Here is a 57,671-nt window from a genome sequence, read left to right as displayed (position 1 = left end):
CATCAATACACACTTAATCAATTTAAAAAAGATTTTCCAAACAGCGCAAAGAACGGCACAGACGTTCTGATTTTAACCAGTGCTGAAGCGAAACAATATTTAAAAAAATCCACCGAATTTGAAATAGGTTATACCGCCTATGTCCATTTTGATTTCAAAAACGGTAAGCTAAACAAACTTGAAATCAACCAAGGAATGGCTTGTTAAGTTGACTTAGCATAGCTGATCATTGATTGGCTATGCTTGACAATTAAAATCCTTCAGATCAACCAACAGCCTATTTTCTCATTCTCACTCCCTGCTTTAATGCATGCTTAGCGAGATGATTTAGTCACTTTCCAACTTGTCTATTGAGTGAATTTGATATTAAATTTAAGTCAGCGTATACAGGGAATACAATGATGCAATTTAAAATTCACGTCATCGATGTTAAAAACCAATTACAAAACTATATTTGGCTTATCGAACATCAACAAAGCCATAATGTTGTTGCGATTGATCCGACTGAAGCATCATTGGTTGAGGATTATTGTAAAGAACAGCAACTAAATTTAGAGCAAATTTGGCTCACACACTGGCATAAAGATCATATTGGTGGTGTTCCAGAACTGATTGCGAATCGCAATATTCCTGTATATGGACCACGTGAAGAACTAAGTCATATCCCCTTTATAACTCACCCACTACAACATGATGATCAATTTGAATTCCATGGAGTCAAAATTGATATTATCGCGGTACCAGGACACACCTTAGGACACATTGTTTACTTCATAGATGCGCTTGATAGCGTATTTTGTGGAGATACGCTTTTTGCTATGGGTTGCGGTCGCATGTTTGAAGGAACGCCAGAACAGTTTTATCATTCGCTCAATCGCCTTGCAGCGCTTCCACCAAGAACTCAAGTATATTGCACCCATGAATATACTCTTTCAAATGCACAATTTGCTTTACACATTGAACCTGAGAATCGAGCCATTCAACAACGAGCAGAAGAAATTAAACACCTGAGACAACAAGGAAAAATTACCTTACCCAGTAGTATTGAAATCGAACTTGAAACCAATCCATTTTTACGTGTTGAAAGTGCTGAAGAATTTGCTCGAATTCGGGCGCTTAAAGATAATTTTTAACGCGTTATACTGAGCCAAACTTGCATGTTCAAGCTAAGCCTACCCAAACCTATTTTTTTACCAGCCTCTCAATGCGCAGTATTGTGACTACACGCCTATACCAGTGCTGTGCGAGATATGAAAGCATTGGCAGAATTTCTACATCAATACAGCTACACATGTTACACAGCTTCCTATTCAGGACATGGCTTAGCGATTGATGATTTTTTAAATTACACCTCAACAGATTGGTTATAGGATAGCCATAAGGCTTATCAATTCTTAAGGCAACAAGGTTATGAGAAAATTGCTGTCATCGGTGTATCTTTAGGCGCGATATTATCCCTTGAACTCAGTGAAAAGCTCCCTGTCTCTGCATGCATTAGCATGTCTGCACCACTAGAATGAAAGGTAAATGATCTTTTTAAACACCTAGAGCAATATAACAACTACCTTAATCAGTTTCTAAATAACAAGACAACGCTCAACTCACTAGACTGAGCAAAAAAATCGATGAACCAGCTTCAAACACTTCAACAGCTCATTCAGACGACAATTAAAGACACTGCGTCGGTAATAGCACCGATTTTTTTATTATATGGAGAACTTGATGATGCACTCTATCAATCGAGTGCTCAGACAATTTATGATCATGTGAATTTTACTAAAAAAAGATTAAGAATTATTCCAATACAGAACATCTCATGACACTCGGAGTTGATCAAACACAGTTTTTTGGCGATATTTTAGAATTATTACAACAATATCATTCAATATAAGCTGAATCCCCTCTATTTCTGTTAAATTTACTTACATTTAAAGCAACGAGAATGAGAAAATTTCTGTTTTTAAAAAACCATAACTTTGCATCAAAATATTACAAACATGTTTCAGCAATAAATATAACCATTTGTTTTATTTTAGTATTTTAACAACTATTCATATTATATTCATACTGATAGCAAAAAAATACGCATTGATACAAAAGCGTCATTTCTCAAAGTGCTCAAATATTGATATAAAAAATAAAATTCAACAAATTCCCCCTTTAAAAGTTTAAAGGTCATCCCTATTAAATTTGTAGGCAGGAATTAAGGAGATCTTCTGTGAAAAAAGTTGTTAAGGCAAAAAATTTAATTGCATTTCGTATTTGGTTAGAAAAATTAGGCTATTCAGTCAAAAACTTAGCGGATGGTAAAGGATTTACTTTCAGTTTTAAAAAAGAATATGGTTTAGTGACTTGTGATTTATCTGGTAATAATTTGGCAATGCAACTGGGTGAAGAATTTGAGGATCACTTAAAAGCTTAATTCAAGTCTCTATTATTTTTAATATTTAATGAAGTCTCTCTGAAAAAGACCAAATTGTTTTTTGATTTGGTCTTTTTTATTGCCTTAAATATAAAATTACAGACAATAAAAAAGCATGATAAAAATCATGCTTTTTCGAATATGGTGGGGACGGAGAGACTCGAACTCTCACGCATCGCTGCGCTGGAACCTAAATCCAGTGCGTCTACCAATTTCGCCACGTCCCCGGATAAAACAACTATACGAATATAGTTTAAAATAAGTTGGCAGAGGATCAAGGATTCGAACCTTGACGAACGGTTTTGGAGACCGTCATGCTACCATTACACCAATCCTCTATTACATTTCATTTTGTTGCCACAAAATGAATTGCTTGGTGGGGACGGAGAGACTCGAACTCTCACACCTTGCGGCGCTGGAACCTAAATCCAGTGCGTCTACCAATTTCGCCACGTCCCCAATGGCTGTGTATATTATAGAGATCGTTTTGTTATGACAAGCCCTTTTTTCGAAAAAACCACTCGTTTGTTTAAATAAAAAACAAAAGCTGCAAATACTGCTTTTTGTTTAAACAATTTGGCTTAATACTTGTTTTATTTGATAAATATTTGAGCAACGTTGCTCATTTTTTTTGTTCAACATACTTTTTAAAATGCACTCTAAATATTTAAAACGATCTGGTAAACACACATTCAGCTTTTGACAATGCAAAATTGCCCAGTCTTGATAGCTTTTTGCAGACAAACGTCGTTGTGTTAACCATTCCAACCAAATAATCCCCAATGCGTAAATATCAGATTGAAACGTTTTTTGTTGTGCGTGAAATAATTCCGGTGCCATATAACGAGGCGTTGCAGTTATTATCGGCTTTAATCCATAGCGATTTTGCTCAATACTGCAAGCTTGCTCAAAGTCGATCAGATAACTGCGCTGTTGTTGAGAGCGAAAGTGCTGAAGTTTTAAATCACCATGTATAAAACCATAGTTATGCAAGTTTTCCAGCACCTCCAAGCTCGACATCAATTTACCGTAGACATCTTCTTGGGGGAATTGATCACTCACAGGTTTAAACAGAAGCTCAGTATCTTTAATCCAGATCGCCTGTTCAATTATCGCTTCATCTAACTGAAATTGTAGATACGGATCAATGATTGAAAAATCGCACAGCACCTTATGAGTCGGTTTCTCTAAAGCATTTAATTGTGTATAACAATTTAACTCGTTTAAAAAACTTTGCTCATAATCCTGATTGATATTTTTTATTTGTAGCTTTAGCCAAAAAAATTGATCGCCCTGTTTAAGCTGATAAACACGGCGACCAAATTTTTGACTTTGAATTGAATTTGATGCGACTGGAAGAATAATTTTGTTTAGGCTCATACTTCCGATAGCTGCCCAACAGCTTGAGAATGATTTATAGAATGGTTCAGCACTTCCAGACAGTGTTGAATTGTCTTACCAATACGGGCATGTGTTTCAATACTCGAGATCTTCGGCCATGTAGCCCGCTCACCTTCTCTTTGCAATAACTTAAATAAATGAGGACGCGGATTTTGCAGCATATAACTATAGTGACGCAGGCTATAATTTCCAATGATATTCACATCACCATAGTAGCGTTGGTCAATCACGCCATAACCATGATCAAGCAGACGTCTCATTGAAGGTATACGCCCCATTCGACCACGAGCAAAATCCATAACCCCCATTGCCGCCATTCGTCCTTGCATCCGAACGATACGTTCTGGCCAACTCAATAGATCTTTACGATAGCGTTCTTCATCGTTCTGCATAAAGGGGACAATATGCGGATTCACTTGACTGGCAATGGTATAATTTAAATTATATAAACGAGACATGCGTTCTTGAGGAAAATCACTGCGTACACTACCATCAACCCAACGCGTATTGGCTAAATACGGCGTATGAACACCATCATAACGTTTGCTGATTAAACGGACTGGCGGAAATAAAATCGGTACTGCACAAGAAGCCAACACCGCACTCCATACCAATAAATCTGGCGAAGTATATTTATTCATAATCCGTGCATCTTCTTGAGATACATCATATGGTGCAACAGTAACGTTAATGTCTAAACCAGATTTTTCAAAAGCTTCTTCAAAAGTTACATCACCTAAGTTTTCAATCAAAAACTTTTTCAGATAACGCACATCTGCAAAACCACCATTGCCTTTAATTAATTCTTTAAAACTACGAAAATGAAAAGCCTCACTATAGAACTGATCACCTGACAAAAGATTTGGAATTTCTACTGGTTCATTGACACCCAACAGCGCAGTCATGATCGCTCCAGCACTTGAACCAGAAAGTACCTTTGGCATCAAATCTTGTTCCATAAGCGCTTTACACACACCACTATGAAATAAACCTAATGTCGCACCACCTGAAAACATCAGTGCAGGTTGACCATAGGCTTTTTCACAGTTTTTAAAAAAATCTCGTTTACTGTTTAAACATAATGAATGGCAACTTTCAGAAGCGATAAATGCCAAACTGTTGCTCACTTCATCTATATAGTCTTCAATGATTTTTTTAGTCCCTACATAGGTATGTGCGAACAACATTGGATGCCCAATATTTGCAACATCGTGACTAAATCCTTCTCTGAGGATATACATCAAGTCATGTGTACGATTTTGCTGTCGATAACGTCGCAAAAGGTTTAAACGATGTGAAATGATCTCAGCATCAAAATAAGGAGACCCATTGTCAAATTTCCATTCTTGCGCACCGGTTTCTTCATCTAGTTTTAATGCAATCGACTTCCACTCTTCGTAATTCTCCGCATGTTCAAGTTTTCGCTTTAATTTTTTGATTCGATAGGCTTGGTGCGGATTTAAATCCTGAGTGAGTTCTAATAGCATTTCTAATTTTCCTTTGATTTCAACCCGAGGATGAAGACTCATCTGTAAACTATGCTTAAAAATAAGCAGATAATCAATTACCACAAGTCATTTAATTTTTTGGCAATCAACTCCAATAATCACCAATTGAGATGAGCTCAATAAAATTACTGTGCTAATATCATCCATACTTTGTAATTTCTGAAAATAGCGAACGGATATGGCAACTTTAGATTTACCAGACAATATCATCCAAAAATTATCTCAAGTTCTTGATCAATTACAGCAATTTTTACCTAAAACCAAACAAGAACCTGACTTTTCGGCAGTTGCTTTTCGATGGCATGATCAACAACTCAAAGCCATTTACAATCCCAAAGCCATTCACCTAGATGATCTTAAAGGAATCGAAAGGCAAAAAGCCAAAATTTTACAAAATACCGAACAGTTCCTGCATGGATTACCTGCAAATGATATTCTACTGACTGGATCGCGTGGTACTGGGAAGTCTTCTATTGTACGCTCCTTGTTAACTCAGTATTCTGAACAAGGTTTACGTTTAATTGAAATTGAACGTGATGACTTATCAGATCTTCCAGAAATTCAAAAAATTATCCAAAATCGTCCTGAAAAATTTATCGTTTATTGTGATGATTTGGCATTTAATGCTGAAGATGAAAATTATCGTAGTTTAAAAAGTGTGTTAGATGGTTCTTTACAGTCCGGTTCGAGTAACTTTGTGATCTATGCAACCAGTAATCGTCGTCATTTATTGCCGGAGTTTATGCACGAGAACACCCCCGTTACTAAAGTCGATGTACCTCAATATAAAGAACTCCACCCTCAAGAAGCCATTGAAGAGAAGATTTCTTTATCTGATCGCTTTGGAATGTGGCTGTCATTTTATCCCATGGATCAGAATCTTTATTTGGAAATTGTTGAACATTATCTTAAAAAAGAATCCATACCCTTTGGCGAGGAAGTTCGCGCTGAAGCACTGAGATGGTGTCAAGCGCGTGGACAACGTTCAGGACGTGCAGCATATCAGTTTTCTAAGCACTGGATTGGTTCTGAGCGATTAAAATCAGTCTAATCTTTATCCTGTATTTCAAGTATTTGCCAACCAATACCCTGATTCGAATATCAGGGTATTTTGTTGATTAAGTTGTTCTTTACTTACAGCAAATCATGTTTTAGCAACACGTGTATTTAGGGTCTGTGGACGATTCGTCTATGTTTGCGACTAGGTGTGTTTTTTAGGCGATTCTAGGCGCGAAATACGAAATTTAGTCATTCTAAATGAGTAGTTCGAAACGACGAAGTGACAAAAAACACGCTAGTCCCCGCTGCGCCTTGCGCTGCAAACAAAGCAGTGCTTTGTTCTTGCTCAGGGTTGTGGCTAAAATTATCTCAGGCTACGTTATGAAACTTAAAAATAGTCTCGCTATTTTCTTCGTTTCATGCCTTGCCTGCTCAATTTTAACCTACAACGCAAGCCATTTATGAAATGTCCACTGACCCTAAACACATTCAACTGCAACATGTTACATATCAGAATTGTTGGAATTACATGCAATTGAATATCAAATATATTAAAACATTATATTCTATATATATTTCAATCATTTAAAATTCCACTACTAATTTCGTCAGCTGATGATATTTCAGCACATCGTAGTTTAGGCGTGATAAAATAGCACGCAGTTTCATATAGGATTGGTCTATGCAGTTTGTTCATCTTGGTATTCATACCGAATTTTCGATTACCGAATCGATTGTACGTATACCTGATCTGATTAAAGCTGCTGCATCTGATGAAATGCCTGCTTTAGCCATCACTGACCTCTCTAACCTGCATGCCGCAGTCAAGTTTTATAATAAAGCATTAGGTAAAGGCATTAAGCCTATTTTCGGCAGTGTGATTCGTCTCAATGATGCAAACCATAAAGCAACCCTGCTTGCAATGACCAATAAAGGTTGGCGTGGACTGACAGAAATCGTTTCTCGAGGTTTTATTGAAGGTCAACAACTTTCAATTCCATGTATTCAAAAGCAATGGATACTTGAACAATCCGAAGATATCATTGTTCTGTTAGGTCTACACAGTGATGTAGGTGAAATGCTCTGTTCAGCATACCCAGAAAAAGCTGAACCTTTACTTGAGCAGTGGATTGAAAAATTTGGCAATCGGGTCTATTTGGCGCTAACTCGAACAGGTCGTCCACTTGAAGAAGACTTCAATCAAGAAGCCGTTAAACTTGCCGCAAAATATAAGATCGGTGTGGTTGCACACAATGATGTGCATTTTATCACCGCAGAAGATTATGAAGCGCATGAAGCGCGTGTCTGTATTGCCGATGGATATGTGTTAGGTGACAATAAACGTCCAAAAAACTACAGTCCTGAACAATATTTTAAAACATCTGCTGAGATGATTGAACTATTTGCTGATCTTCCAAGTGCTATAGAAAATACACTGCAAATTGCAAAACGTTGCACAGTCTCTCTGCGTTTAGGCTTTCATGACCTGCCTGATTATCCGATTCCTGAAGGTCACACCATTCACTCCTATTTCGAGCATCTGTCTGAAATTGGTTTAGAAGAACGTTTAGACTTTCTTTATCCTGTTGAAACACGAAATGAAGATTGGGCGGAAATTCGTAAACCTTATGATGAGCGACTGGCTTATGAGTTGGGCATCATTAACAAAATGGATTTCCCTGGTTATTTTTTAATCGTCATGGACTTCATTCAATGGTCAAAAAACAATGGTGTTCCAGTTGGTCCGGGACGTGGTTCGGGTGCAGGCTCACTGGTTGCATATAGTTTAAAAATCACCGACTTAGATCCACTTCGTTACGATCTACTCTTCGAACGCTTCTTAAATCCAGAACGGGTATCCATGCCCGACTTTGATATTGATTTCTGTATCGCAGGGCGAGATAAAGTTATTGATTATGTGGCACGCCATTACGGTCGTGATGCTGTATCACAAATTGCGACATTCGGTACCATGGCGGCTAAAGGTGCAATTCGAGATGTCGCTCGAGTTTTAGGAAAATCTTACGGTTTGGCTGATCGTATTTCCAAAATGATTCCAACAAAACCTTTAGGTTTAACTTTAGAAGAATCTATTGAAGCAGAACCCCAACTCAAAGATATCGTCACCAATCCATCCAATCCAGATTATGACGATGCTGCTGAAATTTGGGAAATGGCGCTTAAGCTTGAAGGTATTACCCGAAATACAGGTAAACACGCTGGTGGTGTAGTGATTGCACCCACCAAGATTACTGATTATTCAGCAATCCTCTGTGAAGCTGACGGTACGGGTCGAGTTGCACAATTCGATAAAGATGATGTCGAAGCGGCAGGCTTAGTTAAATTCGACTTCTTGGGGCTACGTAACCTTACTGTAATTGAAGATGCAGTTCAAAATATCAATAAGCGAATTCAATCGGATCAACCATTAAACATTTCAAATATTATTTTGGATGATCCAAAAGCTTATGCTGTTTTTGCTGATGCAAATACAACAGCGGTGTTTCAGTTTGAATCCGTGGGCATGAAAAAAATGCTCAAAGAAGCTCGCCCGAGTAAATTTGAAGAAATTATTGCCTTCGTTTCTTTATATCGCCCAGGTCCTATGGATCTAATTCCTGACTTTATTCATCGTATGCATGGCGGTGAATTTGAATATTTACACCCGCTGCTCGAAGGTGTACTTGAACCGACTTATGGGATTATGGTGTACCAAGAACAGGTTATGCAAGCAGCACAGTTTTGTGCAGGCTATACCCTCGGTGGTGCGGACTTACTTCGTCGTGCAATGGGTAAAAAGAAAGTCGAGGAAATGGTCAAGCAACGTGCCACCTTCATTGAAGGTGCTGCGAAAAAGGATATTGATGAGGCTACCGCAAACCATATCTTTGACTATATGGAAAAATTCGCAGGTTATGGTTTTAACAAATCACATGCGGCAGCCTATGCTTTAGTTGCCTATCAAACCGCTTGGTTAAAAGCACATTACCCTTCAGAGTTTATGGCAGCAGTCATGTCTTCTGAAATGCAAAATACTGATAATATTGTATTTTTAATTGATGACTGTCGAATCAACAATTTAGTTGTATTGCCTCCATCTGTGAATATGTCGTTCTATCAGTTCTATGCCAGTGATGCGACAACCATTATTTATGGTTTAGGTGCAATTAAAGGTGTCGGTGAACAAGCCATGCAGTCCGTGATTGACTCACGTGAACAAGATGGTCCATACAAAGATTTATTTGATTTTTGCCACCGTGTAGATTTGAAAAAAATCAATAAACGAACCTTGGAAGCCTTAATCCGTGCAGGTGCACTGGATTGTTTAGGTATTGAACGTTCGAGCTTAATGGCTCAACTTCCCGAAGCTGTTCAAGCAGCAGAACAAGCCCGATCAAACCGTGAAACAGGCATTATGGATCTGTTTGGTGAAGTTGAAGAAGTTCAACGTAAACCAGCCAAGCCTGTGAAAGCGTGGTCAGATGAGGTACGCTTAAAAGGTGAAAAAGATACGCTTGGCTTATACCTGACTGGTCACCCAATTGATGTATATCGTCCTGAGTTAAAAGCATTTATCCCTCATAAGATTAATGAACTGACACCAACACGTCGTGGTGTAACTACAGTGTTTGCCGGCTTAGTGGTCGATGTGGCTAACTTCCCCAATCGTATGGTCATCACATTGGATGATGGTACAGCTCGTATCGAAGTTTCCTCCAATCATGAGCGTTTCCAACGCTTTAAAGATATCATTCAGAATGAAAAAGTGGTGGTGATTGAAGGTGAAATTTATGAACGAGAAGGCTTTGATCGTCCAATGGGGCGCTTAACCAAAGCGTTTACACTGAATGAAATTCGTCAAAAACGTGCCAATAATATTGCGATTAAATTAAACCCAGAAGTCATCAGCAAAACCTTAGCCTCAGATATTCAAAAAATTTTACTGCCATTTTGCAATGTAGATATGTGCCAACATATCCCTATACACATTTTACTGGACTATGATTATGCAACGGCTGATTTGCATTTTGGACAACAATGGAAAGTTGCACCTTTAGATGAACTCTTATCAAAATTACGAGACTATTTTGGTAAGGAGTCGATTCATATTGAATACCATGTTAAATCTAAGGCGGCTAAGGCAGTTGACCATCGTGAATTGGCACAAACTACTCAAGTTGCACCACCTCCAGACAATATGAGCATGGATGATGCAATGGATGAGTATCTCGCTGATGCAAGTCAATACTCCTAACATCCCCTATCTTCTCTTTATTTAATTTTTGGAACATCAATGGACATTTTTGACAATGCTGTGATTTCACAGCATTTAAGTCATGTACGTATTGTGATGGTCAATACCACACTGCCTGCAAATATTGGTAGCGCCTTACGTGCAATGAAAACAATGGGATTATCTAAATTGGTTTTAGTCGCACCTAAAACTTATCCACATCCAGATATTGACGCTTTGGCAGCAGGCGCAACAGATTTAATCGAACAGATTGAAATTGTAGAATGCCTAGAAGATGCAATCAAAGACTGCCATTTAGTGTTTGGTACCAGCGCACGTAGCCGTACTATTCCATGGCCGTTGTTAGATGCTCGCCCTGCCGCAGAAAAATCAATGCAGTCTGTGATTCACAGTCAACAGGAGGTTGCTGTCGTTTTTGGTCGAGAAGACCGTGGACTGACCAATGAAGAACTTGCACTAGCAAACTACCATGTCACAATTCCTGTGAATAGTGATTATGGCGTATTGAATGTCGCTCAAGCTATTCAAGTGATCTGCTATGAAATGCGTATGGCGACCTTGGCACTCGCAGAGAAAACTGTTGATACGCAAGCCGTGATGCAAGTAACAGACTCAACTGATATGCACTGGGATGAACCACTGGTCACCCATGAACAGATGGAACAATTTTATCCCCACATCGAAAAAATGTTGGCTGAAATTGAATTTTTAGACCCTAAAAACCCTCGTCTTCTTCCTTTACGGTTGCGTCGATTATTTGGGCGTATACAATTAGATAAGATGGAATATCATTTATTAAGGGGCATTTTTAGCCGAGTTCAAGCCCTAAATAATGGTACATGGAAAAAGTCAAAACATGAGGATCAAAACTAATGCTAAAACAGCTTAAAGAAGACATCCAAGCTGTATTTGCGCGAGATCCTGCTGCGCGAAATACATTTGAAGTTTTAACCACATACCCAGGCATACATGCATTAATTATGCATCGTATCGCTCATGAATTATGGGAAAAAGATTGTAAAACTTCAGCCAGAATTTTGTCTTCTTTCAGTCGTTTTGCAACAGGAATTGAAATTCATCCCGGTGCTAAGATCGGCAAACGTTTCTTTATCGATCATGGCATGGGTGTGGTTATCGGTGAAACTGCTGAAATTGGAGATGATGTGACCTTGTATCATGGCGTTACGCTCGGTGGTACAACATGGAATACTGGTAAGCGCCACCCAACACTTGCCGATGGTGTAGTCGTAGGTGCCGGAGCAAAAATCCTGGGTCCATTTGTGGTAGGTAAAAATGCCAAGGTTGGTTCAAATGCGGTAGTTACCAAAGCAGTTCCTGATGGTGCAACAGCCGTAGGCAACCCTGCTCGCTTTATTACTAAAGACAAAGAAGTTATTACAACCGCAGAACCGCGTTGTCCTGAGCAAATTGCCAATACCGTTGAAAATACTGAGTTCCAAGCCTATGCAGCGACTCAAGAACAACCCGATCCAATGCTTGAAGGTATGCGCGTGTTGTTAGATCGGCTTGAACAAAACGAACAACGTATCCATAGTTTATGTACACGCCTATCGATTTTAGATCCAACATTTAACTTACAACAAACGATAGAACAACCTTTAAGCGATGAAGAAATCAAAATCATTGAAGAAGTTAGACGTGAATGTGAAGCGCAAAAAACGTCTTCAAAAGCTTAGGGCATATTGATATTTTCTAATCTGTTGATGTTGGCTAAATGGTTTGCGTTGTACTCTAAAATTCAGCATAAAATAACGAAATACTAGCGTTGTTTTTAAATTTCATGACGAATTGACAACAAATCCTCATGTATAATTTTTAATAATACGAACTAAATCAAGTTGCATGTTCAGACGTCTTTTCATAGACTGATGCGCATGCAGTTTTTTTAATATAAATTAATGGAAGAAACACATGACGATTAAGCCTTTGGCATATGCATTGCTCGCAACATCATTACTTACTGCGTGTTCTATTACACCGACCAAACAAAGTAACAAAATAGATGCAAATGAGCCTTTCATTTATACTGAACCAGAATTATCACCACCCTTTTATGCATTAAATCCATTCGACTACACGCAACCCCCTGTTTTTGAACTTGAATTGAAAAAAGCTGCTGCCCAACCTGTCAATAAACTAGAAGTGACTGATCCAGCGAATCCAAATCAAAAAATTGTACTGGATACCAATAAATTAATTGTACCTACAGTGAACAGCTCGCAACGTGCTATGAAATATGCTGTTTTAGCAGGTAGCAATGAAATTGACATTACGGCGATTGATGATTTCTTGCAAATGGTTGAAGGTAAAGCGCGTCATTACCCACCACAATTTAGCGACCGTAAAGAACGTAAAGGTTTTGAAGGCAAATTAAAAGAAGTGTCTACTCAACTCGACCAACTTGCTGCTGCACCGAATGCTTCTTTTGATATTCTGATTCGTGCATTTAAAGCCAGTATTCTCGGGCGTAACCTTGACCTTGGTTCTTCTTATACAACCAAATCATTGGATTATGCACAACGTATCCTGAAGATCAATAAAGAAGACCCAGAGGCAAACTTATGGTTTGGTTTCTCTTTATCTGAAGGTGGTGGTCAAAAAGAAGCGATACCATATTTAGACAAAGCAATGAAAGCTGGTGTTCAAGAGGCTTATCTATCTTCTGCCAATAATTATATTGGTATGGAACAAAAGAAAAATGCTGTCCAAACTTTGAAAAACTATAAAGTGAAATACCCAGAAGAAGCAGAAGTTGCTGATCGCTTGATTCAAGAAATTGAAAAACAAGGTCGTTATAATGTTTGGCAAGTGATGAAAAACCCAGCTCTCGCGAAATAATTTCTAGGCTGAAAAAATAGACTGAGCATTCAGTCTATTTTTTTGCTTATAAATTGAAATTCTAGAAAACTATCGTATTATTCAGAAAAGATTGATCTCGTTAATGTTTATGCAAAACTCAAAAAATAAAATTTTGCTCTATGTTTTAGCCATCAGCCCATTGATTTTCTCTGGATGTCAGGTTGTAAGTGTAAAAAATCAAAAGGTTAATGTTACGATCGCCAATGAGCGTGATAGCATTTTAACACGCTCCAAAATGAGTGAGGCAAGTTTAAATGTGCTCTCCATGACGGGTCGTGAAGCAAAATCATGTGCAGAAGAACCTGAAAAATGTGTTGCAGATTTGGCTAAAATCCCACAGATTCAAGATGAACAATTGCTGTCTACAGCCAGCGAAATCTATCTGACTAAAGCAATTAATTTAGCTGACTCATCCAATTGTAAAATCAGCGTATTTTCTAAGCATCAATCTACAGAAAAGCAGCAAAGCACCCAGAAAAATTATGAACAATGTTTAGACCAACAAATGGTCATGTTGGATAACAGCATTCGTTATAGTTATGCTTATTTATTTAAGACAGAACGCCAACCCCAAGATCGTATTTTCAATAACCGACAGGTTCAAATACGTGATTTTTACAATCAGGCATTGGCAAAGCTCATTTCCACCTATGCGACACGACATAAAAATCAAAAAGTCGCCAAACAAATTAAAGTGGGAACAAGTACATACCGCATCAATTTTAATGGCTATCCTGCAATTGCCAATACAGAGTTAGAAGATCTCGTCTCCAGCTACAATCTAAACTTTTCAGGTTTACGCTCGATCAACCGTAGAGATGGTTTCGGCGCAGAGTTTGTTGCGATTTTACCGAAAACTGATGCCCCTGAAGAAAACAAATATATTGTCAATCCGTTTGAATACCAATATAAACATGGCATAAATCCCAATATTCACCAACCACGTTATTTATCGGTGAGTATTGCGGCTCAACCTGAAAATGCCAATGAATCATTGCACAACATCTTGCATAGCCCAAATTTCCAGTTAAATATTTATGATCCTTATAGTGTCGAAAATATTAAAATTGGTGGTAAACAATACCCGCTTGCAGCTAATTTTTCTGCACCATATGGTTTATGGCTTGCACAAAATAATTTAGGAATCGCTGCATATCTTAGCTTAATTGATCGCGATCAAAGCTTGACCATGCCACACTTATACATGCTTGAACCCTATAACCCCAATAAGAAAGTTATTGTATTGGTGCATGGTTTAGCCAGTAGCCCAGAAGCATGGATTCGACTAACCAACGATATTATGGGAGACAATGTCCTCCGCGAACACTATCAGGTTTGGCAAATTTTCTATTCAACCAATATGCCAATTTTAGAAAGTCGTTATCAAATCAATGCGATCATCAATCAAAGCTTTGCCTCAATTGACCAAAAATCAGCCTCAGCAAAAGATGCCGTATTGATTGGTCACAGTATGGGGGGCATTATCGCACGCCTATTGGTCAGTGATGCTGATCTCACTCAGCCTGCATTAAAAATGCTGAATAACCGTAAGTTTGATAAATTCAAAGATGATCCGATCTTTAAAGCACGTTTAACCATTCAATCAGTACCTAACTTTGATCGTGCCATTTTTATTTCAGCACCTCACCGTGGTACAGCATTTGCTGACCGATGGTTTACATTGGCTGCTCGGCGTATCATCAAACTACCAGGCGCGTTTCTCGGCGCTTTAGCGGACTCGATTGATGAACGTGATCTAAATGCGAAAAACTTTTTAAAAGATGTAGGTCATGGAATTATTCAGAATGGACCAAGTGATCTAAGCCATAATTCCAAATTTACCCAATTAACTGAAAATGTAATGCCTAAAAAAGCAATGGTCTATCATTCAATCATGGGCAATATTACGGACAGTAAAGACCCCAAAGTCATGACTGATGGTGTCGTTCCTTATACCAGTTCACACCTTGATGGTGCCGCTTCTGAAGTAATCATCAAAGGTGGACATTCAATTCAAGAGACACCTGAAGCAGTATTAGAACTTCGCCGTATTTTAAGATTACATCTGATTGAACTTGGTATATATAAGCCCTAAGAAACATAGTAAAACGCCAGTCAAATTGACTGGCGTTTTTAACGAGTATGCGTTTAAAATTTTCTTTGCTGAAAACAAAGTACAGAAAAAATTATTCACCATTTCCTGTAAATAAGGCGACAACTTCAGCCTCAGTCAGCTTTTTGGTCTGATTTTCAAAATTATAAAAAGCGGGTTTATTGTCGATATAAATTTCCATATCAAAGTGAATATCTTGTGGTTGTTCATCTAAAGCAAAAGCATTGATATTACAGTAGCTTTGATCTTTAGTACGCCAAAATAAATTGGTCCCACAAGCATTGCAAAAACCACGCTCGCCCCATTCTGACGAATCATAAATACTTAAATGATCATTGTTAATAAAGTTTAATCCGCCCTGTTCGACATCAATGGTCATGATCACACCACTGGTTTGTCTGCGACAAATTGAGCAATGACAAGCATGTACATCATGATTTTTTAATTCCACATTGAATGTTGTTTTTCCACAGACACATTGCCCTTTCATAGGTATATCCTTGTTTTTAGAAATTTCCAGTTACGGTACTATATTTAACTGTTGATGTTATGGTGAAGCATAGATTTTTTATACAAATCTGAATTTTGTAATCTAATTATAATTGAAAACTAACATAATTAGCTCTAGATTAATAATCACTACAATTTAAATAGAATAGTTGGAAAACTATGCGTTATAAGATTATAGATGTTTATAAGCTTCATCATATTCAACGGTATATTGCAAAATGTCTAAAAACTCAATCACCACAGTTTATTGTGATTGAAAGCCATCAGACCTTGTGTAAAGAATTAGATATTATTGATGTGGATTTAAGTCAATCGGTTGCAACATGGGCAACAGGTGAAAAAATAGCGTTAAAAATACTGCATAAATCCGATCATATCGAAAAATTTTACGATGTCGAATACTAAAAAATTATTCCTTTTTCCAAAAATATTTGACAGCCATCATCAAGCATTTTATTTTAACAATCAAGTTCCTTTTTAGAACTTTAATAATAGGACGAAGTGATGAAACAGCTACAAGAAATGACTGGACTAGAATTTTTACAAGCCATGGCAAAAGGGGATATTCCAAGAGCATCCATCAGTGAAACAATACCGATGGATTTACATGAAATCGCCCCAGGTTATGCCTGTTTTAAAGTCAAAGCGGATCAACGCCATTTAAATCCTTTAGGTGGCGTACATGGTGGTTTTGCCGCTACCGCATTAGATTCAGCAACAGGTTGTGCGATACATACCACATTGGAGGCAGGTGTTGGTTATGGCACCATCGACTTAAATGTAAAAATGTGCCGCCCTGTCCCGAAAGACAAAGAATTACTTGCCACTGGTCAAGTCATTAATTCAAGTAAAAATCTGGCAATTTCTGAAGCAAAACTGGTTGATGAAGATGGCAAGTTATATGCACATGCCACAGCGACCTGTATGATTATTCGTCCATAAACGAATCAGTTGTGCTATTCATCATGAATAGCACTTATTCTGTATCAGCTTGCTTCTCTATCAATTGGATTTTACCCATTTTAAGTTGCTTAGATGCATCATCCCATTCTAAATTACGTTTACACATAATTGCTTCGGCTCGACTGATTTCATCCATATTTTGACCACAATAGCCACCACCCACTTCGATTTGCACGATCGCCTTGGGTTGATGCTCTAAAACCTGATATGAAAAAACAGTGCTGTTAAAAATCTCTTGAATGCTTTTACCATCTTTAGATTGATAGATCACCAGTTGATCACCACCATGACCTCTAAATACCCCATCCTCAATACAATAAATTGAATCAGGTTCATAGATATATTCTGGTTGTTCATCCCCCATTAAATCGACTATCTTTATGATACTGTTCAAATCTTGTTTTTCAGGTGTTTGACAGCGTTGTTCTGCCTCAGTCACTTGTTTAATCAAGGCTTCTGGATAAGTAATAGTTGAAGTATTGGCGTTCTTTTTAGGCTCTGAAACAGTCGGTGGGATTTCTACTTCAGGTTCACTTTTCACTTGACTTGCGACTGCTTGAGAATCAATCGACTGCTGTTGTGTTTTTATATCTTCTTGAGATTGCTTATGTTTCTGACAAGCCGTCAAAAATAAGATACTGCTCAGCACAACAAGATTTAAAATTTTCAAAATATTCTCTCATTCAGTGTTTCTATATATTTGATATTGAATAAAGATGCCGAATCGCAATTTACGTTGACAATATCATTTTGATTTTTTGACATATCATTTTTTAACAATAAGCCATTATTTATAAAGATGATAAAGATTTAGATAAATTCATTTTAGCACTTTCTTCCAAATGCGCTCTAAAATATTCAGTCTGATACAAAGGTTGCATGAGATAAAAATGCTGTAGCACTTCTGCCCTTTTTACTTGATAAAGCTCTTGTTCTACCCATGCATACTCTAATCGAATCTGCTGTTCATATTGCAGAAAACGTGCCTCAGAGCTCCCCAAAATCGCCAGATCAATATCCAATAAATAATTAAGATCATCTTCTTGAGAGGGCTGATGCTTTTGAGTTGCAATAATCCATTGATACGCTTTTTCAACAACAGACTGTTTAAACGTATTCTGACAGCGCTTTAACATAAGTTCAGCACTTTGCACTTCATTGTCTATGGCTTGAGGGTTATACACCACATCATGGAACCAAATCGCCAACTCAACAGCCGTAGGATCGTCTAAGTAAGCCTTCACTTGATGAAATAAATTCAGACATTCCACAATATGTTGCAGTGTATGATAATGCCGTTGAGGCTCAGTATAAGCACGCAATAAAACTTCATACAAAAGATTATCTTGTACTTTAGACATCTCGGCTTTTTGGGTAAACTCAAGCCAATACTTATGGAATAAATTGACGATACTTTCAGTGCTATCTATGATCATATGTATAGGATACATGCTACTTTTATCTATTAATACAACATTTTTGGCTGTAATCACATGATCAATAAATCAAAATTTTCAGCACCTACACATTTAAATCATTTTGTCACTTATCAACATGAAGCTTATTTTAATGACCTAATGGAGATCGAATGGCGAGGACAAATACAATCTTCTACACAGAATAAGCGCTTTAAGATTAAATATTATGGTGAGCTGTTTGAAGAATATCAGCTCATTTGTGGGACAGATTTTGCACCTGAATTGATATACGCGGTCGATATTGAAAGCAATGAAGAAATATTACTTTTTGATGGTGCAAAACATGGTTACGATCCAATGTTTTGCGATGAGTTTACCAACGAACAACTGACTAACCGACCATTAATACATGAATATAAAGATCAGGACGATCAAACTGTTTTTAATGTCATCGTAAAGGTCTATCACAATATTGACTACAATGACATTGAAGAAATCGAGAGTTTAGCCAATCCAGTTGGGGAAATTGAACTCATTTCAGGGGAAATTATTTCAGTAGATCAGCTTAAGGCAAATGCATTTGATTTTATTCAAATCATGGTGATGAATTCTTTAGGTAATCTATATCGTATTTTTGAACGCGAATTGGCTTAATGCTAAGCCAATTCTCAAAATCAATGATCTTTTAAGCTGCTTGCTCATCACGCTTGAATACAAGCTCACCTTTCAATGAACTTTCAGCATCAAAATAATAACCGTCCAGATTAAATGATTTTAAATCATCTAATTTTTCCAATTGATTTTGTATGATGTAGCGTGCCATTAAGCCACGTGCTTTTTTGGCATAGAAGCTGATCACTTTATACTGACCATTTTTCTGATCTAAAAATACAGGTTTAATGATATCTGCCTGAATTTTTGCTTCCTTAACTGATTTATAATATTCATCAGAAGCGATATTCACCAACAACTTTGAATTACTTTGCTGCAAGTCTTCATTGATGAGTTGAGTGATGCGTTCTCCCCAAAAATCATAAAGATTATGACCACGCTCATTGGCAAGTTTAATCCCCATTTCTAAACGATATGGCATCATTAAATCCAATGGACGCAATAAACCATATAATCCTGAAAGACTACGCAAATGATCTTGTGCAAACTTTAAATCATCTTGCGACAAACTATAAGCATCTAGCCCAGTGTATACATCGCCTTTAAATGCAAAAATGGCTTGTCGAGCATTAGAAAAATCAAAATCAGCATTCCAATCACGGAAACGTTCAACATTTAAATTGGCAATCTTCTCACTAACATGCATTAAACGAGCAATATCGGATGCAGAGAGTTTACGACTTAGGTCTATAAGCTGTTGAGATTGGTCTAATAGTCTTGGTAAAGTATGGCTATCAGTCGGCAGTGCGGTTTCGTAATCGAGCGTCTTAGCAGGGGAAATTAAGGCGAGCATGGTCTTCCTGATCAAAAAATAACTAATCAAACTATAACAGTCGGAATATTTTAATTCCAATTCATGTTTTCTGTGAGCAGAATCGGTAAACTATATCACTTCCCTGCTTTATGATCGTTTAAATTATGTCCGAACAACTGTTCATTCAAGGTTCGGTTGGCAAAATCGAAGTTTTTGTTGACTATCCTGTGGGCGAAGTAAAAGGATTTGCTGTCGTTTGTCATCCTCACCCACTTCAAGGTGGTACCCCTCAACATAAAGTTCCAGCTTTACTTGCACAAATTCTCAACGAACAAGGTTGTGTCGTTTATCGTCCAAGCTTTCGAGGTTCAGGACAAAGTGATGGTGTCCATGATGAAGGTTTTGCCGAAACTGAAGACATTTTAGATGTCATCAAATACGTTAGACAATTACACAAAAGTCTACCTTTCTATGCTGGCGGATTTAGTTTTGGTGCGCATGTGATGGCAAAAGCCTATCATGCCTTACCTGACGAAATTAAACCCAAACAAGTGATTTTATGTGGTTTGCCAACTTCTACAGTTGATGGTCTACGCCATTATGTTACACCACCGATCAAAGGCGATATTCTCTTTGTTCATGGTGAGGCAGACCCGACCACTAAACTCAGTGATTTAATTGAATGGGCAAAACCACAACGCCATTTGATCACCGTACTTCCGGGCGCTAACCATTTCTTTACAGGTTATTTAAAACAATTACGTGTTGCAATTTCACGTTTCTTATTAGTGCCTTAAAGCAGTATTACAGAAAAAATGAAATCAATAAGGTGGTTCACTCACCTTATTGATATGTTTATATCATCCCACTGTAACCCAAATTTCGCTAAATACTTTTTCACACGATCACTGTCATTGGTACTTTGCCTCTGCTCACGTGATACAGAAAATAATCGCCGTCCTGCGTCTGCCATGGATTTCGACTTTTGGCATATTTCGATGACTCCTTGTAACTGAATACGATCAAACTCATCAATTTGCGCTATTTGTTCACGGGTTAAAATATCTGTCAATATAGATGGCTTGTTGCCCTTTTCTTGCTCGGAGATATTCCAAATACGTTGAAGCCGTTGAATTTCAGTATTTACTTCGTTTAAGCCAATCCGCTCTCCATTTGCCAGTGTCGCCATACGAGTCACACTTGCAGTAAGATCTCGAAAGTTGCCTTGCCAAATTGCCTCTACTGATTGAGCAAATTTTAAGTATTTTTCAAGTGCATCACTATGAAAGCGCAATTGTCGTTGATGTGCAGTAGCAAAGCGCTGTAATTCAAATGTGATATTTGGTTCAATATCTTCAACACGATCTTTTAGACTGGGTAAGAAGAATGTCCATGTATTTAAGCGTGCCCATAAATCTTCTCGAAAGCGACCTGCTCTAACTTCTTCACGTAAATCTCGATTAGTCCCAGCAATCAATTGAAAATCAGCTTGAACTTCTTTATCACTTCCCACAGGGAAGAAAGATTTATCTTCCAGTGCCTTAAGTAACATTGCTTGTTCATCCAGTCCTAATTCACCAATTTCATCGAGAAATAAGATGCCGTTATCCGCACTTTTTAAATAACCAGTACGTGCTGCAATCGCCCCGGTAAATGCGCCTTTATGATGACCAAATAAAGTGGACATTGCACTATCACCCACCAAAGTTGCACAGTTCACGTCAATAAATCGACCAGCGAGATGAAATTTTTCCTTTTTCAGTTGATAAATTTGCTTGGCCAAATGTGATTTGCCCACACCAGTTGCACCCATAATTAAAATCGGTGCGCTTGAACGGGTGGCAACCAATTCAACCTCTTGAATGAGTTGATTAAAACCTTTATTTTTTGTCGCAATATTGGCTTTTAACTGTTGCCAATTTTCGGATTGCTCATGTTCAAAACGCTGTGTTAATGCTGCATACCGCGACAAGTCCAAATCAATGATGCGATATTCACCTTCAGGTTGCTGTTTCCCTGTGGGTGAGCTTTGAATGAGTTTTGCAGGCAAATAGTGCGCATCAATCAAGAGATACCAGCAGATCTGAGCGACATGTGTACCTGTCGTAATATGCAGTAAATAATGATTATTATCGGTATCAAAAGGATAGGATTTTACAAAATCGTAGAGTGCTCCATACATATCCGAGAAATCCCAAGGATCTCGAATATTGACTTTGTGTCCTGTGATTTTGGTCTGTGGGGAAATTTCAAAGGCGTCTTGCTGTAAATGCGCGATCAAGCTGGCATTACGTCGATCATGTAATAGCACCACCTCATCAACAACTAAATCATCATGCATCAACAAACTTATCGTAGGACGCCATCGTTGCCATCGTTCGGGCTTTTTTCCTTGATCTAAGGTAGAACCAACAAAACCAATCACAACTGTTTTTTTAAATTTTTGCATATTTCTATAAATCTATAAAAATTTATATATCTTGTCTAAATCATAGTTTTATTTTATCAATAAGCAAATATTATTCGCTGTATTGAGCCTAATATTTTTTAAAAATCACTATTTATTTTCATATACATGATCATGCTATACTACTGACGTACAAAGTTTTTACTTATTTTCCTCCATCTTTGTCTGATTCGACACTTCTTTTGATGGAACTGCCTTGCTTTGTCACAACAATAACCACAGATAAGATTTTACTACAGGCATAAATTCCCCATGTTAGAATTTACTTTTTTAGGGACATCTTCAGGTGTACCCACATTAACACGCAATGTTTCAGGCTTAGCCATTCATTATGCCAAAACTAAAGATTGGATTCTTGTCGATGCCGGTGAAGGAACACAGCATAGAGTTCAACAAGCCAAACTATCCTTACAGCACTTAAAAGCAATTTGCATTACTCATGTTCACGGCGATCATTGTTATGGCTTGATGGGCTTGCTCGCAAGTGCGGGCATGAACGGACGTAAAGATCCTATCACCATCATTGCACCTAAAGAGATTCAAGACTGGTTGGAAGCAACTCGTCATTTAACTGAGTTGTTTCTACCCTACCCGCTTCATTTTATTGACGCCCATACATTCAATAGCAGTTTTGAATTGGATGAAAAACTTTCGATTCAGGTTCACTCTTTACATCATCGTGTACCTAGTTATGCTTATGCTTTTAAAGCAACATCATTTCAGCGCAAACTGGATCATCAACGATTAGTTCAATTAGAAATTCCGAAAGGTAAGCTTTGGGGCGATTTGCAACAAGGACTGACTATTGAGTGGAATGGACAACTTCTTCATGGAAAAGATTTTGTAATTGAAAATACACAGCATGTATCTGCAATTGTCAGTGGAGATAACGACCAGCCTGAATTATTGAAAGATGCTTGTAAAAATTCGGCGCTGTTAATTCATGAAACCACCTACACACAAGCGGTATTAGATAAAGTTGGTTCTGGTCCAATGCACAGCTCTGCAAAAATAGTCGCAGAATTTGCGCAAATGATGAGCTTACCGAATTTGATTGCCACGCATCTCAGTGCGCGTTATCACGATGCTGATGGTGTTCAAAAAATTCATGATGAAATTGCAGAGTATTATCATGGTCATTTTTATATTGCTGATGATTTCCATCGCTATACACTCAGTGCGAGCGGCGAACTCACGCTTATTAAATAACTTTAGCCTTGGGGAAAGTGATTTTCCCAAGACTTCTTTAACGCTATATTCGTTTTAAATATCCGCCTATAAAAGATAAATAGTTCAGATCAAAAACTTTTTAGAATTCCTATATATCCTCTGGATTCTATTAAGCTTGTTATTTATTTTCATCATTGTTCTTGGTTTGATCAGCTATAGATAGGATTCATCAAGAATTCCAAGTTGTGTAAAAAAAAGCCACTAACCATAGTCAATCTGTTGAAAAATTCATACAGTAGAATATCATTTCTGTTGATCAATAAAATTAAAGCGATGAATATATTGTTCGATGATATAAGCCTTGCACTGCCACGCTTTAGCTCTAGAGTTTAAATTGTTTTGCGTAGGCGATACTTTACTTTTCAGAGATGAAAAGTAACAAAATCTTCCGTTGAGCGAGGGGTACATCCTAATACCCCCGCTCAACATGGCGACATCCATGTCGCCTCGTGATAGCAAGACTGTTTATGATTCAAAAGTACAAAATAAATAAATCCTCCAAATCACTTTTATGAATAATCAGACGGTTTGACTATATTTATTTACCGCATGATTTGTCTTGGCGATTTGATTGGATCATCTATTTAGAAAATATGCTACACCGCTCAAAATGAACTTTTTTCTGTAGTCTTTGCAATTTGGACTTTTCGACCCACTTTTTCTATATGTTTATATTCCGCGAGTAAGACTATTTTCTCTATAGGTGCTGATTATCTCTTTTTTTATTTACACAACATTAGAGACTCTAATTTTTAATTATAGAAAAATAGAAAAATAGAAAAATAGAAAAATAGAAAAATAGAAAAATAGAAAAATAGATAAAATCATATAAATAAAGATATTAAATTTACATTCCAAACCATTAAAAAGTTGAAAATTAAATTTTATAAAATAATTTTATCTTATAATAATCAAAAATTTAAAAATATATTTCACCTTAAAAAGCAAACTTGGCACACTCTCTGCAATATAACAATCAAGATATTAAAATTTACTTGAGGATGCTGTCATGGCGAACAAGACAATTTTTGCCTCGAAACAACAGGCAAAGCCAAAAACCATTGAATATAATGAAGCTGGTGGACGTGCATATACATTAAAATCTCGTGCCGCATTAGCACAACTCACAGCGACAGGTACGCTGAATCAGACTTTTTATCAAAATGCACAAGTACAACTTGATCATATTCTCAACCTCGCACTTGAAGTAGAGCCTGCATTTGTTGCTAAAACTGCAATTTATGCACGTCAAAAAGCACAGATGAAAGATACACCTGTCGTATTATTGGCATTACTGTCTGAGCTAGATACGGATCTCTTTAAGCAAATCTTTCCATTAATTATCGATAATGGAAAACAGCTTAGAAATTTTGTACAAATCATGCGTTCAGGAATGATCGGACGTAAGTCTTTAGGTTCATTACCAAAACGTATGGTAAACGAATGGATTCTCTCTGCATCTGCTCAACAATTGCTTGCTGCCAATGTTGGGAACAGCCCTTCACTTGCTGATGTACTAAAAATGACGCATCCAAAACCCAAGACTGTTGAACAAGATGCATTTTTTGCTTATGTATTAGGCAAAGAATATCAGTTTGAACAGCTCCCTGCCCAAGTACAGGCATTGGAAAAGTTTCGATCAGGTGTAAGCACAGAATTGCCCAAAGTACCTATGCAACTTTTAACCCATCTGAATCTTACTACACAGCAGTGGGCGGAAATTGCCTGTCATGGTTCTTGGCAAATGCTTCGTATGAACTTAAATACATTTTTACGTCACGATGTCTTCAAAATCAAAGGAATGACTAAAATCATTGCTGACAAATTGATGGATGAACAAGCGATTAAAAAAAGTCGTGTATTCCCCTATCAATTGATGATGGCATGGTCTGCACTTGCTGAAGGTATGCCACCTGAAATTGCCAAAGCATTAAAGTTTGCGGTGCAATGTTCAATTTCAAATGTACCTAAACTCCAAGGTAATGTTGTGATTGCGATTGATGTTTCTGGTTCGATGTCAAGTTCCATCACTGGTTACCGTCAGGGAGCAACCTCACAATTGCGTTGTGTGGATGTAGCAGCATTATTTGCGAGTGCATTTAAATATGTAAATCCAAATATTCGCTTGATGGCTTTTGATACAGAAGTACGTCAGTTATCCAATTTAAGCAAAGTGCAAGAATATTTGAAAAGAAAAAATCTGATGAAACAGCCAAATTTAGAAATTGATATTTTTGCTCTGGCAAAAAAATTTGCCAATATGTGTGGTGGAGGAACGGATTGTTCTAAGCCATTAGCACTATTGGTCAAAGAAAATGCCAAAGTCGATATGGTGATTTATTTCTCGGACAATGAATCTTGGGCAGATCAAATCCCAAGAGCGCATCGCCAAACAGGGATGATGCATTATTGGAAACAGTTAAAACAACTTAATCCTGATGCAAAACTGGTATGTGTTGATTTACAACCTTATGCGACAACTCAACTCCCCGAGCAAAAAGATGTCATGAATATTGGTGGGTTTTCAGATAACGTATTTAAATTGATTGAAAGCTTTGCCAATAATGAAATGCATGTAAATCATTGGATAAGTGAAATCGAAAACATAGACTTAACGCAAATTCAGTCACATGTTAGCTGAGTTTGCTCCCTCATTTAACATCTTGTATTCAAGTCTCTGCATCAAATGATGTAACTTGAGGCAATGATGTTAGATAAAAAGCACAAATGCCATAGGAACTACATTTTTCCAGAATGAAGTGTTTCTATATAAAGTTGTTGTGCTGAGTAAAACTGTTGCCAAATGCAGATAGAACTACATTACTTTGAATAATTGATGTTTTATCGAAAACTTGTTGGCAATATTTAATGCATAAAATGCGTTGAGGACTACATCTTTAATGCGTAGGTCGATGGTTCAAATCCATCCTTTTCATTCTTAGCTAAGATTGAAAAGTAGCTCAGCTGGATAGAGCAACGAAACGTCTTCAACATTTTGTTTATGCAATGCGGTAACCATGATTCAAGTACATCAAATGCAATGAGGACTACATTACTCGTTTGTCGGTGTTTCGATACCACCCTGTGTGGCAACACACAGTAGCTCAGTCGGTAGAGCCACGACCGTCCTCAACTCCTTGTTGATGTATACTTGATCATCATAAATCATGTTGTAATTAAGCAATTACAAATGCAGATCGGATTACATGGTAACGCTTTTGCCCAAGGTTCAAGTCCCGATCATGATGACTCACGAAAATCTGATCAAAATTTGTTGTGATTGCGTTTTTTTAACGTAAGTTCAAACTAACGACATCTTCAAATGATTGAAAAATAATGATCTTAGCGAAGTCTTACTGCGCTTTTTCTTTCTTTGGATCATACTGTCTCAGACAGTTACGGATAACACATCCAAGTATTTTATTTTACTAAAAGTTTTATCGAATGTAGGTAAACCTCATACAGATGAAACTGCATCAAGCCCGTGTTTTAAGAATATCGCTTGTGAATTGATTGACGATTTGCTAGTTTAATCGTTCAATTTAAAACCAGAGACAGGTGTCAGTCTTTAAAACGCAAAACATGTCTATTAAAGTCATCGTGAAAGACGACAATCTCGATCTTGCTTTAGAGAAACTAAGAGTTAAAAAATACTATTTAGAAACCAACCACTGGTATAAGAAATGCCAGAATTATCATGAAAAACCGCCAAGTAAAAGTCGTAAAAAAAACGAACTGAAACTTTTACATGGGCATAGCCAAATCCTAGAAGATGATCCTCTCTCACTCAGGTTAAAAATCCATATCGAAGAACATTATCAACCCACTGATGATCATACGGTATGGGATATGAGCAAAGATTAAGAATCACAGATTTCATCAAACTCAGCTTGGGAGAAAAAATTCTCCCAAGCTAGATTTCATACTATACTCTGCAACATGATAGATACCCTGAATAATAACAATGCGTGCTTGGTTTGCTTTCCTCTTATTTCCTTTATTCATTTTTGTATTTTTATTTTTCTTCTATGTCATTTTTTTGCTTTCACTCACTTTGGGTTGCGGCTTCCATCAAGAGAATATCCCAACCTGCTCAAAAATTTATTATTTTTCAATTATATCAATCTTTCCAATCGCAATTTGGTTCGGTTATTTTACCACTAAATTGGCACCACATTGTGAAAGATATTTGCTGAGTAGTATTTATAACCTAATGTTTTCAATCACTTTATTTACATATTTACAAAGCACCAAAATAAGCCTGATCTTTTCAATCGGTTTTAGCCTACTTTTCTTATTATGTTTAGGTAGTGGTTGTTTTATATTTTATTTAAAATATAAAAAAAGATAAATTTCTATCTAAAATAATATTTAAATTTGCGTATTTTTTTTTAAAATATGTATTTAAAGAAAAATTTAAATACATTTATTAATTAAACATCAATATCTTATAAAATAAAATCAATTAAAAAACAAAGTTGGCACACTCTCTGCAATATATAGAGCATACATCATGAGATGTATATAAATATCACCTGCCTGCAACCGCTTGGCAGGCAGGTTTTGCAAAGGATAAAAGCTATGACTATGTCAGTATCAGAACAAATTGAAAAACAAGCATCCAATGAACGTGCTTATAATATTATTCAGGATAAAAAAGGTGTCCCTATAAAAATGTGGACCAAAGGTGTGCCTGTCGATGAGAAATCCAAAGAACAATTATTAAAGACAGCGCAAATGCCATTTATTTATAAATGGATGGCAGTGATGCCAGATGTACATGTCGGAATCGGAGCAACGATTGGGAGTGTTATTCCAACCAAAGGTGCAATTATTCCCGCTGCTGTTGGTGTAGATATTGGTTGTGGGATGATGGCAGCACGCACCTCGCTTACAGCTTCAGACTTACCTGATAATTTACATGCACTGCGTACCGAGCTTGAACGCTTAATCCCGCATGGAATGACCAAAGGTCGTGGTCGCCGAGATCGTGGGTCTTGGGATACACCAACAGCGCGAGTAGACCAAGCTTGGGCTGAGTTAGTGGCGGATTTTGAATACATTTGTACGAAGCACCCACGTTTAAAAAATACCAATAATCATAAACAGTTAGGTACTTTGGGAACTGGGAATCACTTTGTTGAAATCTGTTTAGACGAACTTCAACAGGTGTGGATCATGCTACATTCAGGCTCTCGCGGTGTAGGAAATGCAATCGGTAATCACTTTATCGAACTGGCACGTAAAGATATGCAAAAGCATTTTATTAACTTGCCTGATAAAGATTTAGCTTACTTGGTAGAAGGTACGGAGCATTTTGACGACTATTGGTTTGCGGTTGGGTGGGCACAACGTTTTGCCATGAAAAACCGTGAGTTAATGATGGAAGCGGCTGTGCAAGCTTTGCGTATCATTATAAATAAACCCTTTAATGCTAAGGTTGAGGCGGTTAATTGTCATCATAATTATGTGGATAAAGAAGAACACTTTGGTCAGGAAGTACTGGTAACACGTAAAGGTGCTGTACGTGCCCGTTTGGGTGAGTATGGGATTATTCCGGGTTCAATGGGTGCTAAGTCATTTATTGTCAAAGGTAAGGGAAATCAGGAATCTTTCTGCTCATGTTCACATGGTGCTGGTCGTGTATATAGCCGTACTGCAGCGAAAAAGTTGTTTACTGTAGAAGATCAGATTGAACAGACCCAAGGTGTAGAATGCCGTAAAGATGCAGCCGTGATTGATGAGATTCCATCGGCATATAAGCCAATTGAAGATGTGATGAAAGCGCAAAGCGATTTGGTTGAAGTGGTTTACACTTTAAGTCAGGTTGTTTGTGTAAAGGGATAATATCGTGATCAACAATATCTCTAATCCGAGCATAACTGAAATTCGAGCATGGGCATTTTCTGATACATATTTGCCTACTACAGAATGGGATTTATATTTGGTCTGGAAAGATGAATTATTACTTTTTCTGGAGCTCGCAGTAGACCATAAATGCAATAAGCAGAATTATTTTAAGTATCTGCTTTATTATATGGTTGCTTATCAATTTAAAAGATTAAGTGATCCCTTTGAAAAAAATTTGGTTTTACATCGGTATTTGAATGAGTCTAAACAGATAAAGCATGGAGATATTCGTATCTGGAGAAATGAGATTATAGCCTTACAACGAAACATACACTCTTTTTCATATGATGTATGGATTGAAAAAGGACTTATATATCATAAAACTTTTTGTCTTTCCCAAATCGCTGCAAAATGAATGTGAGTAATGCCAATGGATCGCTATAAACAAATCAAGATCACTCGTTACAATCTTTTGGCTAACCAAGCAATCCATTTTGAATTACCACAAGAGCCCTACATTGTTGTGCTTGCAGTATATAACAACAATGTAACTAATGATTGGCGCAATCAATGCAGTGATTGGATTGTAAAATCTGAAGTATGCTATTGGGCTTTAGCTTGGGGGCATGAATGTTCAATTTGGGATGATGCATTAGATTACTCTTATTTAGAATTTTGTAATTATGACCTACCTGAAGACGATGATTATAATTTCATGACCACTTGGCATGAAAATCAAACTTTAGAAGATGTTATAGAGTTTGCCGAATCAACTCCAGTTGATACATTGCCTCAGCAAACCTTATATGAAATTGTGGTGTTAAATATCAATTAAAGATATAGGAAAAATAAAATGAAACTTGCAGAAGCACTTTTATTACGAAGCGATCAACAAAAGAAAATCGCTTCATTGAAACAACGTATCAATGCAAATGTATTGGTACAAGACGGTGATGAACCATCGGAAGATCCAAACGAGTTATTAAAGCAAGTATTTGCATTAACTCAAGAATCTCAAAAACTTGTTTATGCCATTCATCAAACCAATGCTTTGGCAAAACTTACAGATGGTCGTTCATTATTGGCTTTACTGACTCAACGTGATGAGCTTGTGGAGCGCCATAAAATTTTAACGTCTGCCATCAGCAACACTCAACGTGAACCAGATCGCTATAGTGCACGTGAAATCAAATGGCATAAGGTAATTCCAGTATCATCTTTGCAAAAACAATCCGATGATATCAGTGCCAAATTACGTGATTTAAATGTATTAATACAAGCCACAAACTGGCAAGTTGATTTACTGGACGTTTAAAGCGATCATTTAAAAGCTTTGATCGGCTTTAGTCGATCAGATTTGGAATATATTGGGCGAGTACAAGATCTAAGGCTGTATAGATTGAAATAAAAGTCAGCATCATTTTTGGGTAATGACAGCGAAGCGGATTTAGGGCGGAAACGAACCAATCAATCCATCACTAAGCATCATTTAAACCTTTGTGAATCAAAGTGACTATTTATATAGCATTACCACGTACTGACAATATATTTCACTTTTTCTCAAATGATTCGTCATTTGAGATCACCCGAACATACTGGGCGAGTGCAAGATCCTCTACCTCCACAACACAGGATTGAAAATAGTGTAGTGGCTTGATGAGCGAGCGGGTTAGCTTAAAACCATAAGCACAAATCAACCCATCACTACAAACAAGGCAAACCTTTGTGAAAGCAAAGTCACAATGCACCTAGCATCACCATGTACTGACAGTATGTTCACCTTTTTTCTGGAGTTTGAATGAATTACCCCTGTTCTTATTGTCATCATGACACTCGAGATCAGCCTCTGGTAATTTTGACTATGAAATTTGTCCCGTTTGTCTTTGGGAATATGACTGTGTAGAAAATAATGATGCAAATTCAAAAGTGGAGCGAATGCGATCTCTTTAGCTGAGGTACAGTATAACGATCCATAATATGGTGTAAGTGAATTACATTTTATAAAACATGTCCGAAAACCAAATGATTTAGAAAGAAATGATGAAATAGAAAATGAACACATTAGTAAAAAATAAATCCATCCAAATAGATGGCTCACTGGGCGAAGGCGGCGGGCAAATTTTAAGAACTGCGCTTTCCCTATCTATGCTAACAGGTATTCCTTTTGAGCTTATCAATATCCGTGCAGGTCGAAAGAAACCTGGCTTAATGCGTCAGCATTTGGTTTGCGTACAAGCTTCTCAACGTATCAGTCATGCAATTGTTGAAGGTGCTGAGTTAAATTCACAAAAATTGTATTTTCAACCTCAACAGGTTCAGCCAGGAAAATATGATTTTCATATCGGTTCCGCAGGTAGCACAATTTTGGTTTTGCAAACACTCCTTCCTGCACTCATGATGCAACCAGAAGTAAGTCAATTGAGTATTCACGGCGGAACACATAACCCTTTGGCACCCACAGCAGATTTTATTCAACATTGTTTCCTGCCTTTTATTCAAAAGCTTGGCATAGAAGTTGATTTTAAATGCGAACGCGCTGGCTTTTTTCCGATTGGTGCAGGTCAAATCAATATCACCATTCATCCATGGAACAATAAACTTGAGCAATCTATTTTAACCAAGGGTAAATTACTGGAAATACATGGCTTTGCAGCAGCCTTAAACATCCAACAAGATATTGCAGATCGAGAGTTAGATGTCTTGAATAATAAACTTGGTTTAAATCAACGTAAACGTATTAATTTTCAAGGGATCAGCCAAGGCAACACTGCATTTGTTATCTTAAATTATGAACACCATCAACAAGTCTTTTCAGCTTTAGGTGAAAAGAAAAAATGTGCTGAAAAAGTGGCACATGATTTAGCCAAAGAGGTGAAAGCCTATTTGAACTCACATGCTGTGGTTGATGAATATTTAGCCGACCAACTTTTATTACCTTTGGCTTTAGGCAAAGGTGGTGAATTTACAGCACAAGTATTGAGCGATCACACTAAAACCCAAGCTGAAATGATTCAAAAATTTTTAGACTGTGATATTCAGATCGAAGCATTAAACGATATTTTTAAGATCCGTGTGGTGACTTAATCTTTGCCTTATGATGGCTTAACCATTAAATTGCCCACCCTTTTAATCACTTATCCTAATGTGCCAATTCATATTAATTTTCATGTTTATTGGCACATTATGTAAATATTTATTATGACTATCCATTATATAATCAATACCTTAGATCAATGTATTTTTAAATTGAACTAAAATATTCAAATAAAGGATAAGGGAAATGAAGAAAGTTTTATTTGGGGCAATGTCTATGGTGCTTTTTACATCTTCAGCTTTTGCAGAGGATATCACAGGGACTTGGCGTTATATTGACGACAAAACAGGCGAAGCCAAAGGTTTGGTTAAAATCGAAAAACAAAGTAATGGAACTTATGCAGGAACAGCTTTAAAAGCAACACCACGTCCAGGCTATACACCTAAAGAATTTTGTACCAATTGCCCTGCCCCTTATACCAATAAACCGATCATTGGTTTACAAGTAATCTCTGGCTTAAAAACAGATGATCATGTGAATTACACCGATGGAAAAATCATTGATCCTGTTTCTGGAAAAATCTACCGCCTAAAAGGCAAGATCAGCCCGAATGGTAAAAAACTATTTCTTCGTGGTTATTTAGGTATTTCAGTCGTAGGTCGTAGCCAAACTTGGTTACGTGTAGAGTAATTTAACCTTTTCATTAAGACAGCTTATATAAGCTGTCTTTTTTATTTCACCCCAATAATAACGCTGAACACTTAGATTTAACTGTCTAAAGCAAGTTGATATAAAAAATCCAAATGGGTGGGAGCATCCCCCTTATCCAAATTCAAATCACTGGCACGACCACCTAATCGAAGTGCAGGCAGATAACAATACATTTGATCATGCGCTAATTTTCCATATTTTTCTTGTGCTTGGCTCAGTGCTGATTTTTCTAAAAACTGCTCTATGATTTCATCATCACATAACCATTCATTAAAAAAGTCATTCAATGACCAAACCGTTACTCCAATATCAGAATTGTGTGGATCCATAAACGAGATATCTTCATCTCCCGCATCGCTTAGACGCCGATAGTAGAACACTATTCCAAAAGCAGATATTGCAATAGGCAACCGCGTCATATCAGGTTCATCTTTCATTAACCATGACCACAATACGTCCTGATAACGTTCAGGATCAATGATCTGAATTAGACCATTCCCATAGAAACCAAAACCATGCTCACGCCAGAGCTCTAACAACGCTTCTGGTAAAAAATCCTGATACATTTTTATAATTTCATTACTGACTTTATTTCCTTGTTTATCTACAGGAAACTTATTGATAAATGTTTGTAATTTCATCATTATTCTCTAAGCTTAAATCATTATTCTATAATTTCAATTGTTGGTCGAGCAATGTAATCCAGACTCAGCCTTTCCATTCAAAACCACTAAAGGCATTATCTTGTTTTAAAGAATTTTCCACAGCATTTGCCAATTGCTTAATCATGCTTTGAGTGGCTATTTTTTTAAACCACACCTGCTCTTCATCAGCATGTGCAGAAATCTCACAGGTCAACAAACCTTGATCATTTAAACGACAATTCACCCCTAAACCTATCGGATGATTTTCCACACTCACTGCCAAATCTTCATGAGAAGATGTCGTTTCCGCCTTAAAACCATATTGAGAAAGTTGTTTTAACAATAAATCCGTTACATACGTCTGAGTAACATGGCATGCATTTTGACCATAACCATTGCTTTTAACATGATTTTCGCAGTTTGCAGTAAATTGTAATGTTCTCATTGCTTCATCCAAAAGGCTTTATAGTTGTATGGTTTTAGAATAAGCAATATAAACAAAACAGCCAAGCTTTTGCTTGGCTGTTTTCAATTAATTATACAAATATTAGACAAGTATTATCGAGACACGATTCCGCTTTATTCAGAAACTTGAATCTCAAGTCCAGCCTGATTCGAAAGCTGAGTGAATGTAGGGAAACTAGTGGCAACAGTTTCAGTTCCCACAATTTTAATCTCACCAGAATTACGTAAACCAGCCATTGAGAAACTCATTGCAATACGATGATCATGATGTGATTCAATTTCACCACCAGTGAAAATCGCAGACCAGTCTCCTGACTTACCTTTTCCTTCGATGATGATGCCATCATCTGTAGGCGTACAATCTATACCTAAAGTCTTTAAACCATCAGCCATCACTTGAATACGGTCAGATTCTTTGACTCTTAATTCAGCTGCACCTGTCAGAACAGTTTGCCCTTCAGCACATGCAGCAGCAATAAACAAAGATGGAAATTCATCAATCGCCAATGGCACTTGATCTTCAGGCATATGAATACCTTTCAACGTACGCGTACCACGAATACGAATATCTGCAATCGGCTCACCGCCAGCGATGCGTTCATTTTCAACAGTGAGGTCTGCACCCATTTGTTTAAGAATTTCAATAACACCTGTACGTGTTGGGTTAATCCCAACGGCTTCAAGCGTAACATCTGAACCCTCTGTAATCGCAGCACCCACCATAAAGAATGCAGCAGAAGAAATATCTGAAGGAACTTGAATCTCAGTTCCTACCAACTTTCCACCACCTTGCAGTGAAATACGATTTCCTTCTGTTTTTACCTCATAACCAAATGCACGCAACATACGTTCTGTATGATCACGTGTTGGTTCTGGTTCAGTAACAGATGTTTCACCTTCAGCCCATAAACCCGCCAACAGAATCCCTGATTTCACCTGTGCAGAAGCCATAGGTAAATCGTAATGAATTCCTTTTAATGCTTGAGCACCCGTAATAGAAACAGGCGGTGTACCACGTTCGCCCGTAGTTTGAATCTGTGCGCCCATTTCACGCAAAGGCTTGGCTATACGCTCCATTGGACGTTTAGACAAAGAAGCATCACCCGTCATAACAGAGTCAAATTGTTGTGCAGACAACATTCCTGAGAGCAAACGCATTGAGGTGCCCGAGTTCCCCATATACAACGCTGTTTTAGGCGCTTTTAAGCCATTGATTCCCACACCATGAATGGTCACTTCACCATTTTTCGGACCTTCAATACTTACCCCCATATCACGGAACGCTTGAAGTGTTGCTAAAGCATCTTCACCTTCGAGAAAGCCCGTCACATGTGTAGTTCCTTCAGCAATCGCTCCAAACATGATGGAACGATGAGACACTGACTTGTCACCTGGTATGGTAAATTTACCCTTAAAAGTCTTCTCACCCGGCAAAATGGTAAATTGTTGTGTCACCTTATTTTTCTCCATCAAAGGTTTATTGGCGAGCATATGATTGAAATGTTGGCGTGCCGCTTGTGCATGACCAAGCAATCCCATCAAGGCTTGTGAATTTTCATCTTCAATCAGTTGACGCAAAGTTGCGAGTTGCGTTTCAAATCCATCTACAGCTTTGAGTATGGCTTTTTTATTGGCAAAAAAAATGTCATGCCACATCTGTGGATCACTGGCTGCAATACGTGAAAAATCTCGAAATCCACCAGCTGCATAGCGGAAAATATCTAAATTATCTTCCCGGTTTGCAAGCTGTTCAACCAGATTAAATGCCATCAAATGCGGTAAATGACTGGTATGCGCCAAAACCTCATCATGCTTTTCAACATCCATACAAATCACTTCAGCTTTAGCTGCCTGCCAAAGTTGAATCAGCTTTTCAACAGCCCATTCCGCACTACTTGGTAACGGCGTTAAAATCACTTTGTGATTGGCAAATAAATCCACCTTACCTGCATGAACACCCGTATGTTCAGCACCAGCAATAGGATGTCCGGGTACAAAACCGACCGGAATATTCTGACCATATACAGCATGTGCAGCTTCGACCACATTGCCTTTGGTACTGCCTACATCGGTAATAATCGCATTTTCAGATAGATAAGGTTTTATTGTTTCGAGAATTTTTTGCGTTGCACGAACAGGCAAAGCCAAAACAATTAAATCTGCATCTCGAACTGCATCAACTGGATCACTAAAACCTTCAGAAATAATCCCTAAAGCTTTAGCATCTTCTAAGGTTTTTTTTGAACGTGTTGCAGCAACAACATTTTCTGCAAGATGTTCTGCTGCGATCACACGCGCCAAACTTGAGCCAATCAGCCCAAGTCCAATAAAAGCAACTTTTTTAAATAAAGGTTGTGACATGACGATTTTAAACTACCCTCTTCACAACAACTTTAAAGTACAGCGATTGGATAAGAACCCAGTACACGTACTTCTTTAACTAACGGGCGTATATCCTCAATCGCAGCTTTAACATTGTCTTGTTCCACATGACCCTCTAAGTCGATGAAGAATACATATGCCCATTTCTCAGGCAATGCTGGACGGGTTTCAATACTGGTCAGACTAATATTGTGCTTGGCAAATGGTGCAAGAATTTCCAACAAAGCACCAGCACGATCATGTGCTGAAATTAACAATGACGTTTTATCATTACCGCTTTGTGGAACTTTCTCACGCCCAATCACCAAGAAACGTGTGGTATTTTCAGGATTATCTTCAATATTGCCGTGCAAGATTTCCAAGTCATAAATACTTGCAGCGACATCAGATGCAATTGCTGCCGAATGCCATTCATTACGAATACGACGAGCAGCTTCTGCATTAGAACTTAAAGCAACACGCTCCACACCCGGATAATGAGCATCAAGCCATTTGCGACATTGTGCTAAGGTTTGTTGATGCGCATAAATTTGTTTAATGCTGTCCTTACGTGTATTTGATGAAATCAGGAATTGATGATGAATACGTAATTCAACCTCACCAATCACATTCAAATGCGATGCTTTAAAACAATCTAATGTATGGTTAACAACCCCTTCTGATGAGTTTTCAACGGGTACTAAACCATAGTGCGCACTTCCTGCTTCAACCTCACGGAATACTTCATCTATTGTTGGCAATGGGCGAACCACAGCATCTTGACCAAAATGTTTTAAGACTGCTGAGTGAGTATACGTTCCGACTGGACCCAAGAATGCAATACTTTGTGGTGCTTCAAGTGCTAAGCATGCAGACATAATTTCACGGAATAAACGAGCCATTGTTTGATCTGACAAAGGTCCTTCATTACGCTCCATAACTTTACGTAAAACTTGTGCCTCACGTTCTGGACGATAAAACAACGGATTCTCTTCTGATGCAAATTTTGCTTTAGCAACTGCTTCCGCCAGTTTTGCACGGCGATTGATGAGTTGTTGAATTTGTTGATCTACAGAATCAATATCTTCACGGATTTGAGCAAGATCTAGAGAAGTCGTTTTTTGATCATCGTTGATCATTGTTATATCGCCCTTTGAAAGTCAAGAATTACGAAAAGTCTAAGTTTTAGACCCAAAACAGTATAACAATAGTTCAGTTAAATTTGTTGAGCAATAACGCTTTTATCGATGATTCCGTTATTGCCACCACTTTGAATAAAATATCAGCAATGTATGAACAAACTCCGCTATCCATTACTTACAAAGTAGCTATGGAATTTTAAGCATTGCCCACTATGATTAAAATTAAAAGCGGATTTCGAGACAAAGAAAATGAATAAAAAAATCGCTGTTCTCATCACCCATGATTTCGAAGATACGGAATATCATCATCCCGTAGAAGCTTTTCGTGCCGCAAGTCATTCTGTTCGAAATATAGAAAAATCCGCAGGCAACATTGTCTATAGCCAACAACGTAAATCTTCCGTCAGTATAGATTTAGGTATAGATGATATTTCAGTTAAAGATTTTGATGCCTTAATGATTCCAGGCGGGCAATCACCTTATCATTTAAAGAAAGATCCGCGTTTCATTGATTTTCTCCGCAGTTTTGCCAATGCACAAAAACCGATTTTTCTGTGTTGTTACAGCCCTCAACTCTTGATCGACGCACAGATTGCAATTGGTCGTCGTTTGACCTCGATTGATGAATTGATCAAAGAATTAAAAGATGCGGGCGCGGTTATTTTTGATCGTGAAGTTGTGAACGACAATAATCTTTATATTTCTTCACGTTCGACCTATGAATTGCCCATTTTTATCGATGAATGCTTAAATGTATTGAAGGTTTGATTGAATTTTTATTCACGATTCAGCATTAAACCAAAGATACATTTTAAACCTTATATTCAAATTTAACCTGATAATTTCTTGTTATTGATTAAACAGATAAAGCAATTGAGAATAAAATTCTGTCGCCTAAGTAGATTTTTTCTTTGTTACGAATTTCTGCTTTAAGTGGTAGTAAATAACCTTCTGATTGCTTGTCTGGAAATATTGAAGTTTTCCATACACTTTGCCCTACTATCACAGTAACAGATATAAGACCCCAACTTTGCCTTTGAAGTAGATAGTTTTTTATTTCCATGGCTTGTTGTTTAGGAATAATCACATAGTGCCAGCCACCAGCACCAGAATAGCGTTGAACTGTGGATTCAACTGAAAATTGTATTTTATTGTCAATCATTTAATTTTCTCTCAAAATTTAAACTTTCCTCATGATTATATGTATTCCTTTTACCCCCTCTAAGAACAATCAATATGATTACCTTATCCTAAATTCGATATAAAATTCTTGATAAAATATCATACTCAAAAACACATCCGTAACTGTTTGAGGCAGAACTACTTTTATAAAATTCTTATTTTTAATCGTTTAATTTAAACCACTTCAAGTCTTGATCATAAAAATAAACTGCACATGCTCCCTAAAAAGCATGAACAGTTTAGATATTCATTTTCTTAAAAAAATTAACGACCGATGATTCCACGAGCGACGATTTCTTTCATAATCTCATTTGTTCCTCCATAAATACGTTGAATACGGGCATCTACAAAGAAACGAGAAATTGGATATTCCGTCATATAGCCATAACCACCAAAGAGTTGCAGCAAACTATCGATAATTTTCATTTGCATATCCGTACTGAAACTTTTCAAAGCCGCCGCAGTTTCTACATCCAATTTATTTTCTTTATATAATGCTAAATTCTGATTATAAAATGCTGCAGTTGCCAATTCGTCAATTTTAGCTTGTGCTAAAACAAATCGAGTATTTTGAAAACTACCAATTTTCTGACCAAATGCTTGGCGCTCTTGCACATATTGAGTCGTTACATCAATTGCTCCACGAATCGCACCCAATGCTGTTGCAGCAATTGCAGTACGTTCACGAGGAAGTTCTTGCATCAAATAAGCAAAACCTTGACCAGCATTGCCCAATAACTGGTTGGCAGGAACTTTCACATTATCAAAGAATAATTCCGAAGTATCTTGAGAGTGCAACCCAATTTTATCGAGATTGGTTCCCTTTTTAAAACCATCCAAGTGAGTATCGACCAATAACAATGAAACACCTTTGGCACGAGCTTGTGGATCTGTTTTTGCTGCCAATACGACTAAATCTGCATGCTGACCATTTGAAATGAAGGTTTTTGAACCATTCAATAGATAATGATCACCATTCAAAATAGCACTACTACGCATACCTTGTAAGTCCGAACCAGCACCTGGTTCAGTCATTCCAATAGCACCAACCACCTCACCAGCGACCATTTTAGGCAACCAATATTGTTTCTGTTCTTCATTGGCTATATGCAAAATATAAGGCGCTGCAATTTCAGAATGACATGAGATTGCCGTAGATAATGCACCATAACCTGCACGTGCTGACTCTTCGACCAACATCAACGAGTATTCTGTTGGGACACCATAACCGCCATATTGCTCAGGAACATCGACACAAAGATAGCCATTTTCACCCAATAATGACCACACTGATCGTGGCATCAAGCCTTCTTTTTCCCATTGCTCATAAAATGGAGCAACATGTTCTGCCATAAAGCGTTTGAAGTTATCACGAAAAAGTTCTAAATCTGCATCATATGCCAACATATTTATATTCCTTTCAACCTGAGTTTTTGATTTTATGATGTATAGCATCCTAATCATTTTTTTTAAGCTTGTCATGATCGCATGAGGTCATTTTTTTTTGGCACTTTTGCCAATCCATAAAGCTGCTTTATAAGACTTTGTTATAAAAAAAGAGCAATTGATTTAAACCAACTGCTCTTTGGTGATATATCGAGATTTGGATAATTTGTGTAGATTAAAACAAACGAATCAGAACTTATTGTCTCTCAGCATAGGAAGTGAAGAATTCAATTTAGTCACTTCATTGAATAATTTTCCGACAAGGGATGGAATTAAGGCATCTGCCATTTGCGCTGCTTGTAAACCAAGTTTCTCACCCAATGTCGGTTTACGACGTGTTTGAATCACATAAACATCGTGTTGTGGGAGCAAACTCAGTAAATATTCATCCGAAGTCTGTAACTTATCGACCAAGTTCAAATCACGAGCATCCTCACCATACCAATGCTCGCCTGTGGCTACTTTTTCCACATTCAATTGCGGACGATATTTTTCAACAAAATGTTTAAATAATTGATGGGTTTGTTGTAGTTCTTCTTCAAATTTAGCTTTGCCTTCAGGTGTATTTTCACCAAACATTGTCACGGTACGTTTAAACTGCCCTGCGGTATATAGTTCAAAATCAACATGGTGCTCTTTTAACAGTCGATTAAAGTTAGGCACTTGCGCAACCACACCAATCGAACCCACTACAGCAAATGGCGCAGAAACAATTTCACTGGCAATACACGCCATCATATAACCGCCACTAGCAGCAACTTTGTCCACACAAATAGTCAAGTGAAAACCAGCATCACGTAAACGAACCAATTGTGCTGCTGCCAAGCCATAACCATGCACCATTCCACCTGGGCTTTCTAAACGAACCACCACACGATCTCGCCCAGCTTTTGCTGTTGCTAAAATCAAGGTAATTTCTTCACGTAAATTCTCTACAGCAGAAGCTTGAACATCACCTTTAAAATCTAAAACATAGATTTTTTGATTATGCTTTTTACGTACACGTGCTTCTTTGACCAATTGTTGTGTCAACTGCAAAAGCTCAAGTTTAGATGCAGTTGATTGAGCAATTCTTTTTCTTTGTTCATTAATTCGTGCATTTAAATGACTAATACGAATTTCTGCGGGAACTTTAGGTAAATGAAATAACATAGAATTTATAATCTCGAATATCTGGATAAATGCTTTTCCATTAAGATGCGGACGGATTGAATAAATTTCAATACATATTTTGAAAAATTCGACAAATCTCTAGTCACTTTACGTCCCACTTATTGTTTTGCTAACACCGATTCAGGTGTAAAAATTATAGATGTTTTCCAATTTGTTTAACGCAGATCAGCAATCCAAAATTTTAGTTATAAAACGTATATATTTTTTTTATAAAAAATTAACTACCTCCAAGATTAACGATACTTTTACTTAAAATAATCCACTTTTTATTAATCGTTTTTACGTCTAAATAAATGATGATTAATTCATAAAAATATAGTCATCAATGATACAAAACAGCTTTCAATGCTTTTTATATAACTTTATGCCAATCTTTGTAGGACAAATTCACAAAAAAAACATAGACATGATTTTTCCAACTACATCATACAAAAATAAAATACTAGGTATTTAATTTATTGATAATTTGATATTTATCACATTTTTTTATCTAAATAACATATTTGTTATTTTAATTTATTTATTTAAAATCAACACGTTAAAACGAGAATCACATTTTTTAATTTTATGGTTTTTTAATAATCATTTCTTTAGGAAATGTTGAATTTTATCAACATCAAGGATAAGGAATGAGTATGGATATCTCTTCACACGATGAACACCTACCACCTAAAAAGCAAAAGTTTTATCAAATCCTGTATGTTCAAGTCATTTTTGCAATCGTACTTGGTATCCTTTTAGGGCACTTTTGGCCAGATATTGGTGCGAGTTTAAAACCTTTAGGTGATGCCTTCATCAAATTGGTTAAAATGATTATTGCGCCGGTAATTTTTCTGACAGTGGTCACAGGAATTTCAGGCATGAAACATATGGGAACAGTAGGTCGTGTTACTGGTAAAGCGATGCTTTACTTCATAACATTTTCTACACTGGCATTAATTGTCGGTATGATTGTTGCCAATATTATTCAACCTGGGCATGGTTTAAATATTGATCCAACAACATTAAAATCAGACAAAGTGGCTGAATACGCTGAGAAAGCACACGATGCTTCTATCGTTGATTTCTTAATGAATATCCTTCCTACCACCATCCTTAGCCCGCTAACCAGTGGTGACATTCTGCAAGTCCTTTTTGTTGCTGTACTATTTGGTTTGTCTCTTGCTGCGGTGGGTGAAAAAGGTCAGCCTATTGTTGATTTCTTAAATAACTTAACAGCACCAGTATTTCACTTGGTGGGAATGCTGATGAAATTTGCTCCGATTGGTGCATTCGGTGCTATGGCATTTACAATTGGTAAATATGGTATTGAAAGTATTGGTAATCTTTTACTTTTAATCATGACTTTCTACATTACTGCATTGTTGTTTATTCTGGTTATTTTAGGTGCTGTTGCACGCTATAATGGATTTAGAATTACAGACCTGATTCGTTATATCAAAGATGAATTGTGGCTGGTGCTTGGAACGAGTTCTTCTGAAGCAGCACTTCCATCGTTAATGCGTAAAATGGAAAAAGCTGGTTGTGAAAAATCTGTGGTGGGACTCGTAGTTCCAACAGGTTACTCATTCAATCTGGATGGTACCAATATCTATATGACGATGGCTGCCCTATTTATCGCACAGGCATGTAATATTGATTTGAGCATTCAAGATCAAGTTCTTTTGTTACTTGTAGCAATGCTCAGCTCTAAAGGTGCTGCTGGTGTAACTGGCGCAGGTTTTATTACTTTGGCTGCAACACTTTCTGTCGTTCCTGCTGTGCCTGTTGCGGGTATGGCTTTAATCCTTGGTATTGACCGCTTTATGTCAGAGTGTCGCGCACTAACCAATTTAGTCGGTAATGCTTGCGCAACAATCGTTGTAGCGCGTTGGGACAATGCTTTAGACAAAGATAAATTGGCTGCTGCATTCGCTCATCCACCAAAGTCACATTATGATGAAAAAGCAGTAGAACAACATCGTGAAGACCCAATGGACTAGTTAAAAATTGAGTATAAAAAGAGCCATCAGGCTCTTTTTTTATTGATCTAAATCTAATGACCACACAATTGATTCGATTAAACTGCACCGATACAGATGCTTAAATCATACATCTCCCCCCAATATACTCATCTGATTTTGAAATCAGTCGGTGTACTAAATAAAAATATTCCTTTTTCATTCAATGATGATCATTCATGCCAATTAGATTGATTTATTTCCTTACTCAAACAGTCAGGATTGATCTATTTCACAGCATTATTTAATAGGTATTGATTATTCATCTGCGGATCAAAACAATATTTTTTAAATATAAAAAAGAGCCTTTCGGCTCTTTCATTTTAATACTTCGCTGAACTTAACCAAAACGACCTGTAATATAAGCTTCAGTCAATTGATGATCTGGTTGTGTAAATACTTTCTCTGTGGAATTCACTTCAATCAAATCACCCAAGTGGAAGTATGCAGTTCGATCAGAAACACGCGCTGCCTGTTGCATTGAGTGGGTCACGATTGCAATGGTGTATTGAGTAGAGAGTTCAGAAATCAGCTCTTCAACTTTTGCAGTTGCAATTGGGTCCAAAGCTGAGCACGGCTCGTCCATTAAAATCACTTCAGGACTTACAGCTATGGTACGTGCGATACACAAACGTTGTTGTTGACCACCAGAAAGACCCGTACCCGGTTGGCTTAGTCGATCTTTAACCTCATCCCACAGACCTGCTTTACGCAAACTGTTTTCAACAATTTCCTCTAAATCGTACTTATCTTTTGCCAAACCGTGTAGTTTTGGACCATAAGCAACATTATCAAAAATTGATTTCGGAAATGGATTTGGCTTTTGGAAAACCATACCGACTTGAGCACGTAACAGCACCACATCAAGATTTGGGTCATAGATATCTTGGTTATCTAAACGTACTTTACCCGTCACACGACAGCTATCAATCGTATCATTCATACGATTCAAAGTACGTAAAAATGTTGATTTACCACAACCTGATGGACCAATAAATGCAATCACTTCATTTTCATAAACTTGAAGATCAATACCTTTAATCGCTTCTGATTCACCATAGTAAACATGTACATCTTCAGCACTAAGTTTGACTGTCGTATTTTTTTCTTTCTTCGGTGTTGAAGATTCAAACTGAGAGACAAAAGATGTATTTGCTTGCTTTTGTTGATGCTCAGTGGATGTAAATTGAGATTGTTCAGAATTCACGGTTGTATCCTGTTTTAAGGAATTTTTAGTTTCTACAGTATTCATCTATTCTGCCCTCTTTTACCAACGAACTTCAAATTTCTTACGTAACCAAATTGCAAAGCTGTTTAAACCCACCATTAGTGCCAATAACACAATGATTGCAGCAGCTGTACGACCTTCAAAGAAGTTACGCAATTCATTACCTTGCCATAAGTAAACTTGAACAGGTAAAGCTGTAGATTGATCGAGTGGAGATACTGGAATATTCGCAACGAATGCACTCATACCAATTAACAGCAACGGTGCTGTTTCACCCAGTGCATGAGCAATACCAATAATCGCACCTGTCATAATTCCCGGTAATGCCAAAGGAAGTACATGATGAAATACGGTTTGCAAACGCGAAGCGCCTATACCGAGTGCCGCTTGGCGAATTGATGGGGGTACTGCTTTAAGTGAAGCACGTGTAGTAATAATGACCGTTGGTAAAGTCATTAAACTGAGCACCAAACCACCAACCAGCGGTGCTGATATAGGCAGATGCATCCAACCAATAAAGATCGCTGCACCCAGCAGACCAAATACAATCGATGGAACTGCTGCAAGGTTATTGATGTTGACTTCAATAATGTCTGTAATAAAGTTCTTTGGTGCAAATTCCTCTAGGTAAATCGCACTTGCAACACCCAATGGAATAGAAATCACAATCACAATCAACATCATGAATAATGACCCCATAAATGCACCTGCTAGACCAGCCGTTGCAGGCGAACTACGTGAATCTGGGTTGGTAAACATTTGCGTGTTGAACGTACGACTGATAATGCCTTTCGCAGCCAAATCATCTGAAAGCTTACGTACTTCAGGGCTTAACTGTTGCTGATCATCTGGTAATGAACGATCGATATGCCCTGCTAACCAAACATCAATGTTTGCGTCTGCAAGGAAATTTAATTCAACTTTTTTACCCACTAAAGATGGATCTTTAAACACCATATCACGAATACGATATGCTTCAGAGCTGGTATAAAGGCTAGAAAGGTCGTCACGACGACTTTCAAGTGATGGATCTTTAGAAATAATGCCGTTTACAATCAACGCATCCCAATCCACCATACCCATTTTAGTTTGCCAGTCTACATAGCGCTCTTGAAACACAGCTGGAGACTCGCCGACTTTTTGTGTTGGTTTTGGACCAGCATCAATCACAGTTGGATCAAAATAGACAGGTACGGTCATACTTGCTTGCCAAAATGCAGGAAGCCCCTTGTATAAGATACTTCCAAACAAAATCGCGACAAATGCCAGTCCCATAATCACGGCAGAAAAGCCAACAAAACGGAATGTCTTTTCTTTACGATGACGTTTTGATAATGAACTTGCGATTTTAGCTTTACGCTTTTCACGTAGTTCTGCGGCAACTTGAGGATCAAATACATTTTGATCCACTGGAGATGTATTTGATGTACTCATTCGTATTGCTCACGGTATTTACGCACAATGTAAAGTGCGACAATGTTTAGACACAATGTAATAGTGAATAGCGTCAGACCCAATGCAAAGGCAACCAATGCCTGTGGGCTTGCAAAGTCAGTATCGCCAGTTAACTGTTTTACAATCGTTACGGTTACCGTAGAAACAGCTTCAAGTGGATTGATATGTAGTAAAGGACTGTTTCCGGCCGCAAGTACAACAATCATGGTTTCACCAATAGCACGTGATACAGCAAGCAAGAATGCGCCAGTAATCCCCGGCAAAGCCGCAGGAAGTACCACTTGGCGTATTGTTTCAGACTTGGTCGCTCCCAAACCCAAAGAACCATCACGTAATGATCTAGGGACTTGAGTGATAATGTCATCTGAAAGTGAAGATACAAATGGGATAATCATGATTCCCATTGCAAAACCAGCAGTAAGTGCGCTGGTTGCATTCACTTCAATACCAATTGAATCACCAATTGATTTAAAGATTGGACCAATCACCATCATGGCAAATACACCATAAACGATGGTTGGGATACCTGCCAAAACCTCAATCGTTGGTTTAGCCCATGAACGGAATCTAGGTGATGCATACTCAGCGAGATAAATTGCAATCATTAAGCCCAATGGAACAGCAACCAATAAAGCAATACCACTGACCATGAGTGTTCCCCATAGTAATGGCAGTAAACCATAACTACCTTCAGCATTTCCTGAAGTGCTAAAACCTGGATTCCACTCTGTACCAAAGAAGAAGTCAATTGGACTGACAAAATGGAAAAAGTGCATCGCTTCGCTGAACATCGACATCACGATGCCTACTGTAGTAAGAATTGCAACGCCAGAACATAAAATCAAAACTACGTTAATGGTTTTTTCAACTTCATTACGTGCACGGAATTGTTGGCTAATTCTTTTTCTTGCCCACACTAATCCCAAGATTGCTGCACAGACCACAACAGCAAATTTGGCAAAAGAACTGATTCTTTCAAACTTTGCTAATTGTTCTGCAGCGGCAACTTCATAGGCTGCAGGCGTATCTGTTACGCCAAAACCAGAAGCAATTGCCTTGATGCGATCTACAAGTACATCTACTCCAGCCGTATCAAGAGATGCAGCAACATTTGCTGGAACATTCTTTAGAATTAAATGTTGCAAAACACTCGGTTCTACCAAATTCCAAACAATTAAAATTAAAAAAGCTGGGATTCCACACCACAACGCCACCAAAGAACCATAATAGCCTGGACGTGAATGTAAAACTGCAGTGTTATTTCCCTTACCTGCTAGGCTTCGGCTTTTTCGTAGCCCAATTTGATATGCGATAGCAATTAAAGCTAATAACACGCCAATGAGTAGCAGATTCATGTATTCTCCACCGTTTTTTCAATCTTAATTATTTGAAAAAACTCTGCTTAGCAATGAAAGCCGATGGTAGTCTCCCACCATCAGCTCCATGATTACGGTTTTATTATTTACCAGCTTTGAAACCAGCAAGTACTTTTGCACGCTCAGAGTCAGACAATGAGATCAAGCCAGCTTTGTCTAATTTAGAACCTTTACCAGATACTTTTTTGTTTAAGAAGTATTCAGTATATTCTTTTAAGCCTTTGATAGATTGTAAGTGTTCACCTTTAACATAGAAATATAAAGGACGCGATACTGGGTAAGTACCATTAAGAACAGTTTGTTCTGAAGGGACTACATTGTTTACTGTCGCAACACGTAATTTATCTTTGTTTTGGTCATAGAAACCTAAACCAAATACACCTACCGCACTTGGAGATGTTTTTAAACGTGCTAAAGTTTCAGTATAGTCACCCGCGATTTCGATCACTTTACCGTCTTTACGGAAAGCAGAACATGCTTTTTTCTGAGCATCTTTATCTAACTTTTTGAAGTAATCGTAGCTTTCACAACCTGCTTCAACCATTTTCTCTTGGAATACTTCACGAGTACCGTGGTTAGATGCTGGAACCACTAAAGTAATGGGTTCGTTTGGAAGAGATTTATCAATTTGGTTCCAACGTGTATACGGGTTTGGTACCAATTTACCATTTGATGGTAATTCAGCTGCTAAAGCTGCAAATACGTGTTGTGGACGTAACTTATAAGCTGCTTTGCTTGCATTTGATGCAAAAACGATACCATCATAACCAATTTTAATTTCTTGGATTTTATTTACACCTGCTTTTTTACAAGCTGCAATTTCAGTATCTTTGATTTTACGAGAAGCATTCGCGATATCGATTGTATTATCGCCAACACCAGAACAGAACTGTTTAAGACCAGCAGAACTGCCGCCTGAACCCACTACAGGTGCTTTAAATTGAGGGAAAGTATTACCAAATTCTTCAGCAACAATACTTGCATAAGGAAGTACAGTAGAAGAACCAGCGATTTGGATGGTATCACGAGCGTTTGCTGCCACTGCTGCCCCTGAAACTGCTAATGCAAGTGCGATATGGTTAATGCGCATTCTTTTCTCTCTTAAATAAACTGCAATTTGAAGTACGCCACTTCTTTTTGTGTTGTACTTTTCGGATAACTGCATTTTGATTTTAAAATATGACAAATAAGTTACAGCTTTATGACGCTTTTATGATAATTGATGATTTGCATTTGATTTTATTAAAAATCTTTAAAATTCAATATGTAATAAACTGTATTTTATTTTTATAAATTTAGAATAATACCCTTCAAATTGTAATATTTCATGTGAATGTCACAAAACTTCTATTATACCCTTATTGATACCGCGACATTTCATGTCGCAGTGAGCTTAATTTTTAATGTTATAAGGTTTAAAATTAATAAAAAAAAGAGCAACTAAAATGACTTCATTAAACCGAAAAGAATGGCATGAGACTTTTCTGAAAATGGTCGCTTCGGCAAGTATGATCACCTTCATTATCTATATGAGCTGTTTGATTATCTACATATTATTGTCACAAATTAGTCAATATTTTATCGTTCAAAACATAGTGAGTAGCTTTAGTTTTATCAGCTTGTTTATCTTAACCATGCAAACATTACGCTCAATGTACCATGTCTATTATTTACCTTTAATGAATAGTTGTGCGCATACTTATCAAAAATTAATTTTCTTTTGTAGTAGCTTTTCTATTGCTCTCATTGTATTAAGTTCTTTTTTCTTCAATTTTACCCAAATGTTAAAAACCTATTACAACTAGCATATTTTTGAACAACTGATTGTTTTTAACTTGATCTACAGTACTGTTCTAATTTTTGCAAATATTGATCGCGATAATTGAAATTTCTAAGAACACTGGATTCTTTTATATTCAAATCAATTCTAAACAGAAGATTTGTATATGAATAGTCGCACAGAATACTTGTTTCATTCCGAATTTCCTGTCCATATGACTTTTTCGCAACAGGATTGGTTGTTATTGGCACAGTATTGGTATCCAATTGCTTTAGCACGTGATATATCAGAACAACCTCAAGCTACCATGTTATTGGATATGCCTTTGGTCATCTACAAATTTAATCATGAGATTATTGTTGCAAAGGATGCCTGCCCACATCGAGGCGTACCGTTAAGTCTTGGTACACATGATGGTCAAGGGGTTGTTTGTCGTTATCATGGTTTACGCTTTGGTGAGAAAGGTAAATGCAATCGAATTCCTGCCCACCCAAACCATAAAATATCTGATCGTTTTCACTTGAGAACTTATCCAACCATTGAACGATATGGATTAATCTGGTGCTGTTTATTGGCAGATGAACAAGATAGCCCAAATATTCCCGATATGCCTTATTGGGATCAAACCGAATATCAACAATTGGTTTGTCCTTGGGTTGATTTAAAGTGTTTTGCGGGTAGACAATTGGAAGGATTTATTGACGTCGCTCATTTTGCTTGGGTTCATGCTGATACATTTGGAGATCCAGAACATCCTGAGGTAGCTGACTATACAACTCAAGAAACCCATTATGGCTTCAGTGCAGATTATCTTAGTCATGTTGGACGTTATCCAATTGGCTTAGATCAATTCGGACAAGAAGGGTTCCAATGGTTACGTCATTTTGAGGTTCATTTACCATTTACAGCAACGCTCACAATACATTTTCCCAATGATTACAAACAAGTCATCATGAATGCTGCCTCACCAATGACGGCACGAAGCACACGATTATTTGCCCCAATTTGTCGTAACTACGATAAAGATTTACCCATTGAAGAAGCCTATGAATACAACCTTAAGATTTTTGAAGAAGACCGCTTGATTGTTGAAACGCAGAAACCAGAATATTTACCTTTAGACCTGTCCATGGAAGCACACTTTCCTGCTGATCGCAGCTCAAGCATGTATAGAAAGCTGCTTAGAAAAGCTGGATTTAGTCAAATACTCGCTGCCTAGCTCAATTAAATATTAACTTTAAGAAAGAGGTCTTTCTGACTTCTTTTAACTTTATATAAGTAGATTTCACCTTCTTTCATATTTAGAACTGAATAGAAGCGCTATTGAGAATGCTTAAATTTAATCCAAAAGCTTTTATTAAAATTGCACTCTTCTTTTAAACGATTAAAATGCATCTAACACAGATCCAATGAGGTGGTAGAACATGCAACAAATGTGGTCAGACATCGATGCTTATATCGAATCACATTTAATTCCTGAAGATCCGATCCTCACACAAACATTAAAAAATACTGCGGATAAAGGCTTTCCAGACCATCTCGCTGTTGCTGCAAATCAAGGCATGCTGTTGCAAATGCTGATTCAAATGAACAAATGTAAACGTGTTTTAGAGTTAGGGACTTTTGCAGCATATAGCACCATGTGGTTAGCACGTGCTCTACCTGAAGATGGTTATATTTTAACAATTGAAGGACGTGATACGCATGCAGCTTTAGGTCAAGAAAATATTGACCTCGCAAAACTTAAACAAACTGTTGAATTAAAGTGTGGGCGTGCTGCTGATATTTTAAAAGCTTTGCCTGAAGATACTGCGCCTTTTGACTTTATTTTTGTCGATGCAGATAAACAAAGTTATCCTGAATATTTAGAATTAAGCTTAAAGCGATCACATTCAGGTACAGTGATTGTTTTGGATAATGTGATCCGCGCAGGTGATATTCTTGATCCAAATAACATTAAACCAAGCATTGAAGGCATTCGGGATATGTATAAAGCGATGCAGAATCACCCCCAAATTTTATCATGCACAGCTTTACAAACAGTAGGCAGTAAAGGGCATGATGGATTTGCAATTGCGATCGTCAAATAAATATTCAAATACCCTGCTGAAATACAGATGTAATGACAAAAGACCGCCAATTCAAAAATGGCGGTTTTTTATTGCCTACTTTTCTACTAAAATTTAGATCATGATTTTTTTTCTTAAAGTTATCCCCTGAACTTGTTTGTAGAATTGTGGATAACTTATGTATTACCAAATAACTCAATGAAAAATAATATATTTTAATGATAGATTAATTTTCAACCAGTTAAATTCATTACAGTTTCAAAAGCACTTGCTTTTAGAAATGCAAGATTTATTCAAAATTTTTTAATAGAAAAAAGCCATAAATTCTCTGATTTATGGCTTTTTTCTATGTTGATAATCACAGGAACTTGGATAGAGAAAAATGTAATCAATATTCAAAAAAAGCTAATTTGATGATCACATTTTTCAGTCTCATTATTTAGTCACCAACAACGGAACAGCCGAATTCCTAAAAATTGTCGTTGTCACGCTGCCCAAGAAAAACTGATGTATTTTACTGTGGCTAAATGCGCCTAATACAATTAATTGGATTTGATGTTGATTTTGATAATCCAAAATATTTTCAGCAACATCCCCGTAACGATATTCAACAACAACGTCTAAGCCTGCATCTTTTAACCGTTGTGCGGGTTCATTGAGGATTTCAGGATGATCTCCCACATAAAGTAAATGGCATTGTAAAAGTTTTAATAAGTCACTTTTTTCTACACGTTTCAGCATTTTTTGGCATGCTTCAGAAAGTTCATAAGCAAAAATAAAACGTGTTGGTGGTTTGAAAGTTTGACCTACTGTCAATACTGTACTTTTAGCACCACGAATGAAATTCTCTACATTACTTCCCAGTGTTTTATTTTTTTCAGCTGAACGCTCGCCAACTCGACCAATGACTGCAATATCATCCTCAGTCAACTCATTAAAGCTTTGCTCAAGAAAATCACCTTTCGCCTGAATTCGCCCAGGGGTAATACCATACTTTTCCTGAATCATTTCAGAAATATGTTCAAGAAGATTATTACTATAATCGAGTGCTAATTCACTTTGTTTTTGCTCAAGTTCTGCAAGCTCTTTGAGTAACATTGCATTACTTTCAAAACCGATTACCCCACTAATTTCCCCTAAATGATAACTTGCAGGGTAATAGTCTAATACTTGCAATAAAACCAGTTGTCGACCAGTTTTCTGAGCAATCCAAGCTGCTGCTTCTGCCAATGCATTAATACAAGGAGAAGAGTCAATACAAGCAACTACTCTATTCATTTTTAACCTCACTTTGGCGATATCGCCTTGGGTCTATTTGATTTTAAATTAGCATAAGTTTCTATAAAATTGGACAGCTTTATGTAATTAATTCCATAATTTAATTATGTATTTGTACAAATTGTGCGGTTATTCACGGTAACGAATCAATTGCGCTGGATTGCCTGCGACGATTTCTCGTTCAGCAATATTTTTAGTTACCATACTATTCATACCCACTACAGCATGTGAGGCAATTTTAATTCCATCCTTGATGCCGACATGTGCACCCAACCAAACATCTTGACCAATTTCAATGCCCTTAGAACTTACTGCTTGTTGATAAATTGGTTGGTCCAACGCCATACCGTGATCAAATGCGTAGAGATGACAATAGGCTGCGATTCGTACTTGGTCATGTAATTTAATCCCTGCACGACCTCCATCTAAAATACAGTGATGATTAATCGCAACCTCACTGCCAATTTCTAAAGGACCATGTAAGGTACAATCAGCTGCAATAAAGGTATTGTCTCCAATACTAATTTTTCGTCCTGGCTCAGCAAAGATATGTGCAAGCGGAGATATAAAGCAATTTTCTCCGATTTCGACAGTTTCCATTTCCATTAAATATGTTTGATATTCTTGTTGCCACTGTTCAGCCCAAATTCGATTTTTCGGCTTAAGTGAATAATATAGCCAAGGCATATAATTTAAACGGTGTTTATGCTGTTCTCGATATTTTAATAATGGATCTTGTTCAGTCATTGCTTTCATCCATTAATTTAAGTTGTTCACGTCCACGTGTAACATCTTGAATTTTTAAACGTACTGGATCGAGTTGATGTATTTGCAACAATGCTTCGACCTCGACACCCTCAGCAGTATATTGTTCATTGTATTCAATATGTTGTGTGTTTAATTCATATTGAAATATTGCCCACTCATTGAATTGACATTGAAAATATATTTTTTTCTTTTCAATCAGTTCTATTTTTTCTGCCGAGAGCAAACATTGCCCTGCACAGCCACCATAAGCACGAACCAAGCCACCTGTACCTAACTTGATACCACCGTACCATCGATTGACCAATACAATTGAATTGGTTAAATCATTTCCTTCAATGGTTGCAAGAATCGGGCGACCTGCTGTACCTGAAGGTTCACCATCATCATTAAAACGTACATTATGTCCTATTTTCCATGCCCAGCACTGATGAGTGGTTGTAGGATCTAAATGCTTTTCTAAAAACATTTTAACCTGTTGTTCATTTTCAACTGGCGCTGCAATGGCTTGAAATCGACTTTTTTTGATCTCTTCTTCAAAAAACGTTTCGGATGCAAGTGTAAAAACCATAATGAAAATAAAACATTCAAACTCAATATGTTCTAATTATAACGTGGATTTTAAAAACATTGGGCAATAAAAAACCCTAAGCGAACTTAGGGTTTAAGCACAACTGGATGATTAGAGAACAAGTTGATGATTTTGAAGCAGGAGTTTCAAGATATCATCCTCTGTCTTGCCGTTAAATGCAGCACCTGATTGCGCCAAATTATCCAATTGAAGCAAATCAGTTTTTCCAGTGTAGGTAGTTCCTGCACCATCACGATCTAGGGTGAGTGTGACATTATTGCCATCAACTCTTACACCAAGATAGTTTTTCAAATAATTTGCAGATGCTGTTAAATCAGTGGTGATATTTGCACTGTTAAAACCAATGAGCAAATCAGAGATATCAATGACATCTGCATTCGTATCAGTATTCACATTTCCAGCATGGAAATCTGTCCAATGATCCGTACCATTTCCACCACTTGCACTTGCACTTTCAAGTACATGATAAACAAGTACATCGGAGCCACCATTACCAGTGAAACTATCATTCAGCTCACCACTAATGAGCGTATTACGTAGAGCATCACCAGTCGTAACTGCATCAATCGTCACAGTAAGTGAAGCAATATGATCTTGACCGAAAACTGTCAGCTTATAATCAAATACCTCTTGACGACCAATTTCACCAGCCTTCGGTGTATAAACATAGCTTCCATCACTTTTCACGAATAGACTGCCATATTCACCTTGTATGGTAATACCGTTGTACCCAACTTCGGTAAACTGACCATTCCCCGTATCTATGCTAAATTTAGCATAAGCATGATTATAGGTATCGTCAGTTAACATATTACCAGTGATAGGAGCAGCAGTTACTGGACCAATTTCATTATAGTGAGTAATGTCTTGCGCTAAGCTCACTGATGCCGTAAAACCTAGACCAATATTAGCTGAAGCAGATGCTTCGATTGTATATGTTCCTGGACCTAAATTAGGAATATCTACAGTAATAGAACTTCCAAGTGCGTTGAGAATAGGCTTCCCTGTTACAGTGCCAACAACCGTACCATTCTGATCTTTTACAGTGAGAACAACCGTTGGCAATATCGAAACTGAAAGTGCTGGAATATTAACTTTTACTACTACATGTGAAGAGTCTGTATTTGCGACGTTAAATGTTGTTGGGACATAAGTACCGCCTCCACCACCTAATGTACCTGCAACTGCAAATGAACCTTGATTGGCTGCATTAACTGTTTGAACTGTATTTGTGACAGTACCAATTACCGCATGATCTGAATTATCAAGCACTACTGGAGCAGGAAGTGTGACATCATTTTGCGGATTTGTATTATCCCAAACTACACCAGAGTTATCACCATCGATACGAATATTCAAATTCGCTGTTGCTTCACTACCATTGAAGTCTCTAATCGTATAGGTGAATGTATCTACCTTACCAATATCCGCAGGATCACCATTACTTACATATTTATAATGTCCGTTTGGTGAAATATAAAGTGTTCCGTAAGCACCAACCACGACCGTGTTTGCACCAGATAATGTAACTGCAGGATCACCAACCTCATTGGCCACTTTAGTGACAAATGTTGTCGTATTTACTTCATCCGCACCGTCAGCGCTTGAAATAACATTTCCTTCTATGCTGCCTGAACCCAAATACTTGTTGGTTTGTGCTTGCATAGTCAACTCAACACCACCGAACAATTGTGCTGATAAGGTTGAATCCAAAAGATTTAATAGCTGTTGCAATAAACCTGCATCTGATGGTTTTTCTTGCAAAGCAATGGTATAAACACCTGGAGGTAAGTTATCTACATTAATCTGACCAGAATAATTAAATACAATACCCAACAAGCCTGGAGGAGTTAATTTCACTGCATCCTCTACAATGAAATACTCTTTTTGTGCTACACCATTCTCATCCAAATATTGGCGCTCAAGTACAGCATTGAAATATTTATCTGCTGTTCCTAATAAAGTACCAACAATCCCTCCAATTGCAGCGCTTACTACACTGCCACTTACATTGACATTAATACTGGAAGTGCTGTTCTCTTCAACTTCAAAATTAAACGGAACTGTGTTGCCTAAAGAAATATTTAGTCCGAGTAAATTTACGCCTAATAATTGAGAAGCTCGTCCTTCTACTCCTACATCATCACCCGCAGTTTCTTGATAATTTTTAACAGTAGCAAGATCATCATTTGCAACAACTTGATCAACATAATCTGGTGGTGTTAATTCACCTGGATCTGCTGGTGTTCCTGCAATATTTATAATGATTTGAGCCGTATCAGATGTTGCTCCATTAGACAGCTTATAATCAAATATTTCAGTTTTTCCAACAGCCGATTCTCCTGCTGTCACAGTATAAGTAAAGGCTCCTGTTAGTGTGTTAATTTCAAGACTTCCATACTCTCCTTGAATTGTAACACTACCTTGTGCAACAGGTGCACCATCTATTTCAGTGATTGAACCACCACCAATTACATCTTGACCATTTCCATTATCAGCAAAAACATTACCTGTCACTGCATAGTTCGCAAAAACCTCTTCAGTTCCAGTTACGCTAATATTTGTTTTTTCGTAAATCGTTAATAAGTTTGACAATAGAGGAGCAACAGCCGCGTCAACAATGTAATCAACTACGCTAATTGGCAATACATTTAATAGTTGGTTAACGACACTTGAAAGCGGTAAACCGAGTGTATTTACAGGAATTAAAATTGTATTGACTAAAGCGAGAACTGGAGCACCTAATGGACCAAGTACTGCATTAATTGCTGCCTCGATAGCTGCCGCATTTGAAGCACCCAGAATTTCTCCTTCGCCACCAAGGTCAGTAATAGCAACGTCTTTGAGTAAAGTTGTTAGAGCACTATCATCAGCCTGAACTGCAACCGTATAATTACCCTCAGGTAAATTAGTGAAATCAAGCTTAATTGAGTCGTTACTATTCACGACACCAATGATTCCAATACCACCCACAGTGACAATACCACCTTGACTCGTACCACGTGCAACTTCCACTGGTCCATTGCTAGTTTGCTGATAAATAACAATCTGAACAGCCTCACCGACCGAAATCAGGTCTTGTTGTGACACTGTGACAGAAATATTACCTGTCGCTCCCTTACCTGCACTTCCTGGTGTTTGTGGAATTGAGAAATTTAAACCAGTAGCATTATTCCCCAAGATATCAACAACTGCGATATCTGAACCTGCAACTTCAGTACGGTTTACTCGGACTTCCTGACCTAGATTTAATGCAAATTCATCATTTACAGCATTAAGTGGCGGAAGAACAATCGAACCATTGCTTACTGAAGGTGGTGGTAGTGTTGCTGCATCATTGCCCGCAATGTCTTGAATCGCATTCGGATCATTAGCTGCTGTTGGATCGGTATAGCCCACTGTCACCGCTTGACCTGCTGTCACTGGCGCACCCCAGGTTAACACCACACTACTGCCCACCACTAATACATTCGTGATCGCAACCACTGGACCATCCGCAGTCACTGCGAAGTCGCCTGCAACTGGTGG

The 57,671-nt window shown here is 37.5% G+C and carries 49 protein-coding genes and 3 tRNA genes (1 of these 52 running past the window's edge); 27 read left to right on the top strand and 25 right to left on the bottom strand.

Annotation, left to right across the window (positions count from 1 at the left end; all coding sequences use genetic code 11):
- The 3 genes from AAV97_RS16190 to AAV97_RS16175 all read left to right on the top strand — a co-directional run.
- Positions 1 to 207, top strand: partial view of a hypothetical protein gene (locus tag AAV97_RS16190; RefSeq protein ID WP_052945874.1) — the 3' portion only. 426 nt of this gene lie to the left of the window's left edge; only the last 207 of its 633 coding nucleotides appear in the window; the start codon falls outside the window, past its left edge; its stop codon occupies positions 205 to 207.
- A gap of 191 nt (positions 208 to 398) precedes the next feature.
- Entirely contained in the window at positions 399 to 1,133 is a 735-nt protein-coding gene (gene gloB, locus AAV97_RS16185) for a hydroxyacylglutathione hydrolase (protein ID WP_042089646.1), read from the top strand.
- A gap of 1,085 nt (positions 1,134 to 2,218) precedes the next feature.
- Positions 2,219 to 2,422, top strand: coding sequence for a hypothetical protein (locus AAV97_RS16175; protein ID WP_004719296.1), 204 nt, complete (start codon positions 2,219 to 2,221; stop codon positions 2,420 to 2,422).
- Positions 2,423 to 2,564: 142 nt separating this feature from the next.
- On the opposite strand, the gene AAV97_RS16170 is transcribed toward AAV97_RS16175, so the two are convergent.
- From AAV97_RS16170 to AAV97_RS16150, 5 genes are all read right to left on the bottom strand, one after another.
- Positions 2,565 to 2,649 (bottom strand) — tRNA-Leu (locus AAV97_RS16170).
- A gap of 37 nt (positions 2,650 to 2,686) precedes the next feature.
- Positions 2,687 to 2,760, bottom strand: a tRNA-Trp gene (locus tag AAV97_RS16165).
- 36 nt (positions 2,761 to 2,796) lie between these two features.
- Positions 2,797 to 2,881: transfer RNA gene (locus AAV97_RS16160), tRNA-Leu, on the bottom strand.
- 108 nt (positions 2,882 to 2,989) lie between these two features.
- Entirely contained in the window at positions 2,990 to 3,802 is an 813-nt protein-coding gene (locus tag AAV97_RS16155; RefSeq protein ID WP_046761098.1) for a protein kinase domain-containing protein, read from the bottom strand.
- Positions 3,799 to 5,310, bottom strand: coding sequence for a DUF3336 domain-containing protein (locus AAV97_RS16150; RefSeq protein ID WP_004824479.1), 1,512 nt, complete (start codon positions 5,308 to 5,310; stop codon positions 3,799 to 3,801). The genes AAV97_RS16155 and AAV97_RS16150 overlap by 4 nt, the downstream gene beginning before the upstream one ends.
- 199 nt (positions 5,311 to 5,509) lie before the next feature.
- On the opposite strand from AAV97_RS16150, the gene AAV97_RS16145 reads away from it, so the two are divergent.
- The 6 genes from AAV97_RS16145 to AAV97_RS16120 all read left to right on the top strand — a co-directional run bounded on the left by AAV97_RS16145 (position 5,510) and on the right by AAV97_RS16120 (position 15,560).
- Complete coding sequence (locus AAV97_RS16145) at positions 5,510 to 6,382, top strand: ATP-binding protein (RefSeq protein ID WP_046761097.1); 873 nt, start codon at positions 5,510 to 5,512, stop codon at positions 6,380 to 6,382.
- A 630-nt stretch (positions 6,383 to 7,012) separates the two neighbouring features.
- On the top strand, positions 7,013 to 10,585 hold the full coding sequence (dnaE, locus tag AAV97_RS16140) for a DNA polymerase III subunit alpha (protein ID WP_046761096.1): 3,573 nt from the start codon (positions 7,013 to 7,015) through the stop codon (positions 10,583 to 10,585).
- Positions 10,586 to 10,624: 39 nt separating this feature from the next.
- The gene (locus AAV97_RS16135; protein ID WP_004824483.1) at positions 10,625 to 11,458 is read left to right on the top strand and encodes an RNA methyltransferase; all 834 of its coding nucleotides are present in this window, start codon (positions 10,625 to 10,627) and stop codon (positions 11,456 to 11,458) included.
- Complete coding sequence (cysE, locus tag AAV97_RS16130) at positions 11,458 to 12,282, top strand: serine O-acetyltransferase (protein WP_005032247.1); 825 nt, start codon at positions 11,458 to 11,460, stop codon at positions 12,280 to 12,282. The genes AAV97_RS16135 and cysE overlap by 1 nt, the downstream gene beginning before the upstream one ends.
- 235 nt (positions 12,283 to 12,517) lie before the next feature.
- Positions 12,518 to 13,444: an ABUW_2363 family tetratricopeptide repeat lipoprotein gene (locus AAV97_RS16125; protein WP_046761095.1), complete on the top strand. Its 927-nt coding sequence runs from the start codon at positions 12,518 to 12,520 to the stop codon at positions 13,442 to 13,444.
- Between the two features lie 103 nt (positions 13,445 to 13,547).
- Complete coding sequence (locus tag AAV97_RS16120; RefSeq protein WP_046761094.1) at positions 13,548 to 15,560, top strand: lipase family alpha/beta hydrolase; 2,013 nt, start codon at positions 13,548 to 13,550, stop codon at positions 15,558 to 15,560.
- 91 nt (positions 15,561 to 15,651) lie between these two features.
- On the opposite strand, the gene AAV97_RS16115 is transcribed toward AAV97_RS16120, so the two are convergent.
- On the bottom strand, positions 15,652 to 16,068 hold the full coding sequence (locus tag AAV97_RS16115) for a GFA family protein (protein ID WP_046761093.1): 417 nt from the start codon (positions 16,066 to 16,068) through the stop codon (positions 15,652 to 15,654).
- A 179-nt stretch (positions 16,069 to 16,247) separates the two neighbouring features.
- Here AAV97_RS16115 and AAV97_RS16110 point away from each other — a divergent pair, with 179 nt between their 5' ends.
- A complete protein-coding gene (locus tag AAV97_RS16110; protein ID WP_046761092.1) occupies positions 16,248 to 16,493 on the top strand; it encodes a hypothetical protein in 246 nt (81 codons plus the stop codon).
- A gap of 99 nt (positions 16,494 to 16,592) precedes the next feature.
- Positions 16,593 to 17,030, top strand: coding sequence for a PaaI family thioesterase (locus AAV97_RS16105; protein ID WP_046761091.1), 438 nt, complete (start codon positions 16,593 to 16,595; stop codon positions 17,028 to 17,030).
- 34 nt (positions 17,031 to 17,064) lie between these two features.
- Here AAV97_RS16105 and AAV97_RS16100 read toward each other — a convergent pair whose 3' ends face one another.
- The gene (locus tag AAV97_RS16100) at positions 17,065 to 17,721 is read right to left on the bottom strand and encodes a hypothetical protein (protein WP_046761090.1); all 657 of its coding nucleotides are present in this window, start codon (positions 17,719 to 17,721) and stop codon (positions 17,065 to 17,067) included.
- Positions 17,722 to 17,842: 121 nt separating this feature from the next.
- Positions 17,843 to 18,487, bottom strand: a complete 645-nt coding sequence (locus tag AAV97_RS16095; protein ID WP_046761172.1) for a metal-dependent hydrolase — start codon at positions 18,485 to 18,487, stop codon at positions 17,843 to 17,845.
- 57 nt (positions 18,488 to 18,544) lie between these two features.
- Here AAV97_RS16095 and AAV97_RS16090 point away from each other — a divergent pair, with 57 nt between their 5' ends.
- Positions 18,545 to 19,123, top strand: coding sequence for a hypothetical protein (locus tag AAV97_RS16090; protein WP_046761089.1), 579 nt, complete (start codon positions 18,545 to 18,547; stop codon positions 19,121 to 19,123).
- A gap of 31 nt (positions 19,124 to 19,154) precedes the next feature.
- Here the strand turns inward: AAV97_RS16090 and yaaA are convergent, their stop codons facing one another.
- Positions 19,155 to 19,934 carry a peroxide stress protein YaaA gene (gene yaaA / locus AAV97_RS16085; RefSeq protein WP_004824497.1) on the bottom strand — a complete coding sequence of 260 codons (780 nt, stop codon included), beginning with the start codon at positions 19,932 to 19,934 and terminating at the stop codon, positions 19,155 to 19,157.
- 125 nt (positions 19,935 to 20,059) lie between these two features.
- Here yaaA and AAV97_RS16080 point away from each other — a divergent pair, with 125 nt between their 5' ends.
- Positions 20,060 to 20,692 carry an alpha/beta hydrolase gene (locus tag AAV97_RS16080; protein ID WP_046761088.1) on the top strand — a complete coding sequence of 211 codons (633 nt, stop codon included), beginning with the start codon at positions 20,060 to 20,062 and terminating at the stop codon, positions 20,690 to 20,692.
- 41 nt (positions 20,693 to 20,733) lie between these two features.
- On the opposite strand, the gene rtcR is transcribed toward AAV97_RS16080, so the two are convergent.
- Positions 20,734 to 22,344 carry an RNA repair transcriptional activator RtcR gene (rtcR, locus tag AAV97_RS16075; RefSeq protein ID WP_046761087.1) on the bottom strand — a complete coding sequence of 537 codons (1,611 nt, stop codon included), beginning with the start codon at positions 22,342 to 22,344 and terminating at the stop codon, positions 20,734 to 20,736.
- Positions 22,345 to 22,614: 270 nt separating this feature from the next.
- On the opposite strand from rtcR, the gene AAV97_RS16070 reads away from it, so the two are divergent.
- The 10 genes from AAV97_RS16070 (at position 22,615) to AAV97_RS16030 (ending at position 33,166) form a co-directional block, all read left to right on the top strand.
- A complete protein-coding gene (locus AAV97_RS16070; RefSeq protein WP_046761086.1) occupies positions 22,615 to 23,571 on the top strand; it encodes a ribonuclease Z in 957 nt (318 codons plus the stop codon).
- Between the two features lie 1,030 nt (positions 23,572 to 24,601).
- Positions 24,602 to 26,233 (top strand): TROVE domain-containing protein, encoded by a 1,632-nt coding sequence (locus tag AAV97_RS16065; RefSeq protein ID WP_046761085.1) that lies wholly within the window; start codon positions 24,602 to 24,604, stop codon positions 26,231 to 26,233.
- 941 nt (positions 26,234 to 27,174) lie between these two features.
- The gene (locus AAV97_RS16060; protein ID WP_042089633.1) at positions 27,175 to 27,456 is read left to right on the top strand and encodes a hypothetical protein; all 282 of its coding nucleotides are present in this window, start codon (positions 27,175 to 27,177) and stop codon (positions 27,454 to 27,456) included.
- Positions 27,457 to 28,179: 723 nt separating this feature from the next.
- A complete protein-coding gene (locus tag AAV97_RS16055) occupies positions 28,180 to 29,439 on the top strand; it encodes an RtcB family protein (protein ID WP_046761171.1) in 1,260 nt (419 codons plus the stop codon).
- Positions 29,440 to 29,443: 4 nt separating this feature from the next.
- Entirely contained in the window at positions 29,444 to 29,857 is a 414-nt protein-coding gene (locus AAV97_RS16050; RefSeq protein WP_046761084.1) for a hypothetical protein, read from the top strand.
- Positions 29,858 to 29,872: 15 nt separating this feature from the next.
- Positions 29,873 to 30,277, top strand: a complete 405-nt coding sequence (locus AAV97_RS16045; RefSeq protein WP_046761170.1) for a hypothetical protein — start codon at positions 29,873 to 29,875, stop codon at positions 30,275 to 30,277.
- A gap of 18 nt (positions 30,278 to 30,295) precedes the next feature.
- Positions 30,296 to 30,757: a DIP1984 family protein gene (locus AAV97_RS16040; RefSeq protein ID WP_042089631.1), complete on the top strand. Its 462-nt coding sequence runs from the start codon at positions 30,296 to 30,298 to the stop codon at positions 30,755 to 30,757.
- Positions 30,758 to 31,308: 551 nt separating this feature from the next.
- Positions 31,309 to 31,392, top strand: a complete 84-nt coding sequence (locus AAV97_RS21465) for a hypothetical protein (protein ID WP_227510902.1) — start codon at positions 31,309 to 31,311, stop codon at positions 31,390 to 31,392.
- A gap of 102 nt (positions 31,393 to 31,494) precedes the next feature.
- On the top strand, positions 31,495 to 32,526 hold the full coding sequence (gene rtcA / locus AAV97_RS16035) for an RNA 3'-terminal phosphate cyclase (RefSeq protein ID WP_046761083.1): 1,032 nt from the start codon (positions 31,495 to 31,497) through the stop codon (positions 32,524 to 32,526).
- Between the two features lie 196 nt (positions 32,527 to 32,722).
- Positions 32,723 to 33,166 carry a DUF2147 domain-containing protein gene (locus AAV97_RS16030; RefSeq protein WP_005032276.1) on the top strand — a complete coding sequence of 148 codons (444 nt, stop codon included), beginning with the start codon at positions 32,723 to 32,725 and terminating at the stop codon, positions 33,164 to 33,166.
- A gap of 77 nt (positions 33,167 to 33,243) precedes the next feature.
- Here the strand turns inward: AAV97_RS16030 and AAV97_RS16025 are convergent, their stop codons facing one another.
- The 4 genes from AAV97_RS16025 to pheA form a co-directional block, all read right to left on the bottom strand.
- Positions 33,244 to 33,828: a GAD-like domain-containing protein gene (locus AAV97_RS16025; RefSeq protein WP_046761082.1), complete on the bottom strand. Its 585-nt coding sequence runs from the start codon at positions 33,826 to 33,828 to the stop codon at positions 33,244 to 33,246.
- Between the two features lie 67 nt (positions 33,829 to 33,895).
- Positions 33,896 to 34,276 (bottom strand): hypothetical protein, encoded by a 381-nt coding sequence (locus tag AAV97_RS16020; protein ID WP_046761081.1) that lies wholly within the window; start codon positions 34,274 to 34,276, stop codon positions 33,896 to 33,898.
- Positions 34,277 to 34,410: 134 nt separating this feature from the next.
- Complete coding sequence (locus AAV97_RS16015; RefSeq protein ID WP_046761080.1) at positions 34,411 to 36,657, bottom strand: bifunctional prephenate dehydrogenase/3-phosphoshikimate 1-carboxyvinyltransferase; 2,247 nt, start codon at positions 36,655 to 36,657, stop codon at positions 34,411 to 34,413.
- 32 nt (positions 36,658 to 36,689) lie between these two features.
- Positions 36,690 to 37,796, bottom strand: a complete 1,107-nt coding sequence (gene pheA / locus AAV97_RS16010) for a prephenate dehydratase (RefSeq protein WP_004824524.1) — start codon at positions 37,794 to 37,796, stop codon at positions 36,690 to 36,692.
- A 252-nt stretch (positions 37,797 to 38,048) separates the two neighbouring features.
- Here pheA and AAV97_RS16005 point away from each other — a divergent pair, with 252 nt between their 5' ends.
- Positions 38,049 to 38,567, top strand: coding sequence for a DJ-1/PfpI/YhbO family deglycase/protease (locus AAV97_RS16005; protein WP_046761079.1), 519 nt, complete (start codon positions 38,049 to 38,051; stop codon positions 38,565 to 38,567).
- A gap of 88 nt (positions 38,568 to 38,655) precedes the next feature.
- Here AAV97_RS16005 and AAV97_RS16000 read toward each other — a convergent pair whose 3' ends face one another.
- From AAV97_RS16000 to sohB, 3 genes are all read right to left on the bottom strand, one after another.
- On the bottom strand, positions 38,656 to 38,961 hold the full coding sequence (locus AAV97_RS16000) for a DUF1905 domain-containing protein (RefSeq protein ID WP_046761078.1): 306 nt from the start codon (positions 38,959 to 38,961) through the stop codon (positions 38,656 to 38,658).
- A 284-nt stretch (positions 38,962 to 39,245) separates the two neighbouring features.
- Positions 39,246 to 40,388 (bottom strand): acyl-CoA dehydrogenase family protein, encoded by a 1,143-nt coding sequence (locus AAV97_RS15995; protein ID WP_005032291.1) that lies wholly within the window; start codon positions 40,386 to 40,388, stop codon positions 39,246 to 39,248.
- 228 nt (positions 40,389 to 40,616) lie between these two features.
- Complete coding sequence (sohB, locus tag AAV97_RS15990; RefSeq protein ID WP_265597206.1) at positions 40,617 to 41,588, bottom strand: protease SohB; 972 nt, start codon at positions 41,586 to 41,588, stop codon at positions 40,617 to 40,619.
- A 647-nt stretch (positions 41,589 to 42,235) separates the two neighbouring features.
- On the opposite strand from sohB, the gene AAV97_RS15985 reads away from it, so the two are divergent.
- A complete protein-coding gene (locus AAV97_RS15985) occupies positions 42,236 to 43,582 on the top strand; it encodes a dicarboxylate/amino acid:cation symporter (protein ID WP_010591372.1) in 1,347 nt (448 codons plus the stop codon).
- Between the two features lie 358 nt (positions 43,583 to 43,940).
- Here AAV97_RS15985 and pstB read toward each other — a convergent pair whose 3' ends face one another.
- From pstB to AAV97_RS15965, 4 genes are all read right to left on the bottom strand, one after another.
- Positions 43,941 to 44,852: a phosphate ABC transporter ATP-binding protein PstB gene (gene pstB, locus AAV97_RS15980; RefSeq protein ID WP_004824538.1), complete on the bottom strand. Its 912-nt coding sequence runs from the start codon at positions 44,850 to 44,852 to the stop codon at positions 43,941 to 43,943.
- A gap of 15 nt (positions 44,853 to 44,867) precedes the next feature.
- Positions 44,868 to 46,262, bottom strand: a complete 1,395-nt coding sequence (pstA, locus tag AAV97_RS15975; RefSeq protein ID WP_005032298.1) for a phosphate ABC transporter permease PstA — start codon at positions 46,260 to 46,262, stop codon at positions 44,868 to 44,870.
- Positions 46,259 to 47,638 (bottom strand): phosphate ABC transporter permease subunit PstC, encoded by a 1,380-nt coding sequence (gene pstC / locus AAV97_RS15970; protein ID WP_004824542.1) that lies wholly within the window; start codon positions 47,636 to 47,638, stop codon positions 46,259 to 46,261. Before pstC ends, pstA begins: the two co-directional genes overlap by 4 nt.
- A gap of 103 nt (positions 47,639 to 47,741) precedes the next feature.
- Positions 47,742 to 48,749, bottom strand: a complete 1,008-nt coding sequence (locus AAV97_RS15965) for a substrate-binding domain-containing protein (RefSeq protein ID WP_004824544.1) — start codon at positions 48,747 to 48,749, stop codon at positions 47,742 to 47,744.
- Between the two features lie 856 nt (positions 48,750 to 49,605).
- Here AAV97_RS15965 and AAV97_RS15955 point away from each other — a divergent pair.
- Entirely contained in the window at positions 49,606 to 50,658 is a 1,053-nt protein-coding gene (locus tag AAV97_RS15955) for a Rieske 2Fe-2S domain-containing protein (RefSeq protein WP_046761076.1), read from the top strand.
- 205 nt (positions 50,659 to 50,863) lie between these two features.
- On the top strand, positions 50,864 to 51,529 hold the full coding sequence (locus AAV97_RS15950; protein ID WP_004824548.1) for an O-methyltransferase: 666 nt from the start codon (positions 50,864 to 50,866) through the stop codon (positions 51,527 to 51,529).
- A gap of 414 nt (positions 51,530 to 51,943) precedes the next feature.
- Here AAV97_RS15950 and AAV97_RS15945 read toward each other — a convergent pair whose 3' ends face one another.
- The 4 genes from AAV97_RS15945 to AAV97_RS15930 all read right to left on the bottom strand — a co-directional run.
- Positions 51,944 to 52,786: a universal stress protein gene (locus AAV97_RS15945; protein ID WP_004824550.1), complete on the bottom strand. Its 843-nt coding sequence runs from the start codon at positions 52,784 to 52,786 to the stop codon at positions 51,944 to 51,946.
- A 129-nt stretch (positions 52,787 to 52,915) separates the two neighbouring features.
- Positions 52,916 to 53,533, bottom strand: a complete 618-nt coding sequence (locus AAV97_RS15940) for an acyltransferase (RefSeq protein ID WP_004824551.1) — start codon at positions 53,531 to 53,533, stop codon at positions 52,916 to 52,918.
- Positions 53,526 to 54,122 carry an IMPACT family protein gene (locus tag AAV97_RS15935; protein WP_046761075.1) on the bottom strand — a complete coding sequence of 199 codons (597 nt, stop codon included), beginning with the start codon at positions 54,120 to 54,122 and terminating at the stop codon, positions 53,526 to 53,528. The genes AAV97_RS15940 and AAV97_RS15935 overlap by 8 nt, the downstream gene beginning before the upstream one ends.
- A gap of 111 nt (positions 54,123 to 54,233) precedes the next feature.
- Positions 54,234 to 57,671, bottom strand: a 3,438-nt coding sequence (locus AAV97_RS15930; protein WP_052945872.1) for a BapA/Bap/LapF family large adhesin, incomplete at its 5' end; no start/stop codon positions are given.

The sequence above is a fragment of the Acinetobacter sp. Ag2 genome, assembly GCF_001005515.1.
GTDB lineage: Bacteria > Pseudomonadota > Gammaproteobacteria > Pseudomonadales > Moraxellaceae > Acinetobacter > Acinetobacter bereziniae.
This window is presented reverse-complemented; position numbering and strand designations above follow the sequence as displayed.

Coding starts and splice junctions, on each gene's coding strand:
- AAV97_RS16135 (WP_004824483.1), top strand. CDS start 10,625: ATGGACATTTTTGACAATGCTGTGATTTCACAGCATTTAAGTCATGTA.
- cysE (WP_005032247.1), top strand. CDS start 11,458: ATGCTAAAACAGCTTAAAGAAGACATCCAAGCTGTATTTGCGCGAGAT.
- AAV97_RS16150 (WP_004824479.1), bottom strand. CDS start 5,310: ATGCTATTAGAACTCACTCAGGATTTAAATCCGCACCAAGCCTATCGA.
- AAV97_RS16090 (WP_046761089.1), top strand. CDS start 18,545: ATGATCAATAAATCAAAATTTTCAGCACCTACACATTTAAATCATTTT.
- dnaE (WP_046761096.1), top strand. CDS start 7,013: ATGCAGTTTGTTCATCTTGGTATTCATACCGAATTTTCGATTACCGAA.
- AAV97_RS16030 (WP_005032276.1), top strand. CDS start 32,723: ATGAAGAAAGTTTTATTTGGGGCAATGTCTATGGTGCTTTTTACATCT.
- rtcA (WP_046761083.1), top strand. CDS start 31,495: ATGAACACATTAGTAAAAAATAAATCCATCCAAATAGATGGCTCACTG.
- AAV97_RS16070 (WP_046761086.1), top strand. CDS start 22,615: ATGTTAGAATTTACTTTTTTAGGGACATCTTCAGGTGTACCCACATTA.
- AAV97_RS15955 (WP_046761076.1), top strand. CDS start 49,606: ATGAATAGTCGCACAGAATACTTGTTTCATTCCGAATTTCCTGTCCAT.
- gloB (WP_042089646.1), top strand. CDS start 399: ATGATGCAATTTAAAATTCACGTCATCGATGTTAAAAACCAATTACAA.
- AAV97_RS16120 (WP_046761094.1), top strand. CDS start 13,548: ATGTTTATGCAAAACTCAAAAAATAAAATTTTGCTCTATGTTTTAGCC.
- rtcR (WP_046761087.1), bottom strand. CDS start 22,344: ATGCAAAAATTTAAAAAAACAGTTGTGATTGGTTTTGTTGGTTCTACC.
- AAV97_RS16105 (WP_046761091.1), top strand. CDS start 16,593: ATGAAACAGCTACAAGAAATGACTGGACTAGAATTTTTACAAGCCATG.
- AAV97_RS16125 (WP_046761095.1), top strand. CDS start 12,518: ATGACGATTAAGCCTTTGGCATATGCATTGCTCGCAACATCATTACTT.
- AAV97_RS16045 (WP_046761170.1), top strand. CDS start 29,873: ATGGATCGCTATAAACAAATCAAGATCACTCGTTACAATCTTTTGGCT.
- AAV97_RS16060 (WP_042089633.1), top strand. CDS start 27,175: ATGTCTATTAAAGTCATCGTGAAAGACGACAATCTCGATCTTGCTTTA.
- pheA (WP_004824524.1), bottom strand. CDS start 37,796: ATGATCAACGATGATCAAAAAACGACTTCTCTAGATCTTGCTCAAATC.
- AAV97_RS16040 (WP_042089631.1), top strand. CDS start 30,296: ATGAAACTTGCAGAAGCACTTTTATTACGAAGCGATCAACAAAAGAAA.
- AAV97_RS16115 (WP_046761093.1), bottom strand. CDS start 16,068: ATGAAAGGGCAATGTGTCTGTGGAAAAACAACATTCAATGTGGAATTA.
- AAV97_RS16000 (WP_046761078.1), bottom strand. CDS start 38,961: ATGATTGACAATAAAATACAATTTTCAGTTGAATCCACAGTTCAACGC.
- AAV97_RS15940 (WP_004824551.1), bottom strand. CDS start 53,533: ATGACTGAACAAGATCCATTATTAAAATATCGAGAACAGCATAAACAC.
- AAV97_RS15995 (WP_005032291.1), bottom strand. CDS start 40,388: ATGTTGGCATATGATGCAGATTTAGAACTTTTTCGTGATAACTTCAAA.
- AAV97_RS16080 (WP_046761088.1), top strand. CDS start 20,060: ATGTCCGAACAACTGTTCATTCAAGGTTCGGTTGGCAAAATCGAAGTT.
- AAV97_RS16110 (WP_046761092.1), top strand. CDS start 16,248: ATGCGTTATAAGATTATAGATGTTTATAAGCTTCATCATATTCAACGG.
- AAV97_RS16015 (WP_046761080.1), bottom strand. CDS start 36,657: ATGTCACAACCTTTATTTAAAAAAGTTGCTTTTATTGGACTTGGGCTG.
- AAV97_RS15945 (WP_004824550.1), bottom strand. CDS start 52,786: ATGAATAGAGTAGTTGCTTGTATTGACTCTTCTCCTTGTATTAATGCA.
- AAV97_RS15950 (WP_004824548.1), top strand. CDS start 50,864: ATGCAACAAATGTGGTCAGACATCGATGCTTATATCGAATCACATTTA.
- AAV97_RS15985 (WP_010591372.1), top strand. CDS start 42,236: ATGGATATCTCTTCACACGATGAACACCTACCACCTAAAAAGCAAAAG.
- pstC (WP_004824542.1), bottom strand. CDS start 47,638: ATGAATCTGCTACTCATTGGCGTGTTATTAGCTTTAATTGCTATCGCA.
- AAV97_RS16055 (WP_046761171.1), top strand. CDS start 28,180: ATGTCAGTATCAGAACAAATTGAAAAACAAGCATCCAATGAACGTGCT.
- AAV97_RS16065 (WP_046761085.1), top strand. CDS start 24,602: ATGGCGAACAAGACAATTTTTGCCTCGAAACAACAGGCAAAGCCAAAA.
- AAV97_RS16145 (WP_046761097.1), top strand. CDS start 5,510: ATGGCAACTTTAGATTTACCAGACAATATCATCCAAAAATTATCTCAA.
- AAV97_RS16095 (WP_046761172.1), bottom strand. CDS start 18,487: ATGATCATAGATAGCACTGAAAGTATCGTCAATTTATTCCATAAGTAT.
- pstA (WP_005032298.1), bottom strand. CDS start 46,262: ATGAGTACATCAAATACATCTCCAGTGGATCAAAATGTATTTGATCCT.
- AAV97_RS16155 (WP_046761098.1), bottom strand. CDS start 3,802: ATGAGCCTAAACAAAATTATTCTTCCAGTCGCATCAAATTCAATTCAA.
- AAV97_RS16005 (WP_046761079.1), top strand. CDS start 38,049: ATGAATAAAAAAATCGCTGTTCTCATCACCCATGATTTCGAAGATACG.
- AAV97_RS15965 (WP_004824544.1), bottom strand. CDS start 48,749: ATGCGCATTAACCATATCGCACTTGCATTAGCAGTTTCAGGGGCAGCA.
- yaaA (WP_004824497.1), bottom strand. CDS start 19,934: ATGCTCGCCTTAATTTCCCCTGCTAAGACGCTCGATTACGAAACCGCA.
- AAV97_RS16025 (WP_046761082.1), bottom strand. CDS start 33,828: ATGAAATTACAAACATTTATCAATAAGTTTCCTGTAGATAAACAAGGA.
- AAV97_RS15935 (WP_046761075.1), bottom strand. CDS start 54,122: ATGGTTTTTACACTTGCATCCGAAACGTTTTTTGAAGAAGAGATCAAA.
- pstB (WP_004824538.1), bottom strand. CDS start 44,852: ATGAATACTGTAGAAACTAAAAATTCCTTAAAACAGGATACAACCGTG.
- AAV97_RS16020 (WP_046761081.1), bottom strand. CDS start 34,276: ATGAGAACATTACAATTTACTGCAAACTGCGAAAATCATGTTAAAAGC.